The 57373-nt window shown below is 66.0% G+C and carries 53 protein-coding genes and 1 pseudogene (1 of these 54 cut by a window edge); 25 read left to right on the forward strand and 29 right to left on the reverse strand.

What is annotated here, in order from left to right:
* The 3 genes and pseudogenes from WAZ62_RS17865 to WAZ62_RS17875 form a co-directional block, all read left to right on the forward strand.
* Positions 1-509 (forward strand): annotated as a pseudogene (locus tag WAZ62_RS17865) (ABC transporter ATP-binding protein); the annotation flags it as partial.
* Positions 502-1569 (forward strand): ABC transporter permease, encoded by a 1068-nt coding sequence (locus WAZ62_RS17870; RefSeq protein ID WP_422644894.1) that lies wholly within the window; start codon positions 502-504, stop codon positions 1567-1569. The pseudogene WAZ62_RS17865 and the gene WAZ62_RS17870, both read left to right, overlap by 8 nt.
* Positions 1569-2495 (forward strand): ABC transporter permease, encoded by a 927-nt coding sequence (locus tag WAZ62_RS17875; RefSeq protein ID WP_422644953.1) that lies wholly within the window; start codon positions 1569-1571, stop codon positions 2493-2495. Before WAZ62_RS17870 ends, WAZ62_RS17875 begins: the two co-directional genes overlap by 1 nt.
* A 3-nt stretch (positions 2496-2498) precedes the next feature.
* On the opposite strand, the gene WAZ62_RS17880 is transcribed toward WAZ62_RS17875, so the two are convergent.
* Positions 2499-3188, reverse strand: coding sequence for a GntR family transcriptional regulator (locus WAZ62_RS17880; protein WP_109901449.1), 690 nt, complete (start codon positions 3186-3188; stop codon positions 2499-2501).
* Positions 3189-3356: 168 nt separating this feature from the next.
* Here WAZ62_RS17880 and WAZ62_RS17885 point away from each other — a divergent pair, with 168 nt between their 5' ends.
* The 3 genes from WAZ62_RS17885 to WAZ62_RS17895 are packed head-to-tail and all read left to right on the forward strand — an operon-like array spanning position 3357 to position 5469.
* Entirely contained in the window at positions 3357-4205 is an 849-nt protein-coding gene (locus WAZ62_RS17885) for a hypothetical protein (protein ID WP_422644895.1), read from the forward strand.
* Entirely contained in the window at positions 4202-4846 is a 645-nt protein-coding gene (locus WAZ62_RS17890; protein WP_422644896.1) for a Rieske 2Fe-2S domain-containing protein, read from the forward strand. The genes WAZ62_RS17885 and WAZ62_RS17890 overlap by 4 nt, the downstream gene beginning before the upstream one ends.
* On the forward strand, positions 4843-5469 hold the full coding sequence (locus WAZ62_RS17895; RefSeq protein WP_422644897.1) for a glutathione S-transferase family protein: 627 nt from the start codon (positions 4843-4845) through the stop codon (positions 5467-5469). Before WAZ62_RS17890 ends, WAZ62_RS17895 begins: the two co-directional genes overlap by 4 nt.
* Here the strand turns inward: WAZ62_RS17895 and WAZ62_RS17900 are convergent, their stop codons facing one another.
* Positions 5470-6687: an MFS transporter gene (locus WAZ62_RS17900; RefSeq protein ID WP_422644898.1), complete on the reverse strand. Its 1218-nt coding sequence runs from the start codon at positions 6685-6687 to the stop codon at positions 5470-5472.
* 84 nt (positions 6688-6771) lie between these two features.
* Between WAZ62_RS17900 and WAZ62_RS17905 the strand changes: the two genes are divergently transcribed.
* Complete coding sequence (locus tag WAZ62_RS17905) at positions 6772-7506, forward strand: MBL fold metallo-hydrolase (protein ID WP_422644899.1); 735 nt, start codon at positions 6772-6774, stop codon at positions 7504-7506.
* Positions 7507-7517: 11 nt separating this feature from the next.
* On the opposite strand, the gene WAZ62_RS17910 is transcribed toward WAZ62_RS17905, so the two are convergent.
* Positions 7518-8420 (reverse strand): phytanoyl-CoA dioxygenase family protein, encoded by a 903-nt coding sequence (locus tag WAZ62_RS17910; protein WP_422644900.1) that lies wholly within the window; start codon positions 8418-8420, stop codon positions 7518-7520.
* 221 nt (positions 8421-8641) lie between these two features.
* Here WAZ62_RS17910 and WAZ62_RS17915 point away from each other — a divergent pair, with 221 nt between their 5' ends.
* A complete protein-coding gene (locus tag WAZ62_RS17915; RefSeq protein WP_422644901.1) occupies positions 8642-9373 on the forward strand; it encodes a helix-turn-helix transcriptional regulator in 732 nt (243 codons plus the stop codon).
* Between the two features lie 19 nt (positions 9374-9392).
* Here WAZ62_RS17915 and WAZ62_RS17920 read toward each other — a convergent pair whose 3' ends face one another.
* The 5 genes from WAZ62_RS17920 to WAZ62_RS17940 are packed head-to-tail and all read right to left on the reverse strand — an operon-like array spanning position 9393 to position 14097.
* Positions 9393-10454, reverse strand: a complete 1062-nt coding sequence (locus WAZ62_RS17920; RefSeq protein WP_422644902.1) for a branched-chain amino acid ABC transporter permease — start codon at positions 10452-10454, stop codon at positions 9393-9395.
* On the reverse strand, positions 10451-11350 hold the full coding sequence (locus WAZ62_RS17925; protein WP_422644903.1) for a branched-chain amino acid ABC transporter permease: 900 nt from the start codon (positions 11348-11350) through the stop codon (positions 10451-10453). Before WAZ62_RS17925 ends, WAZ62_RS17920 begins: the two co-directional genes overlap by 4 nt.
* Before the next feature lie 18 nt (positions 11351-11368).
* Positions 11369-12082 carry an ABC transporter ATP-binding protein gene (locus WAZ62_RS17930; protein ID WP_422644904.1) on the reverse strand — a complete coding sequence of 238 codons (714 nt, stop codon included), beginning with the start codon at positions 12080-12082 and terminating at the stop codon, positions 11369-11371.
* Positions 12082-13239 carry an ABC transporter substrate-binding protein gene (locus WAZ62_RS17935; protein ID WP_422644905.1) on the reverse strand — a complete coding sequence of 386 codons (1158 nt, stop codon included), beginning with the start codon at positions 13237-13239 and terminating at the stop codon, positions 12082-12084. Before WAZ62_RS17935 ends, WAZ62_RS17930 begins: the two co-directional genes overlap by 1 nt.
* Positions 13240-13284: 45 nt before the next feature.
* The gene (locus tag WAZ62_RS17940; protein WP_422644906.1) at positions 13285-14097 is read right to left on the reverse strand and encodes an ABC transporter ATP-binding protein; all 813 of its coding nucleotides are present in this window, start codon (positions 14095-14097) and stop codon (positions 13285-13287) included.
* A 407-nt stretch (positions 14098-14504) separates the two neighbouring features.
* Between WAZ62_RS17940 and WAZ62_RS17945 the strand changes: the two genes are divergently transcribed.
* The gene (locus tag WAZ62_RS17945; RefSeq protein ID WP_422644907.1) at positions 14505-15863 is read left to right on the forward strand and encodes an aspartate aminotransferase family protein; all 1359 of its coding nucleotides are present in this window, start codon (positions 14505-14507) and stop codon (positions 15861-15863) included.
* A 30-nt stretch (positions 15864-15893) separates the two neighbouring features.
* Positions 15894-16961, forward strand: a complete 1068-nt coding sequence (locus WAZ62_RS17950; protein ID WP_422644908.1) for an SDR family oxidoreductase — start codon at positions 15894-15896, stop codon at positions 16959-16961.
* Here WAZ62_RS17950 and WAZ62_RS17955 read toward each other — a convergent pair.
* The 11 genes from WAZ62_RS17955 to WAZ62_RS18005 form a co-directional block, all read right to left on the reverse strand.
* The gene (locus WAZ62_RS17955) at positions 16927-17697 is read right to left on the reverse strand and encodes a FadR/GntR family transcriptional regulator (RefSeq protein ID WP_422644909.1); all 771 of its coding nucleotides are present in this window, start codon (positions 17695-17697) and stop codon (positions 16927-16929) included. The two genes, WAZ62_RS17950 and WAZ62_RS17955, sit on opposite strands and share 35 nt — an antisense overlap.
* A 105-nt stretch (positions 17698-17802) precedes the next feature.
* Positions 17803-18981, reverse strand: coding sequence for an MFS transporter (locus WAZ62_RS17960; RefSeq protein ID WP_422644910.1), 1179 nt, complete (start codon positions 18979-18981; stop codon positions 17803-17805).
* Positions 18982-19057: 76 nt separating this feature from the next.
* Positions 19058-20572, reverse strand: coding sequence for a PLP-dependent aminotransferase family protein (locus WAZ62_RS17965; RefSeq protein ID WP_422644911.1), 1515 nt, complete (start codon positions 20570-20572; stop codon positions 19058-19060).
* Between the two features lie 4 nt (positions 20573-20576).
* A complete protein-coding gene (locus tag WAZ62_RS17970; protein WP_297686236.1) occupies positions 20577-21413 on the reverse strand; it encodes an ABC transporter permease in 837 nt (278 codons plus the stop codon).
* Positions 21413-22273 (reverse strand): ABC transporter permease, encoded by an 861-nt coding sequence (locus WAZ62_RS17975; protein ID WP_422644912.1) that lies wholly within the window; start codon positions 22271-22273, stop codon positions 21413-21415. The genes WAZ62_RS17970 and WAZ62_RS17975 overlap by 1 nt, the downstream gene beginning before the upstream one ends.
* 14 nt (positions 22274-22287) lie before the next feature.
* Positions 22288-23376, reverse strand: a complete 1089-nt coding sequence (locus WAZ62_RS17980) for an ABC transporter ATP-binding protein (RefSeq protein ID WP_422644913.1) — start codon at positions 23374-23376, stop codon at positions 22288-22290.
* 73 nt (positions 23377-23449) lie between these two features.
* Positions 23450-24643: an ABC transporter substrate-binding protein gene (locus WAZ62_RS17985; protein ID WP_422644914.1), complete on the reverse strand. Its 1194-nt coding sequence runs from the start codon at positions 24641-24643 to the stop codon at positions 23450-23452.
* A 121-nt stretch (positions 24644-24764) separates the two neighbouring features.
* Positions 24765-25706 (reverse strand): aminotransferase class IV, encoded by a 942-nt coding sequence (locus WAZ62_RS17990; protein ID WP_422644915.1) that lies wholly within the window; start codon positions 25704-25706, stop codon positions 24765-24767.
* A 321-nt stretch (positions 25707-26027) separates the two neighbouring features.
* Complete coding sequence (locus tag WAZ62_RS17995; protein WP_422644916.1) at positions 26028-26582, reverse strand: Spy/CpxP family protein refolding chaperone; 555 nt, start codon at positions 26580-26582, stop codon at positions 26028-26030.
* A gap of 95 nt (positions 26583-26677) precedes the next feature.
* Positions 26678-27844: a CaiB/BaiF CoA transferase family protein gene (locus tag WAZ62_RS18000; protein WP_422644917.1), complete on the reverse strand. Its 1167-nt coding sequence runs from the start codon at positions 27842-27844 to the stop codon at positions 26678-26680.
* 2 nt (positions 27845-27846) lie between these two features.
* On the reverse strand, positions 27847-29037 hold the full coding sequence (locus tag WAZ62_RS18005; protein WP_422644918.1) for an acyl-CoA dehydrogenase: 1191 nt from the start codon (positions 29035-29037) through the stop codon (positions 27847-27849).
* A gap of 226 nt (positions 29038-29263) precedes the next feature.
* Here WAZ62_RS18005 and gcvA point away from each other — a divergent pair, with 226 nt between their 5' ends.
* Positions 29264-30181, forward strand: coding sequence for a transcriptional regulator GcvA (gcvA, locus tag WAZ62_RS18010; protein ID WP_422644919.1), 918 nt, complete (start codon positions 29264-29266; stop codon positions 30179-30181).
* Here the strand turns inward: gcvA and WAZ62_RS18015 are convergent.
* The 4 genes from WAZ62_RS18015 to WAZ62_RS18030 all read right to left on the reverse strand — a co-directional run bounded on the left by WAZ62_RS18015 (position 30147) and on the right by WAZ62_RS18030 (position 34332).
* A complete protein-coding gene (locus WAZ62_RS18015; RefSeq protein ID WP_422644920.1) occupies positions 30147-31433 on the reverse strand; it encodes a M20 family metallopeptidase in 1287 nt (428 codons plus the stop codon). The two genes, gcvA and WAZ62_RS18015, sit on opposite strands and share 35 nt — an antisense overlap.
* Positions 31434-31562: 129 nt before the next feature.
* Positions 31563-32039, reverse strand: coding sequence for a GNAT family N-acetyltransferase (locus tag WAZ62_RS18020; protein WP_422644921.1), 477 nt, complete (start codon positions 32037-32039; stop codon positions 31563-31565).
* Positions 32036-32968 carry a 3-keto-5-aminohexanoate cleavage protein gene (locus tag WAZ62_RS18025; protein WP_422644922.1) on the reverse strand — a complete coding sequence of 311 codons (933 nt, stop codon included), beginning with the start codon at positions 32966-32968 and terminating at the stop codon, positions 32036-32038. The genes WAZ62_RS18020 and WAZ62_RS18025 overlap by 4 nt, the downstream gene beginning before the upstream one ends.
* Before the next feature lie 2 nt (positions 32969-32970).
* Positions 32971-34332, reverse strand: coding sequence for an aspartate aminotransferase family protein (locus tag WAZ62_RS18030; protein ID WP_422644923.1), 1362 nt, complete (start codon positions 34330-34332; stop codon positions 32971-32973).
* 203 nt (positions 34333-34535) lie between these two features.
* On the opposite strand from WAZ62_RS18030, the gene WAZ62_RS18035 reads away from it, so the two are divergent.
* The 5 genes from WAZ62_RS18035 (at position 34536) to guaD (ending at position 40659) form a co-directional block, all read left to right on the forward strand.
* Complete coding sequence (locus WAZ62_RS18035) at positions 34536-36092, forward strand: ABC transporter ATP-binding protein (protein WP_422644924.1); 1557 nt, start codon at positions 34536-34538, stop codon at positions 36090-36092.
* Between the two features lies 1 nt (position 36093).
* Positions 36094-37170 carry an ABC transporter permease gene (locus WAZ62_RS18040; protein WP_422644925.1) on the forward strand — a complete coding sequence of 359 codons (1077 nt, stop codon included), beginning with the start codon at positions 36094-36096 and terminating at the stop codon, positions 37168-37170.
* 3 nt (positions 37171-37173) lie between these two features.
* Entirely contained in the window at positions 37174-38103 is a 930-nt protein-coding gene (locus WAZ62_RS18045) for an ABC transporter permease (RefSeq protein WP_422644926.1), read from the forward strand.
* A 45-nt stretch (positions 38104-38148) separates the two neighbouring features.
* Positions 38149-39234 (forward strand): BMP family ABC transporter substrate-binding protein, encoded by a 1086-nt coding sequence (locus tag WAZ62_RS18050; RefSeq protein WP_422644927.1) that lies wholly within the window; start codon positions 38149-38151, stop codon positions 39232-39234.
* Between the two features lie 123 nt (positions 39235-39357).
* Entirely contained in the window at positions 39358-40659 is a 1302-nt protein-coding gene (gene guaD / locus WAZ62_RS18055) for a guanine deaminase (RefSeq protein WP_422644928.1), read from the forward strand.
* Here guaD and ade read toward each other — a convergent pair.
* The 4 genes from ade to WAZ62_RS18075 all read right to left on the reverse strand — a co-directional run bounded on the left by ade (position 40646) and on the right by WAZ62_RS18075 (position 44696).
* On the reverse strand, positions 40646-42358 hold the full coding sequence (gene ade / locus WAZ62_RS18060) for an adenine deaminase (protein WP_422644929.1): 1713 nt from the start codon (positions 42356-42358) through the stop codon (positions 40646-40648). The two genes, guaD and ade, sit on opposite strands and share 14 nt — an antisense overlap.
* Positions 42359-42498: 140 nt before the next feature.
* On the reverse strand, positions 42499-43212 hold the full coding sequence (locus tag WAZ62_RS18065) for a Bax inhibitor-1/YccA family protein (RefSeq protein WP_422644930.1): 714 nt from the start codon (positions 43210-43212) through the stop codon (positions 42499-42501).
* Between the two features lie 22 nt (positions 43213-43234).
* Complete coding sequence (locus WAZ62_RS18070; RefSeq protein WP_422644931.1) at positions 43235-44002, reverse strand: anti-sigma factor family protein; 768 nt, start codon at positions 44000-44002, stop codon at positions 43235-43237.
* Complete coding sequence (locus WAZ62_RS18075; RefSeq protein WP_422644932.1) at positions 43986-44696, reverse strand: sigma-70 family RNA polymerase sigma factor; 711 nt, start codon at positions 44694-44696, stop codon at positions 43986-43988. The genes WAZ62_RS18070 and WAZ62_RS18075 overlap by 17 nt, the downstream gene beginning before the upstream one ends.
* A gap of 65 nt (positions 44697-44761) precedes the next feature.
* Between WAZ62_RS18075 and WAZ62_RS18080 the strand changes: the two genes are divergently transcribed.
* Positions 44762-45013 (forward strand): hypothetical protein, encoded by a 252-nt coding sequence (locus WAZ62_RS18080; protein WP_422644933.1) that lies wholly within the window; start codon positions 44762-44764, stop codon positions 45011-45013.
* Positions 45014-45087: 74 nt separating this feature from the next.
* On the forward strand, positions 45088-45633 hold the full coding sequence (locus tag WAZ62_RS18085) for an MOSC domain-containing protein (protein ID WP_422644934.1): 546 nt from the start codon (positions 45088-45090) through the stop codon (positions 45631-45633).
* 21 nt (positions 45634-45654) lie between these two features.
* Here the strand turns inward: WAZ62_RS18085 and upp are convergent, their stop codons facing one another.
* Together upp and WAZ62_RS18095 are read right to left on the reverse strand one after the other, a co-directional pair.
* Positions 45655-46302: a uracil phosphoribosyltransferase gene (gene upp, locus WAZ62_RS18090; protein ID WP_422644935.1), complete on the reverse strand. Its 648-nt coding sequence runs from the start codon at positions 46300-46302 to the stop codon at positions 45655-45657.
* 44 nt (positions 46303-46346) lie between these two features.
* Positions 46347-47720, reverse strand: a complete 1374-nt coding sequence (locus tag WAZ62_RS18095; protein ID WP_422644954.1) for a class II 3-deoxy-7-phosphoheptulonate synthase — start codon at positions 47718-47720, stop codon at positions 46347-46349.
* Between the two features lie 192 nt (positions 47721-47912).
* Here WAZ62_RS18095 and WAZ62_RS18100 point away from each other — a divergent pair, with 192 nt between their 5' ends.
* The 7 genes from WAZ62_RS18100 to WAZ62_RS18130 all read left to right on the forward strand — a co-directional run.
* Positions 47913-49025, forward strand: coding sequence for an S-(hydroxymethyl)glutathione dehydrogenase/class III alcohol dehydrogenase (locus tag WAZ62_RS18100; RefSeq protein ID WP_422644936.1), 1113 nt, complete (start codon positions 47913-47915; stop codon positions 49023-49025).
* A gap of 118 nt (positions 49026-49143) precedes the next feature.
* On the forward strand, positions 49144-49983 hold the full coding sequence (gene fghA / locus WAZ62_RS18105; RefSeq protein ID WP_422644937.1) for an S-formylglutathione hydrolase: 840 nt from the start codon (positions 49144-49146) through the stop codon (positions 49981-49983).
* Positions 49984-50065: 82 nt separating this feature from the next.
* Positions 50066-51055, forward strand: coding sequence for a bile acid:sodium symporter family protein (locus WAZ62_RS18110; protein ID WP_422644938.1), 990 nt, complete (start codon positions 50066-50068; stop codon positions 51053-51055).
* A gap of 50 nt (positions 51056-51105) precedes the next feature.
* On the forward strand, positions 51106-52218 hold the full coding sequence (dprA, locus tag WAZ62_RS18115; protein WP_422644939.1) for a DNA-processing protein DprA: 1113 nt from the start codon (positions 51106-51108) through the stop codon (positions 52216-52218).
* 36 nt (positions 52219-52254) lie between these two features.
* The gene (gene topA, locus WAZ62_RS18120) at positions 52255-54918 is read left to right on the forward strand and encodes a type I DNA topoisomerase (RefSeq protein ID WP_422644940.1); all 2664 of its coding nucleotides are present in this window, start codon (positions 52255-52257) and stop codon (positions 54916-54918) included.
* A gap of 5 nt (positions 54919-54923) precedes the next feature.
* Positions 54924-57212, forward strand: a complete 2289-nt coding sequence (gene rnr, locus WAZ62_RS18125; protein ID WP_422644941.1) for a ribonuclease R — start codon at positions 54924-54926, stop codon at positions 57210-57212.
* Between the two features lie 26 nt (positions 57213-57238).
* Positions 57239-57373, forward strand: partial view of a DUF983 domain-containing protein gene (locus WAZ62_RS18130; RefSeq protein ID WP_422644942.1) — the start only. 315 nt of this gene lie beyond the right edge of the window; only the first 135 of its 450 coding nucleotides appear in the window; the start codon lies at positions 57239-57241; the stop codon falls past the right edge of the window.

Here is a 57373-nt window from a genome sequence, read left to right on the forward strand (position 1 = left end):
GGCTTCGCACCATCCCGTCCGACCGTTTCGCCAGCGGCCTGGTCGGCGACCTGACGATCGCCGAGAACCTGTGCCTGACCGCGCTCGACAGTCCCGCCCTCAATCGCGGCTTCCTGCTGCGGCCGGGGGTGATGCGCCAGCGCGCGGCCGAGGCGATCAACCGTTTCGCCATCGCGGGCGCGGCGCCCGGACGCATCAGCCGGCTGCTGTCCGGCGGCAATGCCCAGAAGCTGATCCTGGCGCGGGAGATCGACGATCACCTGTCGGTGCTGGTCGCCCATTCGCCCACCCGCGGCCTCGACGTCAAGGCCTGCGACTTCGTGCATGACACGATCCGCGCCTCGGCCGCACGGGGCGCCGCCTGTCTGCTGATCAGCGAGGATCTGGAAGAAATCCTTACCCTGTCCACCCGCATCGCGGTCATTTGCGCCGGCCGCATCACGGGCGAACTTTCCATGCAGGAAGCCGATGCCGAGCGCATCGGCATGTTGATGATGGGCCATGTTTGACCGGATCACCCTCGTCCGCCGCCAGGATGTGCCCTGGACGGCGCGGACCGCCACTTTCCTCGGCGGCCTCGGCTTCGGCCTTGCGCTGTCCTGCGTGCTGCTGGTCGCGGCGGGCGTTCCGGCGGAAAGCCTGATCGACGAACTCGTCGTGCAGGTCTTCCTGTCGTCGGACGGCCTCGCCCAGACCGTGACCGCCGCCGCGCCCCTGATCCTCGTCGGTCTGTGTTCGGCGCTGGCGACGCGGGTGCGCTTCTGGAACATCGGGATCGAAGGCCAGTTGTGGCTGGGCGCCATCGCCGCCGCCGCCGTCGGCATCCTCGACATCGGGCCGGAGGCGATCCGCGTCTGGCTGATGATGCTGGCGGCGCTGGCCGCCGGCGCCCTGTGGATCGTGCCGCCGCTCGTCCTCAAGACCCGCTTCGGCGTTTCCGAGACGGTGCTGACCCTGCTTCTGTCCAATGTCGGTTTCCTCTGCGTCCAGCATCTGCTGTTCGGTGCCTGGAAGGATCCGAACAACGGCTTTCCGGTCTCGCCCCAGATGGGGCCGGCGGAACAACTCGCCCGCTTCGGCTGGGGCAATGTCGGCATGGGCACCGCGCTCGCCGTCGCCATCGCCCTTCTTGCCTATGTCTTCATCGACCGCAGTCGCATCGGCCTGCAGGCAAGGGCCATCGGCCTCAATCCCACGACGGCGCGGGCCGCCGGCCTGCCGGTGACGGCGACCATTACTCTCATGGTGCTGCTGTCGGGCGCGCTGGCCGGGCTTGCCGGCGGGGTGATCGTCGCCGGCACGGAATTCCGTCTGACCCAATATCTCGGCAATAATTATACCTTCAGCGGCATCACCATCGGCTTCCTCGCGCGCACCCATCCGCTGGGCGTCATCGTCGCCGCCTTCGGCGTCGGCGGCATGTTCACGGCGGGCTCGTCGCTGAAGGTCTTCTATGGCTTGTCGGACGCTGTCGTGGTGCTGATCCAGGGTATCGTGCTGATCTCGCTCCTGTCGGCGCAATTCTTCTCGACCTATCGGCTGTCGGTCGCGCGGCGGGGGGTGGCGTGATGCTGGAGTTCCTCGTCACCTGGCTGGCCTCGACGCCGACCTTCGCCACGCCGATCCTGCTCGCCTGCATCGGCCTCATCATCAGCGAGCGGGCGGGCGTCCTCAACCTCGGCGCCGAAGGCATGATGGCGGTCGGGGCCATGGCGGCGGTCGCCGTCACCCTGACCACCGGCAACCCCGGGGCCGGCATTCTGGCCGGCATCGGCGCGGGTGCCCTGCTCGGCCTCGTCTTCGGCCTTGCCGTCGTCGTGCTGCGCGCCGACCAGATCCTGGCCGGCCTTGCCGCCGTCGCCATCGGCCTTGGCGCGGCGGGGCTGATCGGCAAGCCCTATGTCCATACGACGGTGACCGGCGTCGCCAAACTGGCCATTCCCGGCATTTCCGACCTGCCGGTGGTGGGGCCGATCCTCTTCGCCCAGGATCCCTTCGTCTATATCGCCGTGGCGCTGGCCCTGCTCGGCTGGTTCTACCTGATGCGGACGAGGTCCGGCCTACGCCTGCGCGCCACGGGCGAGGACCCGGGCGCGGCCGATGTCGCCGGCGTCGACGTCCAGCTGACGCAGATGGCGGCGGTCGTGGTCTCGGGCGCGGCCTGCGGTCTGGCCGGGGCCTATCTCTCGGTCGTCGCCTCGCAGGTCTGGGTCGAGGGCATGGTGGCGGGCCGGGGCTGGATCGCCATCGGTCTCGTCATCTTCGCGCGCTGGAGCCCGCCGCGCGCCATCCTCGGCGCGCTGATCTTCGGTGGCGCCGATGCCCTGACGCCGCGCCTGCAGGCGATCGGGGCCGACGTTCCGGCCTATCTGATGATGATGATGCCCTATCTCCTGACCATCGCCGTCCTCGCCGTACCCGCCCTGCTTCACCGGGGCCGAAGCGCGGAGCCGGCCAGCCTCGGCCTGCCGTTCCTGCGGCAGGACCGGCGCTGACGGTCAGGCCGGAGTCGCGAGAAAGGGCGCGATGGCCTCGGCGAGGGGCAGAGGCCGCTTCGCCTCGCTCTCCTCGAGGAAGAAGCCCTTGACGATGACGCGGTTGTGCTCGGCGATCAGGTCCTGCGCCTTCTTCAGCTGGCGCTTCTCGATCAGGTCGAGGATGCGCAGGTGATCGTCGGCCAGGGCGCATTGGTCGAATTCGGAGCGGTAGATCGAATGCAGCAGCGTAACCCTTCGGGTCAACTGGGCATGCATGTCCTCGAGCACGCGATTGCCCGCGAGACGGACGAGGTCGAAGTGAAAGCCGATGCCGAGGTGATCGGAAAGCCCGTGGTTGCTGTCATGCGCCGCCTGCCGCTGCAATTCGGCCTGACGGCGGATGGCGGCCCAGGCCGTGGTGCCGACCCGGGTTACCGCGAGCGCGGCGGCGCCCTGCTCGATCACCGTCATCGCCTCGTAGATCTGCAAGGTTTCCTGCAGGCTGAGGCGGGAGACGAAGGCGCCCCGGTTGCGTTCGATCGTCACGAGGCCGTCCTCGGCCATGCGGATCAGCGCCTGACGGACGACGATGCGGCTGACACCCAGCGCCTCGGCCAGCTCGCGCTCTCCCAGTTTGGCGCCGGGCGTCAGGCGCTGGCCCATGATGGCGCGGGTGAGGATCGTGGCGATCTCGCCGGACCGGCTGCTCATGGCGGCGATGAAATCCTGCTGCTTGCGGACATGGCCCCTTGATCGCAGGAATGACGGGTCCGTTCAAGGGGATTGGCAAACCAAAGTGATCGATTCAGCGTAATTGAATCTCGATTTTGGAATCCAATTTATTATATATTGGATCCCAATATTGCGATGGAACCCGAGATGATCGAGACAGGCGGGATCGACCCCGATACATGGAACCGCTGGCATGTCGTCGGCTGTCACGACGAATTGCCGACCGATGGCCCCCGCACGACGCGGCTGCTGGGCAGGGCCATCACGGTCGCCCGCCGGGGTGCCGGGGCCGACGTTCGCCTTGGCGACGGGACGCCACTGCCGGCCCAGATCGCCTATGGTTATGTCTGGACGTCGCTCGGCACGCCCGGGCCGCTGTTCGAGCTGCCGGAATATGCCGAAGCGGATCGGCGCAACCTGAACGGTTGCAGCTTCGGCGTCCGTACCTCGCCGCCCCGCGCGATCGAGAATTTCCTCGACATGGCGCATTTCCCCTTCGTCCATACCGGCATCCTCGGCGAGGAAGACCATCCGGACGTGAAGGATTACGATGTCGCCATCAGCGCCGACGGGCGCGAGGTGGTGGCCAGCAATTGCCTGTTCTACCAGCCGAAGGCGGCCGCCGCCTCGACCGGCGGGGCCGAGGTCTCCTATCGCTACCGGGTGCCGCATCCCTGGTGCGCCGTCCTTTACAAGGACAGTCCGGTGAAGCCCGGGCGGATGGATGTGATCGCCCTCTTCATCCAGCCCTGCGGGGAGGAGGAGATCATCGCCAACCTCGCCCTGTTCATCCTCGACGACGATACGCCCCTGCCCGCGCTTCGCCGTTTTCAGCAGCAGATCTTCGTGCAGGACAAGCCGATCCTCGAGAACCAGATGCCGCGCCGCCTGCCGCTCTATCCAAGGGCGGACTCCCCGGTGCGGGCCGACAAGGCCTCCATCGCCTATCGCCGCTGGCTGCGCCAGCTCGGCACCACCTATGGGGTGCTGTCGTGAGCGGCGCCGGCTACCAACCCGTCGCCTCGTCCCGCGACCTCGTCGCCCGCCATGTCTTCCAGGCCTGCTTGTCGGGACAGGAGATCGCCCTGTGGCGGGCGGATGACGGCACGGTGAACGCCTGGGAAAACCGCTGCCCGCATCGGGGCGTCCGCCTCTCGCTCGGGGTCAATCTGGGCGACCGGCTGATGTGCCGTTACCATGGCTGGCGCTATGAAAGCGGCGGCGGCGCCTGCAGCCATATCCCCGCCCATCCCGAAGGGCCGATCCCGGCGACGCTCTGCGCGCGGCGCTTTCCCGTCGCCGAGGCGGGCGGACTGGTCTTCGTCGCGCTCGGCGATGAGGCACCGACCCTGCCCGCGCTGCCGGAAGACACCATCCCGCTGCGCGCCCTGCCGGTCAGCCGGCCGGCCGAAGCCGTCGCCGCCGCCCTCGTCGAGGCGGGTCTTGCCGCCGCCGCGCCGCTTCACTTCACCGAGACGCAAGACGGCGCCTCGATCCATCTGCTGATCCAGCCGGCGACGGATAAGACCTGCGTCGTCCACGGCCTGGCCGTCACCGCGGCGGAAGCCCTGCCGCTGCAACGGCACATGGCCCGGCTGATGGAAACCCGCCGCCGCCAGTGGGAGGCCCGGCCATGATCACGCTGCACGATTACAACCTCTCGGCCGAAGGCTATGCCGTCCGCCTGTTCCTGGCCCTGCTAGGGCAGGACTACAGCCTGGTGCCCGTCGAATATTACCCGGCGCGGGAGCACGAGGGGGAGGCGTTCCGCGCCCTGAACCCGCTGGCCAGCCTGCCCGTCCTGGTCGAGGGTGATCTCGTGCTGACCGAGGTTGCCGGCATCCTGACCTATCTCGCCGCCCGCCATGGCGGGGCCGATTGGTATCCGGCGGGCGATGCCGCGCAATGGGGCCGGATCGGCGACGGGCTGGCGCTGGCGGCGCGGCTGGCGGCTTCGGCCGGGGCGGTTCGCCTTGCCGACGGCATGATGCTGCCCCTCGATGGCGCGGCGGCGCGGGCGGAAGCGAAGCGCCTGTTGCGCGTGATCGACGAACGTCTGTGGTTCGGTGAGATGGCGGGGGACGATTGGCTGTGTCCCGGTCCCCGGCCCAGCATCGCCGATATCGCCTGCTTCCCGCACATCGTGCTGGCGGAGGAAGGCGATATTCCCCTGATCGACTATCCCGCCATCCGCCGCTGGCTCGACCGGGTGCGGCGTCTGCCGGGCTTCGTCGTCATGCCCGGGGTGTTCGGCGCCTGATCATTCCGCCGGGGAAGCGACGGCGCGGCCCTCGACCGGCAGCAGCAGGCAGAAGGCGGCGCTAATCCCGGCGAACAGGGCAAGGGCGACCAGCAACCCGTCGAGCGAGCCGGTCATGCGGTGGATCAGCGGCACAAGGCTGACCCCCAGGGACGAGACGCCCAGCGTCAGGACGAATTTCGCCCCGAAGGCCCGGCCGCGCCAGGCCGGCGGCGTATAGCGGGCGAGCAGCGAATTCTCCGCCGGCTGGCCGACGACATTGCCCGAGACCATGAGCACGGCAACGCCAACCAGCGCCGAGCCCGAAAGCGAGACCGCCAGCAGGATGAAGGGGATCTGCACGAGCTGGGCCGACAGGTAAACGACGCGGGGCGAGAAGCGATCCGCCAGCTCGCCGCCGATATACTGCGTGAGGGCGGAAACCAGATAGACGACGGACACCAGAAGCCCGATGCCGAAAGTGCTGTCGACAAGGCCCCCTGCCCGCTCCTCGAAGAGTTTCGGCAGGCCGACCGAGGTCGCCTGGAAGATCAGCCCGCTCATCAGCATGGTGACCGACAGCACCCAGAACGCCCGGCGGACGTCGCCCCGGCTAGGCGGCGCGCTCGGCGCTAGGTCATGGGGCGGATCGACGACGCGGCCCATGCGGATCAGCACCGAGAACCAGACACCGACGATCAGGGAAACAATGCCCGGCACGATGAAGGCCGAGCGCCAGCCGAAACGATCGGCGAGGAAGCCGGCGAGGACAGCCGCCGCCGCCGTGCCGAGCGAGCCGAAAATCCCGTTGATCCCCAGCGCCCGGCCCCGGTTGGTCGAGACCCGCACCAGCCAGGCGATGCCGACCGGATGATAGATCGAGGCGAAAAGCCCGATCAGCGTCAGCCCCACGGTGATGCCGGTCAATCCTTGCGCAAGGCCGGTCAGGATCGACGAGGCGCCAAGGCCGAGGAAGAACACCGCGATCATGCCCGGCGCGCTCCAGCGGTCGCCGAGCCACCCGGCCGGCACGGCGCCGAGGCCGAACATCAGGAACAGCGGGATCGAGGCGAAGGCCAGCACGTCGTAGCCAAGCCCCCAGTCCTTCTCGATCGACAACACCACCGTCGCGTAGAGCAGGGTGAAGAGATGCGAGAAACTATGGGCCACGCTGGAAAAGCCGAGGCCAAGGCGGGCGGAGGTCGGCGTGGCGGGGGATTGGGGCGCGGTCATCATCATGGCCGGAATGATGCGACAAGACCCACCATTTGTCCCCTGCCCGCTGTTCAGAGCACCATGCTATCGTCGTCATGAGAGGTGAAGATGGACAGGATCGCCCCCGGGGACTGGTATCGCGTGCAGCGTCTGGCGGATGATATCAGCCTGATCGACGAGCCCTTCATCGTGCCGTTCTATCGCTGCAACATATGGCATGTCCGGGGCCGGGAGCGCGATCTTCTGGTCGATTCCGGCATGGGTGTCGTCTCGCTGCGCGCCCATGTGCCGCTGGTCACGGAAAAGACCTGCGTCGCCGTCGCCAGCCACACCCATTTCGATCATATCGGCTGCCATCACGAATTCGGCCAATGCCTGGTTCATGCGGCCGAGGCGAAGATCCTGCGCCACCCGACAAGGGTCAATACGCTGATCGAGCCCTTCGTTTCCGACGACATCTTCACCGGCCTGCCGCCCGCGCCTTACGAGAGCCGGGCCTATAACGTCAAAGGTGTCGCCGCCCCCGGATTGATCGGGGACGGCGACGTGATCGATCTCGGTGACCGGCAATTCACCGTGATCCACACGCCCGGCCACTCACCGGGCGGCATCGCCCTCTTCGAGGCGGCGACCGGTGTCCTGATATCCGGAGATATCGTCTACGACGGCCCGCTGATCGACGAAGGCGAAGGCATCGACCGCGGGGCCTATGCCGCTTCCCTGCGGCATCTGCTGACCCTGCCGGTCAGTGTCGTTCATGGCGGTCATTTCCCGTCCTATGGCGGCGCGCGTCATCGACAGATCATCGAGGACTGGCTGCGCCGCTACGAGGCCGAGGGCTGACCGCGCCCGACTTACTCTCCCGGTTCGATCATTTCGATATCATTCATGAAGCCGGCGAGCTGGGTGCGCTTCTTCGTCGTCTCGGCCAGAATGCCGACATTATAGGGCACCCGCTTGTCCGGCTCGCGGATCGCAGTCATCGGGTCTTCGCCATCGCGCATATAACCCATCGAGAAGCAGCCGAGCTGATAGCCCATGACCTTGAGGAGATCGTCCGGCAGGGTGCGGGCAATCTCGATCGGGGTGGAGAGATACTGGTTCTCTTCCTGGCGCACCCAGCCCACGGCATAGGTGATGTTGATGGCCTGACGCAGTTTGTCCGACTTGTTCTCGCCCGCGCCGTGAAAGATCTTGCCGGTATAGAACAGGGCGGAGCCGCGCTTCATCACCGCCGGCACCGAATCCTCGATCGAATATTTCTTGCGGGTCGACAGATGGCTACCGGGCACGACGCGGGTCGCGCCCATCTCCTCGGTGTAATCGGTCAGGGCCCAGAGCAGGTTGCACTGGATTTCGTAATCGAGCGGGAACGGGAAGAAATCCCAGGCAACTTCATCCTGATGCAGTTTCTGCGCGGGCGAGCCGGGATAGACGCTGATGATCTGGGTCAGGTGCAGGCGGAAGGTCGAGGCATTCGCCAGCACCAATCCGGCGGTGCCGGTCACGGTCGGCAGCATGATCAATTCGCGCGCGGCCGGCGAGCGGGCGATAAGCGCCCCGGTCCGCTTGGTTTGCAGACCAAGGAAATTGTCGAGCCCATACATCGAATTGTCGACATAAGGCGCCATTTCGGCGGAGATTCGGTCCATCAGCGAACTGGGCGCCAGTTCATCGACGATACAATAGCCATTTTCCTTCATCGTCCTGGCGATGTCTTCAGGCTTTGCATCGGATGGCAGATGAATCAGGGACATGGACTTTCTCCCGGCCAATAAAGCGACTTCACGATACTAGGCCTTGTCGACAAAGGCGCGGTATCCATCCGAAGGTGGATGCGCCCGATTTATTTGCGTCCACCCCGAAGGCTTCCCGGGTGGCGGGCTGCGAAAGCCGTTCACAAAAGCCGCGCCCGGCCCTACTCTGACCATCTGGTTGCAGCGCAGCACACTTTCCGCTCCGGCAGGAGGTTAGGGTCATGGCTCAGCAGCAGGTCAACGGCGATGCCCCGATCGAGCAGATGATGCTCTTCGTGCATCGCAGTTTCGCGATCTCGTCGGTCGTCTTCTACTGGGTGGACGAGACGTCGGAGATGACCGATTTCCGGGCCGACGGGGCGCCGGGCGATTTCATGCACCGCTACATGGCGGGCATGAGGCAGCTCGACCCCTTGCTGGTCAGCCGGATATCGAGCCAGGGCAAGCGCATCGCCCGCCTGTCGGAGGAATGGCAGAATGTCTCCACCGACCAGGGCGATGCCTATCGGCATTTCCTCGGCGGTTACGGCATCGTCGACAATATCGATTTCGTCTTCTGGCACGAGGGCGCGCCGATCGCCGGCATCGGTCTTCTGCCCCGGGCACAGGACAATCCCGTCGATCTGCTGCGCCTCAACCTCGGCGCCATGCACCAGTATTTCGAGTTCAGCCTCAGCCTTCATCCGCGCCTGCGGGCCCGCCGCCTGCGCATGGACCTGCGCGACCGTTACCGCCTGTCCCCCCGGGAGATCCAGGTGGCGGCGCTGATCGGTGCCGGCGCCAGCAACACCGATATCGCCGAGATGCTGAACATCGGTGTCGCCACGGTGAAGACCTATGTCCTCGCCATTCTGTCCAAACTGGCGGCCGAGAACCGGGCCGGCATCGCCGCGATGACCGCCGGCCTCGGCATCGATGCCGGGGCCGACAGGATCGGTCTGCGCGGGATCTGACACCGACCCGCCCTCGCCCTCAAGCGGTCTGGGTTGCCGCCGCGGCGGCCTCGGCCGCCTTGGTCGCCCTTCGGTTGCGGACGATATCCTCGAATTCGTCGTCGCCCAGGATGCCGTCGCGGCGCAAGGTCATGCACAGCACGATGACCGCGCCGAGGAAGAAGCCGGTCAGGCCGAACATGGTCGGCAGCTTCAGGCCCAGCACCATGGGACCATTTTCCAGCGTCCGCGCGATTTCGGAGCCGATGGAGATCAACGCCGTGCCGACGATGACACCCGAAACCGAACGCATCCCGCCCAGGATGACCATGGCCATGATCAGGAAGGTCTGGGTGAAGTAGTAGCTGTTGGGGCCGATGGTGCCGAGATAGGTGGCGTGCAGCACGCCGCCGATGCCGACGAGGAAACCCGACAGGACCCAGGCCTTGAGGCGCAGCCGCTCGACCCGGACACCCATGGAGCGGGCGGCCAGCATGTTCTCGCTCGAGGCCCGCAGTTGCAGCCCGTCCTCGGAATCCCGGAAATATTTGGCGATGAAGATGACGACGGCGCTGGCCAGCATGGCCCAGGGCAGGCTGGAGGCGATCGGAATGCCGTAGAGGGAACGCGGCCCCCGCGTCAGGTCGATCCAGGCGTTGAACACGACATAGCAGATGACCAGCACGGCCAGCGTGAGGATTTCACCGGCGGCACCCGACACCCGCTTGATCAGCAGGCCTGAAACCCAGGCGAAGGCCACGGTCACCGCGAGCGCGATCAGGATCGCCGAGACGATATCGAACTGCACCAAGCCGAGGCCGAAGGGCGCATCCGGGATCTGCGACTTCTTGAGCGCGAGCGGAATGGTCAGGATCGCGACGACATAGGCGGAAATGCCCATGAAGGAGACATGGCCGAAACTGACCACGCCCGAATTGCCCATGAACACCTGAAGGCCGATGGCGACGACCAGGTTCATGAAGAACGTATAGGCGATGCGGACCTGATAGGCTTCGGCGAAGAAATAGATCAGCGTGCCGGCAATGGTCAGGACCAGGATGGGCAGGGCCGAATTGGCGGCGGTGCGGAGCAGATGGTTCATGCTTCCTTGTCTCCCAATTCGACTTTCCGGCCGAGAAGCCCCTGCGGAAAAGCCACGAGAACGAGGCCGACGACACCGAAGACGATGGCATCGCGATAGGCGGTGATTTCCTGCGGCAGGGTAACCTGCAGCAACACCTCGAAGACGCCGAGGGCGACGCCCCCGATCACGGCGCCCTGCAGCGAGCCAAGGCCGCCCAGCACGCAGGCGACGAAGGCCTTCAGCACGGGAACCGAGCCCATGAAGGGATCGACGGCGCCGCGCCGGCTGATGATGAAGACGGCGGCGATGCCCGCCAGAAGCCCCGAGATGATGAAGGCGGACTGGATCACCCAGTTGGCCTTGATGCCCATCAGGCGAACCGCCATGAAATCCTTGGACGCGGCGCGCATGGCCATGCCGATCGTCGTCTTCTTCAGGATGATCAGCAGGGTGGCGATGGCGATGGCGGTCACCACGGTTTCCAGCACCTGCAATGTCGGCACGGTGAGCGAGCCGATCTCGATCATCGACGACAGGAAGGCCGGGGTCTGCACCGGCTTTGGCCGGGTCGCGACGAAAATCACGAAGATGTTCTGGACGACGATCGAGACGCCGAAGGCGGTCAATATGCCTGTGTTGGTCGAAGCGTTGCGGATCGCCCGGAACGCCACCTTCTCGAAGATGATGGCGGCGAGGGCCGCGCCACCGATGCCGATGGGCAGGGCCATCCAGGGATTGGGCAGCCAGGTCGTCGCGGCGAAGAACATGGCGTAGCCGGCGACGGTGATCAATTCGCCATGGGCGAAATTGACGAGGCCGATGATCGAAAAGACGATGGCGAGGCCAAGGGCCAGCAACGCATATTCGCTGCCGACGCTGAGCGCGTTCACCAATTGCTGGATGAAATATTCCATGGTGTATCCGCGCTCCCGTCAATGAACCCCGGAGCCGAGATAGGCTTCCATGAGGTCTTCGGAATCGACCATCACCTTGGCGTCGCCTTCATAGACGAGGGCGCCGCTGGCCAGGATATAGCCGCGATCGGAGATGCTGAGGGCATCGGTGGCGTTCTGCTCCACGACGAGCATGGTCAGGCCGTCGCGCTTCAGGTCCAGCATCAGCTCGAAGATACGGTCGACGATGCGCGGCGCAAGACCGAGCGACGGCTCGTCCAGCATCAGGAGCCTCGGGCGCGACATCAGCGACCGGGCGATCGCCAGCATCTGCTGCTCGCCACCCGACAGGGTCTTGGCGGTCTGGTGGTAACGCTCGCCGAGGATCGGGAACATCTTCAGATATTTCTCGATATCGGCGGCGACACCGTCGCGGTCCTTGCGGGTGGCGGCGCCGAGGTGAAGATTCTCGGCGACGGAAAGGTCGGCGAAGACGCGGCGCCCCTCGGGGGTCAGGGTCAGGCCCATGGCGACCACCGCTTCCGCCGGCTTCTTCGTGATGTCGGTGCCCTCGAAGCGGATGGTGCCACCGGCGACGGGCAGGATGCCCACCGCCGCCGACACGAGGCTGGACTTGCCCGCCCCATTGGGGCCGAGAAGGGAGACGATCTCCCCCTTCTCGACCCGGAGGCTGACGCCCCGCACCGCCTTCACGACACCGTATTGGACGGTGATGTTCGACAGCTCCAGCATCAGGGCGCCGGCACGTATTCAGGCAGGATGTCCTGGATCTTGGAGAACTTGCCGTTCACCACTTCGACCACCGCCATGCGCTTGATCGGCACGCCACCGCGATCCTTGTAGGTGATCGAGTCGGTGGTGATACCTTTCATGTCCTTGATTTCCTTGATCGCGGCATTGACGGCGGCCGGATCGGCACTGCCCGCCGCCTCGATCGCGGTCTTGATCACCAGGATGGATTCGCCGGCAAGGCCGAAGAAGATGTTCTGGATCTTGTAACCGCGCTTGGTGCAGTCGGCGTAGAATTCCTCGAGCGCGGAACCCGGGGCCGGGAAGCCGTGGGTCACGAACTTGATCATCTTGGCGCTCTCGCCGGCGATCTCGAGAATGCCCGGGTCGTCATAGCCGTCGGTGCCCATGAAGGTGATCTTGTCGAGGCCGGCCGCCATGAACTGGCGCGGGAAGACGGCGCCGTCCGGGGTGATGAAACCGCCGAAGATGACGTCGGGCTTCGGATCCATGGCCTGGATCTCGGCCAGCTGGGCGCGATAATCCGACAGGCCGGTGTTGTAGTTGATGCGCTTCAGCACCTTGCCGCCCAGATGCTCGAACGCCACGCCGAAATATTCCGGCGTCGCGAGACCATAGGAGCCGATGTCGCGGGTGATCATCAGCACGGCGTTCTTGTAGCCCTGCTTGATGGCATATTCGGCGGCGGCACCGGCCGAGAGATTGTCGCCGTAGGGCACGAGATAGGCATTCTCCGGGCTCGCCGCCGGGAACTGGACCTGGGTCGAGGCGACGGAAAGCACCGGAATGCCGTGCGGCAGCGCGAGCGCCGCGATCGGGATCGAGGTATCGTCGGACGGCGGCGACAGGATCGCCGTCGCGCCCATGTCGATCAGCTCCTGCCCGGCGGTCGCGGCCATGACCGCGTCCGATTTCATGTCGCGGGCCTCGAGGCGCAGCTTGCGGCCGAGCACGCCGCCCTTCTCGTTGATGCGGTCGATCTCGCACTGGGCGCCATCGACGCTGTCATAGGGCGCGTACATGCCCGTCACCGCGGCGGCGTAACCGATGATGATGTCATCGGCGGCCTGTGCCGAAAGCGGCGAGAGGCTCGCAAGGCCCAGCGATGTCGCCAGCGTGAGTACACAATACCGTTTCATGACCGAACCCCTTGTTAGCCCCAGGAAGGTGGATGACAACCCTTGTTACTTGCGCGCCTTGCGCCCGAGATAGACTTCGATCACCCGCTCGTCATGGCGCACCTCTTCGGGCGGGCCGCTGACGATGACGGCGCCGAGATGCATGACGTAGAGCAACTCGCTGACTTCCATGATGAACTTGAGATCGTGTTCGATGACGACGACACCGCAGCCGAAACGGTCGCGGATCATCCGCACCGAGCTGATCAGCGCGTGGGATTCCTGTTCGTTCATGCCGGCGGCCGGCTCGTCCAGCAGGATGATGCGCGGCGCCAACGCGAGGGCGCGGGCGATTTCCACGCGGCGCTGATGACCATAGGGCAGATGCCCCGCCTTCAGATCGGCCATGGCCGAGAGGCCGAGCAGGTCGAGGATTTCATCGACATTCGGCGCCGCCACCCCTTCCCGCTTCAGGCGGCGGAAGGTGATCGAAGCGACCTCGACGTTTTCGCGCACGGTCAGGCGCTTGAACAGGCGGATGTTCTGGAAGGTGCGGGCGATGCCCGCCTCGGCGCAGGTCTCGGGCGAGGTCGCGCCCAGCGGCACGCCGCCCAGATAGACATTGCCGGCCGAAGGCGTCAGCGTGCCGGAAATCAGGTTCATCAGGGTCGTCTTGCCGGCGCCATTGGGGCCGATCAGACCGACGATCTGGCCAACTTCGCAGGCCAGGGTCACGTCCCGCACGGCGTAGACGCCGCCGAACTGCTTGGTGACATTGTCGACAAAAAGCCCGGTCCCCCGGTCGACGACAGCCAGGGGCGGTTGCTCCGGGCCTTCCGATGCCTGTTCGGCGACATCCGCCTTACGAAGTGCTTTCAACGCCTGTACCTCACGCCAGATGGGCCTGCGCCCTCCGTCATTGGCCTGATTGTCAGACCATTACCGAACGGGTGTCAATCCCTCCGCCACAGTTGTTTCATGAATTGGGCGCCGAATTCCGCCCAGAACGGTTAACCTTAAGGATGAATATTGTCGTAATTCTCCAGAAATCCACCTTTTGGTGGATCCTCCACCAAAAGGTGGAGGCCAATACTGGTATTTTAATATTGACGCATTGACGGCTTATCCGGCTCCATACCGCGGTATCCAATTGTCAGGGCGAGCGTAATTCGGCGAGCCGGCCAGAGTTGGCATTTCGCCCCATGCGTTAATGGTCCCACAAACATACCTATGACGCGAAAAACCGCCGCCCCGCTCTTTCGTCGACCCTGAGGAGGGACAAGCCCGTGTTGAAAGCGTTGCCCAAGAATGATCTGGCCAGCCAGGCGATCGACCACTGCATCTTCCCGATCATCGATGCCGCCGACGTGAAGCGCGACGGTCCGGTGGTCATCGCCTCGGGCAAGGGCATGACCATCACCGATGGCGCGGGCGTCGACTATCTCGACATGATCAGCGCCTATACGCGGGCCAATTCGCTCGGTTATGGCAACGAGGAAATCGCCAAGGCGGTTTACGACCAGCTCTGCAAGATGCATTACGCCGGCACCGTCAACATGGTGACCGCGCCCATGGTGCAACTGGCCAAGTCACTTTCGGAGCTGCGGCCCGAGGCCAATCTGTCGCGCGCCTTCTTCGTCTCCGGCGGCTCGGAAGCCGTCGAATCGGCGGTGAAGATCGCCAAGCAGTATCAGATCGGCAGTGGCAAGAAGCCCCATGCCTACAAGATCATCGCGCGCTGGAGCGCCTATCACGGCGCGACCGCGGGCGCGATGGCGCTGACCGATCACCTGTCGGTGGCCCAGACGCCGGATCCAAGGATGCCCGGCGTCTCGAAGATCCCGAACCCGACCTGCTATCGCAATCCCTTCGGCATGGGCGATGAAGAATACGCGATGTTCTGCGCCGATTATCTGGAGCAGCAGATCATTCACGAGGGGCCGGAACTGGTCGCCGCCTTCATCGGCGAGCCGCTGATGCAGGCCAATGGCGCCCAGGTGCCGAGCAAGGCCTATTGGCAGCGCGTGCGCGAGATCTGCGACAAATACGGCGTCCTCCTCATCATCGACGAGGTCATCTGCTGCTTCGGCCGGACCGGCAAATGGTTCGCCGCCGAACATTTCGACCTGATGCCCGACATCACCACGATGGCGAAGGCCCTGTCCGCCGGCTATGCCCCGATCGGCGCCGTGCTCACAAGGCCCGACATCGCCGACGCGATCGAGCATTTCCGCCATGTCCATACCTTCTCGGGCCATGCCGGTTGCGCCGCCGCCGCCAATGCGGTGATCGAGATCAAGCAACGCGAGCGGCTGATCCCCAAGGCGCTGGAAAACGGCGTCTATTTCAAGGCCGGCCTCGTCGAAGCGCTGGGCGAATTGCCGGTGGTCGGCGATATCCGCGGCCTCGGCCACTGGCACGCGATCGATTTCACCAGCAACCGCAAGACCAAGGCGCTGCCCGATCCGAAGATGGTCAAGGGCATCGCCGACAAGATGCGCAGCCTCGGCATCCTGGTCGGCGCGGCGGGCACGGCGATCGAAGTGGCGCCGGCCCTGATCGCCTCCCGCGCCGATTTCGACCGCACGATCGCCGCCTTCAAGCAGGCGATCACCACCGTGTCCAAGGATTATGATATCGCCTGATCGGGCGGTTTTTCAGGCGAGAGAATATTCATGGCAGCAGCAAGCAAGGACGGTCGCCGCACGGCGATCGTCTCGGGTGGTCTTGGCGTCATCGGCCGCAATCTGGTCGATCATCTGTCCGAAAGCGGCGACTGGGACATCATCGCCCTGTCGCGCCGGGGCACGGATTTCGAGAGCAAGGCACGCTATGTGCCGATCGATCTGCTCGATCCCGTCTCGTCCAGGGAAGTCCTCGCGCAGTTCACCACTGTCGACTGCATCTTCCACGCCGCCTATCAGGAGCGAAAGGACCCGGCCGAACAGGTTTCGGCCAATCTCGGCCTCTTGCGCAATCTGGTGACCGGGGTCGCCGCCGCCTCCCCCGGATTGTCGCGCGTCGTGCATTACGAAGGCGCGAAATATTACGGCGTCCATCTCGGCGCCTTCCCGACCCCGGCGAAGGAATCCGACGCCAGGCACATGCCGCCCAACTTCTATTACGACCAGGAAGACTGGCTGAAGGAAGCGTCACAGGGCCAGTCGTGGGATTATGTCGTGCTGCGGCCCGATGTCGTCTGCGGCTTCGCCGTGGGCAGTCCGATGAGCCTCGTCACCGTGCTCGCGGTCTATGCCGCGATCAGCAAGGAGTTGGGCCTGCCGCTGAAATTCCCCGGCACGGCGGATTGCTACACCCGCCTCGCGCAGGTGACCGACGCCGGCCAGCTGGCCGCGGCCTCGGCCTGGGCGATCGGCAACGCCACGGGTGGCGAGGCCTACAATGTGACCAATGGCGACCTGTTCCGCTGGAATCAGCTGTGGCCCGCCCTCGCCCGCATGTTCGACATGGAGGTGGGCGGGGTCCAGACCATCAACCTGACCGAATTCATGGCCGACAAGGCGCCGGTGTGGCAGCGCATCGTCGAAAAGCATGGTCTGCGGAACATACCTTACGAAAAAATCGCCGCCTGGGGCTTCGGCGACTTCGTGTTCCGCTGCGATTTCGACGTGATTTCCAGCATGACCAAGATCCGCCTGGCCGGCTTCAACGACATGGTCGACAGCGAGGCGATGTTTCAGCGCCTGTTCACGGGGCTGCGCGAGCGTCGCGTGATCCCCTGAGCAACACGGCATCATCCTCCAGGAAGGCGATGATCGCCTTCTTGGTGGAGTCGATGTGACGCTGCATCATCGCCTTCGCCCGCTCGTCGTCGCGATCGAAAATCGCATCGAAGATGTTGCGGTGGAAGACATCGGCGTCGCTGCGCGACTGGATGAAATAGCCGCCGAAGGGCAGGAACATCTCGCGCCTTATATCCTCGACCGCCTTGGCCAGCATGGAATTGCGCGCGGCCAGGGCGATTTCCATGTGAAATTCCGTATCGGCGGCATTGAAGACCTGGGCGCTTTCGACCCGGTTCAGGTCCGACAGCTTGGACTGTTCCATCCGCTGCATGGCCGCCTCGAGCCGGGCCAGGTCATCGTCCGTCCGGCGGCAGGCGGCGAGTTCCGCCGCCGCGCCTTCGATCACCAGGCGGAAATCCATCAATTCGTTCAGATGGGCGCGCTGGCGCCGGATCCAGGCGCGCAGCTCGACCGGATCCTCGACCTGGGAATCGCGGACGACGAGGCCGCCGGTCGCGCCGCGCCGAACCTCGATCAGGCCGCTGTCCTGCAACAGGCGCACCGCCTCGCGGATCGTCGAGCGCGAGACGGACAATCTCTCGGCCAGAACGCGTTCGGGGGGGAGCTTCTCGCCGGGCAGGAACAGGCCGAGCTGGATGCACCGCTTGATCTGTTCCATCGCCAGTTCATGGGCCGCCGGCTGGCTGATCGGCCCGATAAGCTCTTCCCGCAATTCGACGCCTCCCCGGGCAGCCCCCCTGCCCTCACGAAACCGTGACTTCAGCCGCCATTATAGGAAATCGTCCCCCAGCATTGCACGCGGCATGTTGAGCCCGTCTCACGTCGGCGATGTCGCCAGCACCGGCGCCGGGCTCTTGCGGAAATCGAGGCGCCAGGACCACAGGGCGACGCCAAGGGCGATCAGGGCCAGCAGGACCCCGATCCAGGCGATATCGCCATAGCCGACACCCCCCGTGATCGCGATGCCGCCAAACCAGGCACCACTGGCATTGCCGAGGTTGAACGCCCCCTGATTGAGGATCGAGGCGAGATTGGGCGCCCCCACCGCCTCGCGCACCACGCGGAGCTGCAAGGGGGAGATCAGGGCGAAGGCGGTGCCGCCCCAGATGAAGACCGTCGCCACCGTCGGCCAGAACATCGAGGTGACCAGGCCGAAGACCGTCAGAATGGCGGCGACCGCGACGAAGCCGCCCACCACCGTCGGCATCAGGCTGCGATCCGCGAGGCGACCGCCGACGAAATTGCCGATCGTCAGCCCGACACCGAAGATCAGCAGGACATAGGTGACGACCTGGGGCGTCACATTCGTTACCCGCTCGAGAATGGGGGCGATATAGGTCAGCACGCTGAACAGGCTGGCCGAGGCCAGCACGGAGAGCAGCATGGCGAGATAGACCTGCAGCCGGGCGAGGCTGCGCACCTCGCGCATCAGGCTGCCGGTGACGACGGTCAGATTATGCGGCAGCCAGGCCCAGAGCGCGATGGCGGCGACAATGCCGATGCCGGTGACGGCATAGAAGGTCGAGCGCCAGCCGAAGGCCTGGCCAAGGGCGGTGCCGAAGGGCACGCCCAGGATATTGGCGATGGTGAGGCCGGCGAACATCATGGCGATGGCGCTGGCCTGGCGATGCGGCGCCACCACCTCCCCGGCGACGACGGCGCCGAGGCCGAAGAAGGCGCCATGGCAGAAGGAGGTGAGAATGCGCGCGGCCATCAGGCTCCCGTAATCCGGGGCCAGGGCGCAATAAAAATTGCCGGCGATGAAAATCCCCATCAGGCCCAGCAACACCTGCCGCCGGGGCATTCGCGCCGTCAGGAGGCCGAGAATAGGCGAGCCGAGCGCGACACCGAGGGCATAGCCCGAGACCAGCATGCCCGCCTGCGGCACCGTGACCGACAGATCGCGCGAGACATCGAGCAGCAACCCCATGATGACGAATTCCGTCGTGCCGATGCCGAAGGCCGCCAGCGCCAATGCGATCAATGGTAGAGACATGAAGACCCCATACGCCACAGATTGGAACAATTCGATTCAAAGCGTGACACGCCCCGTTTCACGCGACCATTGAGCTTCACGCAATGTTGCATTGCGGCATCATTCCGCTGATCACCCAGCGCAAATGCCGCGCGCCATCGTCGATCTGGGCCGGCGTGAAGGCTCCGAAACCGAGGATCATGCGCGGGTCCGGCCGCTGGCCCTGGGTGTGGAAGGACACGGGCATGACCTCCAGCCCCTCGGCCGCCGCCGCCCGCGCGATGGCGATCGCGTCGAAACCAGGCCGCAGGGTCGCCAGCAGTTCCATGCCGGAATCCGAGGGCTCGGCGGTCATATAGTCGCCGAGGTCGCGCGCCACGGCTTCCAGCAGGGATGCCTGGCGCTGGACATAGAGTTTGCGCATCCGCGCGACATGGGCGGCGAAATGCCCCTCGGCCATGAAGTTGGCGACCAATATCTGGTCGAGGATGGGCGAATAGCGCCCGACGACGGTGCGCGCGGCGACGAAATATTCGATCAGGGCATCGGGCACCACGGCATAGCCGAGGCGAAGCGCGGGAAACAGGCTCTTCGAGAAAGTGCCGAGATAGATCACCCGTCCTTCGGTATCGAGGGCCTGCAACGGCGGCAGCGGCCGGCCGCCGTAGCGGAATTCGCTGTCGTAATCATCCTCGATGATCCAGCTGTCATGGCCCCTGGCCCAGTCGAGCAATTGCGTTCGCCGCTCCAGGCTCATGGCCATGCCGAGGGGATATTGCTTCGACGGCGTAACGTAAGCGAAGCGGGCATCGGGGAAGGCGGCGAGGCCGGCGGCGACATCGATACCCTGATCGTCGACCGGCACCGGACAGGGATGGGCGGAAGCCGCCGTGATCGCGGCATAGGCGCCGTCATAGCCCGGATCCTCGCACCAGGCGCGGTCGCCGGGCATCAGCAGCAGCCGGCAGGCGGTATCGGCGGCGTGCTGCACCCCGGCGAAGATGACGACATTGGCGGCGCTGCAATGGACGCCTCGCGACAGGGCGAGATGTTCGGCGATACATTCGCGCAAAGGGTGATAGCCCTGCGGATCGCCCTCGCCCAGCAGATGGCTGGCGGCGCTGGCATCCATGCGCCGGAACAGGTTCATGGTCAGCTTGGCCCAGAGCTGGACCGGGAAGGCATCGACCGCCGGGAAATTGGCCCGGAAGGCGACCGGCCGGCGCATCCGGCGAAAGGTCTCCGGCACATCCGAGAAGCGGGCGAAACTGCGCCCCCGGTCGAGGCTGGAGGCTGCCGGCAGCACCGGATTGATCCGGGGCGCCGGCCGCGCCTTGCGGGCAAGCCCGGGCGGGCTGCGCGAGACATAGGTGCCCGAGCCGGTCTGCCCGTCGAGGTAACCTTCTGCGATCAGCTGCTCGAACACCAGCATCACCGTGTTGCGCGAGACGCCGAGAAGCTCGGCCAGGGCCCGGCTGGACGGCAGGCGGGCACCCGGCTTCAGCGCGCCGGCCGTGATCTCGGCGACGAGACGCGACTGGATCTGCCGGTGCAGCGGCGCGCCGCCGCTGCGTTGCAGGTCGAAGGCGAGGGCATCGAGCAGCGGCGGCATCGGGTCAGATCGCGCTGCGATCCCGCTCCGGCTTGTGGCCGAAGCGGACGGCGCCCGTGCGCATCAGGATGAACATGATGCCCAGCACGGCGAAGACCAGCACGTTGACACCGCTGGCGAGGGCATAGAGTTCCGGCTTGATGCCGTAACGCAGGGCGCCCCAGGCGACCGAAGGCAGGGTCGGCGTCGCGCCGAGGAGATAGAAGGAAATCTCCAGATTGTTGAAGGCCATGATGAAACAGACGATGAAGGCCCCGAACAGCCCCGGCCAGATCAGCGGCAAGGTCACCTCGAAGAAGGTGCGCAAGGGTGTCGCGCCGAAGACCATGGCCGCATCGTCCAGCCGCCAGTCATAGCGATACAACTGGGTCGCGATGATCAGCAGCGCATAGGAGAAGCAGTGGACGGTGTTGGCCAGGATGGCCGAGATCAGATTGCCGCCCAGTTGCAGGAACAGCCCGTTGAAGATCAGCGACGACAGGCCGAGCAGAACCTCGGCGACGAAGAGCGGCGCGATGAACAGGATGAGGAATTTCACCGTGTGTCGCCCGGCGTGGCGCAGCAGGCCCATGGTGGCGAGACAGGCCAGCAGCGTGGAGAGCAGCGCCGTCAACACGCCGATCAGCAGCGAATTGCCGAGGGCGGTCTGATAGAGCGTGTTTTCCGCCAGCCTCTCGAAGGTCGCCCAGGTCAGCTTGGGCGGATAGGGGAAACTGTAATTCTGCGAGACCGAGCCGAGACCGATATGGATGATCGGCAGATAGAGGAACAGATAGCAGAGCACCATGGTGCCGATCAGGGCCGGCTTCTGAAGTTTGCGCGCGATATTGCCCGTCGCCATCACGATCTCCCGAAGCCTGTAAAGCCGCTGCGCCGCAGGTCGACGAAACGAAAGACCAGAAGCACGCCGCCGATCGACAGCAGGAACAGGACGACGCCCATGGCCGCGCCCAAGGCCCAGGTGCCGGATTCGCCGAACTGCTGCGCCAGCGCCATGCCATAGAGCGTGCCGCTCGGCCCGCCGAGGAAGCGGGGCACCAGGGTCGCCGACAGACAGGGCACGAAGCAGAGGGCGAAGCCGATGAGCGAGCCGAAGAGGTTCAGCGGCCAGGTCACCTCGACGAAGCCGCGGAACGGCCCCGCCCCGAAGATGCGCGCGGCGTCGATCAGGCGCATGTCGAAATTGAGCAGCGAGAGATAGATGACCGTGACCACGATCGGCAGATACAGGTAAACAAGGCCGATGGCGCTGGCGATATTGGTATACATGATGAAGCGAAGCGGCGCCGCGCCCAGCGCCATCAGGACGCCGTTGAGCAGGCCGAGCGGCCCGAGCAGGCCCTGCAGCGCGATCACCCGCAGCACTTCGCCGGTCAGGAACGGAATGGCGAAGCCGAGCGAGAGCAGCAGCTTGTAGCGCCCGCCATGGACGATGACGCCGTAAGCGACCGGCCAGGCGATGGCGACACAAAGCGTGGAGACGATCACCGCCATGACGAGGGAACGGATCAGGAAGGTGACATAGGCCCCCGCCGTGGCGACGACATAGTAATTGTCGACATTCCAGTCCTGGATGATGTGGTAATTCTCGGTGCGCCAGAAGCTGAGCACGATCATCGAGACCAGCGGCAGCACGAACAGCAGGACGAGAAAGACCGACGGCACCCCGAGGAAGATCCACGCCCTCGGGTCGCGGGACATGCGCAGCCCCCCGATCATCGGCGCAGCCCCAGATCGGGTTTCACCGGATAGAGATCGATATCGCCCGCCGCCCAATGGGCGACCACGGCATGGCCGATCGACGGCCCCTCCCCGCTGCGCGGCCGGCTGGCGACGAGGCCGAGGCCATCGCCGGTTTCCAGCAGATATTCGGCATAGGCGCCGCGCAGGATGACGTCGCGCACGACACAGGGCAGGCTGTTGTCTTCCCCGGCGAACCCTTCGGGCGCGAGGGCGATCTTCTCGTTCTTGACGAAGGCGAGCGCGGCATCGCCCGGCTTCAAGGGGCCGCCGCCGCTTGCCGTCAGGGTGAAGCCCCCGGCCTCCACGGTGTAACGGCCACCGTCCACCGCCGCGACCTTGCCCTCGAACTTGTTCGAGCGGCCGACGAATTGCGCGATGAAGGCGGTCTTCGGCCTGTCGTAGAGCGTCGTCCGCTCGGCGAAATCCTCGACATGGCCCTTGTTCACGACCGCGATGCGGTCGCTCATGCTCAGGGCTTCTTCCTGATTATGTGTGACATAGATGAAGGGGATGCCCAGCTTCATCTGATAGCGCCGGATCTCGACCTCCATCTCCTGACGGAGTTCGCGGTCGAGATTGGCCAGCGGCTCGTCGAGCAGCAGGACCTTGGGCCGGCCGACGAGACCACGGCCAAGGGCGACGCGCTGTTGCTGCCCGCCGGACAACTGGTTGGGATAACGCCCGTCGAGGCCCTGAAGCGACAGGATGCCGAGGGCCCAGTCGATCCGCTCGTTCATCTCCGCCTTCGGCATCTTCATCATGCGCAAGGGAAAGGCCAGGTTCTCGCGCACGGTGCGATGGGGGAACAGCAGGAATTCCTGGAAGACCATGGCGACGCCGCGCTTGTGCGGCGGCAGTTCGGTCACATCCTCGCCATCGATCAGCACCCGGCCTTCGGTCGGCTTCTCCAGCCCGGCGATGACGCGGAGCAGCGTCGTCTTGCCCGAGCCGCTCGGCCCCAGCAGGGAGACGAATTCCTGCTTCTCGATCGCCATGTTCACCCGGTCGATCGCCCAGACATTGGCATATTGTTTCGATATGCCCTGAAGCGAAATATACACGCGGCAACCCCTTCCCCAAGCAACACCAACGGATACAGGACCGCCGGCCCGGAGGCCGGCGGTGGCGCCGTGATCAGGCGGCCTGCACGCGGGACCAGACGCGTTCCCACTTCTCGGTCGAGGACGGCTGGTCGAACATATACATGCCGCGCAATTCGTCGGTGCGGTTCATCAGGTAGAGCACCTGATCCTCGGCCGAGGACAGGGGGCGGATGTCGATGGTGGTCGAACAGCCGCTGGCCTTGCCGATCTGCACCATGGTCTCGGGCTTGATCATCGTGTCGATGAAGGCATGGCAGACTTCCGCCTTGTCGCCGTCCGGCACGCCCGACGAAATCAGCCAGGTATCGACCCAGCCGAGGCCGCCCTCCTTGGGCTTCAGCGTGTGATCGACGGTCAGGTCGAGTTCGCCCTTGGCCTTCTTCTCCAGCATCAGGCGGTAGACTTGCGCGAATTCCGGCGCGGCCACGATGGCGCCCGAGACCAGCAGCTGTTCGAGGGTCGCCGCATCCTGATAGCGGGTCAGCAGCAGGGGCTTCTGCTCGATCAGCAGCTTCTCGACGCCTTCCAGCTCCTCGTCGGTCAGCTTGTAGGGATTGAACGATTTGCCGTCGGGCCGGGGCTTGTCGATCGTGCCCATGCGGTGCGCGACCATGATGCCGGCGAGGGCGATATTCTCCTCGAAGCGGGCATTGGTGGCGAGGCGGCCGCTGTATTCGGGCGAGAACAGCAATTCGAGGCTCTTGGCCTTGTCGGCCGGGACTTCGCCGACATTATAGGTGATGCCATAGGAGCCCCAACAGAAGGGCACGCCGAAGAAGGCACCCGAGGTCTCGTCCTTCAGCAGCGGGAAGGCATCCGGCTTGAAGGCCGGGAAGTAATTGGCGGTGCCCGGGATCTTGCCGTAATCCATGGTCCGGATCAGCTTTTCCCGGAAATAGAGGCTGGGCCAGAAGCCATCGGCCTGCACGAGATCGAAATCCTTGGTCCCGCCGACGCGCAGCTTGTTGTAGGCCTCGGAATTGCCGTCGAAGAAGGTCGGGGCGAATTTGACCTTGTGCTTCTCCTCGAAGGCACCGATCACCTCCCGCACGGCATAGGCTTCCCACATCAGGGCGCGCAGCTCGGTCGGCGCGGCCGAGGCCGGGCGGATATAGGGCGCCGCGACCAGCGCGGCGGCGGCCCCGGCGATGGTCTTCATGGCGCCGCGGCGGCTCGGCCCGATCTTGCTCGCGGCGGCCTTGTTCCTGTCGTTCGTCGATGTCATGCGCAGTCCCTCACCCTTGTCCCCGTGGATCGTTGAAGAAACCTGCTTCCCGTGCGCTCCCCTGGTGTTCGCGGGCGGGGGTCGTTGATGCCCCCGTCCCGTGCTTGTCCGCTGACGCCGCTTACGCCGCCTTGGCGAAGGGATGGTCGGGATCGGCGTAATTGACCGGGGTCATGTGCCAGCCCTCGGCTTGTTTCTTCCAGTACAGCTCCTTCAGCGCGACGCTGATCGGACCTGGCCGGTCGTTGTTCATGATGTGGTCGTTCACCCGGGCGCAGGGCATGACGCCGCCGGCCGTCGTCGAGGTGAAGACCTCGTCCGCCTCCATCAGGTCCTGGAGCGTGACCGGCACGATCTTGCCTTCGAGACCCAGCTCCGGACACAGATCGAGCACCGAACGGCGGGTCACGCCTTCGAGCGCGCCGCGATCCGGGGTCAGCACCTGGTTGCCCTTGACGACGAAGACGTTGAAGCCCGAGCCTTCGGTCAGATAGCCGTCCTGGTCGATCAGCACGGCGGTGTCGAAGCCCTTGTCGTTGGCTTCCCACAGGCCCTGCACGAAGTCGCGCCAACAGTAATTCTTGTAGGTCGGGTTGAGCGACTTGGGCGAAATCCTCGGCACCGAGGCGACGAGAAGATGGGCGCCCCGCTCCTGAACGGCGGGCGGGATCACGTCGACCCAGGGCGCGGCATAGGCGATGAAGGTATTGTCGCAATCCATCGGCTTGCGCGAGCCATAGACGCGCGGCACGCCCCGCGTCGAGACCATGGCCACGAAGGCGTCCTTCAGGCCCGACAGGGCGACGCAGCGGCCCAGGATCTCGCGCATCTGGTCGCGGGTCACCGGCGGCGTCAGGCGGAAGCCCTTCAGCGAGCGCTCGAAGCGATCGAGATGGTCCTCGAGACGGAAGAAGGCGCCATCCTTCACGTGAACAACGTCATAGGTTACGTCCGAATGAACGAAACCCCAGTCGCCGACCGGGATCTTCGCTTCCGACATCGGCACATAGGTGCCGTTGAGGTAGCAGGCGCCTTTCGAGAAATCAGGCATAGCGTCCGACATGTCCCACACTCCACTCATCCGGGAAGCCACGTTTGCCCTGTCAGGCTGGCGCCGATCCCCACCCCTCACAAGCGCCGCTTGGCGCCAATTCGAGGGGGCCAATTGGCACCAAGGCGCCTGACCCGAAAAGCCAAGTCTAGACACGGCCATGCCCAGGCCGCGCTCCACCTTTCGGGGGAGCGCGGCCTGGGCATGGCGCCAATGTCCCGCGCCCGTCGGTCGAGCGCGTTCGGATGAAATCGGATGGAAAATGCCGCCGGAATGGGCGTCAGGGCCGGCAGCCCCCGGAGCATATGCCCCGGGAGGCCGGAAGCGCGGGACCTACATGGCGCCGCAGTCGTTGCCGATCAACTGGTCGGCGACCACCTTCTGCTCGGCCGAGAGACTGTCGTAGAGGGCGACCGTCGCCTCGCGCGTCGATTTCAGAAGATCGATCATGGTTTCCATGGCGGCAATGCGCAGGTCCAGCCGATCGATGGCGGTGCCATTGGCCTTCGCGTCCATCATCGCGTCATGGTTGCCCAGACGGCCGGCGGCCCTGTTCTTCACCGTATCTTCATAGGCGGCCCAGACCTTGGCTTGCGCCTCGGTGATGCCGAGCTGGGCCTTGAGATAGGCAAGGCGGGCATCGATCATCGCCCCCATGCCCATGCCCCGGCGTCCCATGCCGGGGCCGCCACCCTGGCCCATGCCCATGCCACCCGGGCCCATGCCACCCGGACCCATGCCGCCCGGGCCCATCATGCCCATGCTCGGACAGGTGCCGCCGATCATGCCATAGCCGCCGCCCGGTCCACCGGATTGGGCCGCGACCGGGGTCGCGATCAGCAACACGGCCGCCAGAGCCAGTGCCGATTGTCGGGAAATGAGGTTCATCGTTCTTGTCCTTGTCTCGTGAATGCCCGCTCCCGCCAGTCCGGCCCGATGGGAGTGCGGCGTCATTGACACAGGTCAAGCCTCACCGAATGAGATCACCCCTCCGAGGCCGGGCCGAGAACCTCGTCCGTGTGCTGGCCAAGCGACGGCGCCGGCCGATCGAGCACGAGGGGGCTGCGCGAGAAGCGGATGGGCGTGCGCACGCCCGGCACCGGCGCCCCTCCGAAATCGAGTTCCAGCTGCATGTGACGGTGCTGGACCTGCGGATCGGCGAAAACCTGCGCCACCGTGTTGATCGGCCCCGCCGGCACGCCGACCTTCTCGAAAGCGGCGAGGAGATCGTCGCGCTTCATCCCCGCCATGCGCGCGGCGAGCATGGGGATCAGCTCGGCGCGGTTGCGCACCCGGTCGGCATTGGTGCTGAAGCGGGGATCGGTCGCGAGTTCGGGCAGGCCAAGGGCTTCCACCGCCTTGCGGAATTGCCCGTCGTTGCCGACGGCGAGGATCAGGTGGCCGTCCGAAGCGGAAAAGGCCTGATAGGGCACGATGCTGGGATGGGCATTGCCCTGGCGGGTCGGCACAGTGCCGGTCGCAAGATAGGCATGGGCGTGATTGCCGAGGATCGCCACCTGGGTGTCGAGCAAGGCCATGTCGATATGCTGGCCAAGGCCGGAGCGCTGGCGCTCCGCCAGCGCGGCCTGGATGGCGACGACCGAATAGACCCCGGTGAACAGATCGACGAGGGGCACGCCCACCCGCTGCGGCTCGCCTTCCTTCTCGCCGGTCAGGCTCATGATGCCGCCGAGGCCCTGGATCATCAGGTCGTAGCCGGCGCGCTTGGCATAGGGCCCATCCTGGCCGAAACCGGTGATCGAGCAATAGACGAGGCGGGGATTGATCGCGGCGAGGCTGGCATAGTCGAGCCCATAGCGGGCAAGGCCGCCGACCTTGAAATTCTCGATCAGCACGTCGGCTTCGGCGACCAGCGCGCGCACCGCCACCTGCCCCTCTACTGTCGCGATATCGACGGCGACCGAGCGTTTCCCCCGGTTACAGGCATGAAAATAGGCGGCGCCGAGGGTGCCGCCGTCGGCGCTGGGGATGAAGGGCGGACCCCAGCCCCGCGTGTCGTCCCCCTCCCCCGGCTTTTCGATCTTGATCACATCGGCGCCGAGGTCGGCGAGGATCTGGCCGGCCCAGGGACCGGCCAGGATGCGGGCCAGCTCGACGACCTTCAGTCCGGCGAGGGGGGCGTCCGACATGATCAGAAGAACGCCTGAAGGCCCGTCTGCGCCCGGCCCAGGATCAGGGCGTGAACGTCATGCGTGCCCTCGTAGGTATTGACGGTCTCGAGGTTCAGCAGATGGCGGATGACGTGGAATTCGCCGGAAATGCCGTTGCCGCCATGCATGTCGCGAGACTGACGGGCGATATCCAGCGACTTGCCGCAATTGTTGCGCTTCACCAGCGAGATGGCTTCCGGCAGCACCTTGCCCTCGTCCATCAGGCGCCCGACGCGGAGCGAGGCCTGAAGGCCGAGGGTGATTTCGGTCTGCATGTCGGCCAGCTTCTTCTGGACCAGCTGGGTCTGCGCCAGCGGGCGGCCGAACTGCTTGCGGTCCAGGGTATATTGCCGGGCGGCGTGCCAGCAGAATTCGGCGGCGCCCAGCGCGCCCCAGGAAATGCCGTAACGCGCCCGGTTCAGACAGCCGAACGGCCCGCCGAGGCCGGAGGCGTTGGGCAGCAGATTCTCGTCCGGCACGAAGACGTCTTCGAGCACGATCTCGCCGGTGATCGAGGCGCGGAGCGAGAGCTTGTTCTCGATCGCGGGGGTGGAGAAGCCGGCGAAGCCGCGTTCGACCACGAAACCCTTGATCGCATTGTCATGGGCCTCCGACTTCGCCCAGACGACGGCGAGATCGGCGATCGGCGCATTGGTGATCCACATCTTGGAGCCATGCAGGATGTAACCGCCATCGACCTTCTTCGCCCGCGTCCGCATCCCGCCGGGATCGGAGCCGTGATCGGGCTCGGTCAGGCCGAAGCAGCCGACCCATTCGCCGGTGGCGAGTTTCGGCAGATATTTCTTGCGCTGGATTTCGCTGCCATAGGCGTAAATGGGGTGCATGACGAGGGACGATTGCACGCTCATCGCAGAGCGATAGCCTGAATCCACCCGCTCCACTTCCCGCGCGGCCAGGCCATAGGCGACATAGGACGCGGCCGAGCCGCCGTATTCTTCCGGCAGGGTCGAGCCGAGGAAGCCGAGTTCCCCCATCTCGCTCATGATCTCGCGGTCGAAACGCTCGTCCCGGAAGGCCGAGAGTACACGCGGCATCAGCTTTTCCTGGGCATAGGCGCGGACGCTGTCGCGCACCAGACGCTCGTCCTCGGTCAGTTGCTCTTCCAGCAGGAACGGGTCTTCCCAGGCGAAAATGGCGCGCGACGAGGACATGACTCTCTCCAAGGGGCTTGTGTCGACCGCAGGATGAACCAGCCAGAGCCGCCGGGCAACGGATGATGCGGCATCAAGTTGATGACTTTTCCTCATCAAGTGAGCTACCGTCAAACCCACCTCGTCGTTCCGGCGAAGGCCGGAACCTTTATCCGATGGGGCGCCCCTTCGGCACAAGGTCCCGGCCTGCGCCGGGACGACGAATGATCACTCATGAGCCCCCGTGATGACCGACAGTTTCAGCCGCCGCCTGATCCCGCCCCTCGGCAGTCTCGTCGCCTTCGAGGCGGCGGCGCGGCTCGGCAGTTTCACCAAGGCGGCGGCGGAGCTGAACCTGACGCAGGGCGCGGTCAGCCGCCAGGTGAAGGACCTCGAGGCGCGCCTTGGCCTCGCCCTGTTCGAGCGGCTGCGCCAGCGCGTGCATCTGACCGAGGCCGGCCGCTTCTATGCCGAGGCTTTGCGCGACACGCTGGCCCGTTTCGCCTCGGCCACGGCGCAGACCATCGCCTTCAAGGGCAAGGGCGGCACCCTCGACCTCGCGATATTGCCGACCATCGGCACCCGCTGGCTGATCCCCCGCCTGCCCGATTTCTTCCGCCGGCATCCGGAGGTGACGATCCGCTTCTCGACCCGCCTCCGCCCCTTCGACTTCGAGCGCGAGGGGCTGGACGCCGCCATCCATTTCGGCGACTCCCATTGGCCGGGCGCCGTGCTGCATCCCCTGATGGGCGAGGTGCTGGTGCCGGTCGCCGCCCCTGCCCTGATCGCGAGCGAGCGCTGGCAGCAGCCGGCGGACCTTGCCCGGGCGACGCTGCTCGTCCAGGCGACGCGGCCCAAGGCCTGGGGCGAATGGTTCGAGAGCCAGGGCATCGAAGCCCGCCCCGGCCAGCCGCGCATTTCCTTCGAGCAATTCGCGCAAGTGCTGCAGGCGGCGGTCGCCGGCCTCGGCGTCGCCCTCGCCCCGCAGGTGCTGGTCGCCGACGAGATCGGAAGGGGCGAATTGTCGGTGCTGTTCGATGCCAGGGTCACCAGCCAGCAGGGCTATTTCTTCGTCTATCCGGAAGCGAAACGTGGCCTGCCCGCCCTGATCGCCTTCCGCGACTGGCTGCTCAGCGTCTCTCCACCCCGCACCAATCCGCCATGAACAGCGCGAGGACCTGGGCGACCTCGATCACGGTCGAGAGCTCGACCCATTCGTCGATACCGTGGATGCTGCCGGCCCTGGGGCCGTAGCAGGTCGCCGGCGTATCGCCGTAAAGGATGAAGAAGCGGGCATCGGTCGTCGCGGTGGAGGCCAGCTCTGTGATCGGCTTTCCGCTCACCGCCTCATGGGCGCGGCGAAGACCGACGAGCAGCGGATCCTGTGGGTCGATCGCGCAGCCCTCGGCCTGGAAGCCCTTGTAGCGGATCTTCACCTGCGCCCCGCGCAAGGGGGGCCGCTCCGCCACCGCCGCCGCGATCGCCACCTCCAGCGCCTGCTTCACGGTTGATATCGACATGCCGGGATAGAAGCCGACACGGACGTCGATCGAAGCGGCGCAAGGCACCGACGACGGCCATTCGCCGCCCGAAATCCGGCCTAGGTTGAAATTCACCGGATGCTTGTGATCGCGGTAGCAGGCATGGCGGAAACCGGGCGCGTTCCAGGCCGCCTCCACCCCGCGCAGGGCATCGAACAGGGCATAGACCGCCTCGATCGCATTGGTCCCGGCCGATGTGTCCAGCACATGGGCGGGCTTGCCGACGAGATCCACGCTCAGCCACATCACGCCCAGTTGCGCGATCAGCAGGCTCTGGTCGAAGGGCTCGGGGATGATGGCGGCATCGGCCCGGTAGCCCCGGGCGAGGCAGGCCAGCGCGCCATTGCCGGTGCATTCCTCCTCGATCACCGATTGCAGATAGACCGGCGCCGCCGGCTGCAGGCCTAGGCGCGCCAGGGCATCGAAGGCCATGCAATAGGCGGCGATGCCCGCCTTCATGTCGCCCGCGCCCCGACCGTACAGCTTGCCGTCCTCGATCCTCGGGACGAAGGGCGGCGTGGTCCAGAGCGCTTCCGGCCCGGTCGGCACCACGTCGATATGACCGTTCAGGATCAGCGACTTGCCCGTCGCCGCCTTCGGCACATGACGCCCGACGACATTCTCCCGCCCCTTGTAGACATCGATCACCGGCGGCGAGAAACCGGGCAGGTCCCGGATCGCGGCCAGATCGACCTCGAACCGCTCGACGTCGAGACCCATGTCGGCGAACCGCTCGGCCATCAGGGCTTGCGCCCCCGCCTCCTCGCCCAGCACGCTGCCCTCGCGCACCAGATCGGCCAGAAGGACCGTGCCTTCATCGGCAAGACTGGCGACGGCATTCTTGATGTCGGCGGAAAGCGCGGGATCGAGGCTCATTTTCGGTCACTCCCAGGGGCGGTGTTTCCCTCCTCACCCACCCCTCTCCTCCGAGGAGGAGAGGACCCAATCTCCCTCTCCGCCCGTTGGGGGGAGAGGGCCGGGGTGAGGTGGGAAGGCTCCACCATATCAAACACCTTCCCCCGCCAGCCGCCGGAAATCCTCGCCGTCGATCTGGTGGATGAGATCGTCGGCGGCATGGCGGAAACCGGCACGGGCATAGAAACCCTGCGCCGCGATATTGGCGGCATCGACCGACAGGCGGATATAGGCGCCGCCCTTTTCCGCCGAGCGCGCGGCGCAGGCGGCGAGCAGACGCCGGCCCCAGCCGCCGCCCCGGCAAGCAGGATCGACATAGAGGTCCTGAACATAGGCCCCGGGCTTGCCCCGCCAGGTCGAGAAGGAGCGGAAATAGAGGCAGAGGCCGACCGGCCGCCCCCCCTCCTCCGCGATCAGCGCCTCGAAAGCCGGGTCGGGACCGAAGCCCCAGCGCCTCAAATCCTCGACCGTGCCGGCGATCTTATGCGCCTGACCGAGCACCGCGCCGATGCCGAGGATCATGGCATGGATCGCCTCGGCATCCTCGATGGTCGCGAGGCGGATCAAAACGCCACCCGATCCCCGCCCTTGAGGCCGAGGAGGGCGCGGGCGTCGTCCGGGGTCGCGATTTCCAGCGACAGGCTTTCCAGGATGTCGCGGATGCGCGTCACCTGTTCCGCGTTGGATTTCGCCAGCCGGCCGCGGCCCAGTGTGATGCTGTCCTCGAGGCCGACGCGGACATGCCCGCCCATGATCGCGCCCATGGTGACGAGCGGCATCTGGTGCCGGCCGGCGCCGAGGACGGAGAACTGGTAATCGTCGCCGAACAGCTTGTCGGCGATCCGCTTCATGTGGAGGAGGTTTTCCGGGTCCGGCCCGATACCGCCAAGGACGCCGAGCACGAACTGGACGAACAGCGGCGCCTTGACGAGGCCCCGGTCGCGGAAATGGGCGAGGGTGTAGAGATGGCCGACGTCGTAGCATTCGAACTCGAATTTGGCGCCGCAGCCATTGCCCAGCTTGTCCAGAATGCCTTCGATATCCTTGAAGGTATTCTTGAAGATCGTGTCGCGGGTGTTCTCCAGCAGCTTGGGTTCCCAGTCGAACTTCCACTCGGTGTAACGCTCGACCGCTGGGAACAGGCCGAAATTCATCGAGCCCATGTTGAGGGAGCACATCTCGGGGCTGGCGCGGAGGGGTGCCGCCAGCCGCTCGTCCAGGGTCATGGCAGACGATCCGCCGGTCGTTATGTTGACGACCGCGTCGCAAGCCTGGCGGATGCGCGGCAGGAACTGCATGAAGACGTCCGGGTCCGGGCTCGGCCGTCCGTCCCTGGGGTCGCGGGCGTGGAGATGCAGGATGGCGGCCCCGGCCTCCGCCGCCTCGATCGCCTGCGCCGCGATATCCTCCGGCGTATAGGGCAGATAGTCGCTCATGGTCGGGGTGTGGATCGAGCCGGTGACGGCGCAGGAAATGATGACCTTGCGGGCGGCCATGATCATGGTCCTCTGGGCAGGTCGAGTTCGCGGGCGAGGGTGTCGAGGCTGTCCTCGATGATCGCCATCATCTCGTCGACTTGCGCCGGCGTGATGATCATCGGCGGGCAGACCAGGAAATGGTCGCCCTCGTTGCCGCCGCGGGTCCGCCGCGAATAGATGATCAGGCCCTTGTCATAGGCGATGTCGATGATCCGCTGATAGGCGTTCAGATGGGCCGGCAGGGGTTGCATCGTCTCCGGGTCGGCGACCATCTCGGCCGCCAGCAAGAGGCCCTTGCCGCGCACATCGCCGATGAAGGGAAAGCGCGGCTTCAGCCCTTCCAGCCGGTCGCGGATCACCTCGCCCATGCGGGCGGCGTTCTGGATCAGGTCTTCCTTCTCCATCACCTCGAGCACGGCGAGACCGGCGGCCGAGGCGAGCGGATTGCCGGCATAGGTAAAGCCGTGCAGGAAGCCGCCCTTCTCGAGGACGGGCTGCACCATCCAGTCGGGCGCGAGCATAGCGCCCAGCGGGCAATAGCCGGAGCCGATCCCCTTCGAGAGGGCGATCAGGTCGGGCCGGCCGGGCCAATGATCGCCGCCGAGGAATTTGCCGGTGCGCCCCGCCCCGCTCATCACCTCGTCGTGGATCAGGATGACGCCATATTTGCTGCAGATCTCGCGCACCCGCGGGTAATAGCTGTCGGGCGCGACCAGGGCACCCGTCGAGGCGCCGCCCACCGGCTCCATGATGAAGGCGAGCACGGTGTCCGGCCCCTGCGCCCGGATTTCCGCCTCCAGCATGTCGGCGTAGCGGATGCCGCGCTCTTCCATCGTAAGCTGATCGCGGTCGAGATAGGCGGTGGGTGCCGGGATCTTGGGCATCTCGTGCATCATCGGCGCGAAGGGCGCGGCCAGCGCGGCATAGCCGGTGATGGCGAGCGCGCCCAGGGTACAGCCGTGATACGACGGAAAGCGCGAGATCACCTTGAAGCGCGAGGCCTGGCCGGTCGCGACGGCATATTGCCGGGCGAGCTTCAGGCAGGATTCCACGGCTTCCGAGCCGCCGGAGACGAAGAACACCCGGTTGAATTCGGCCGGCGCCAGGTCGCACAGCCTGGTCGCCAGGTCTTCCGCCGCGTCATTCTCGTAATGCAGACGATAGGCGAAGGTGCATTTGTCCATCTGGCGCTTCATGGCGTCGAGGACGTAGGGGTTGGAATGGCCGATATTGACCACCATGGCGCCCGAAGAGCCGTCGATCCGGCGCCCGCCATATTGATCCCAGATATAGATACCCTCGGCCCGGTCGACGGGCGGACGGCGCGTGCCGCTCTGGTAGAAGAGATTGGACGGGCGACGGTTGCTGCCGGCTTGAGTCATTTTCGAAAGCACACCTCAGGTAAGGCCGTCAGAGTGCGCGCCCGAAGTGCCGCTTTCAAGGGGAGGGAAACGCCCCTCGCCGGGCAACTTCGTTGATTGTCTCGAAAACCCGAAAAACATTATAGCCGTGGGCAATGGTTGTCATGATGCAGCGCCATATGCTGCACTGGCGTTACAGGGTTTGGCGGGGATCGGGGTTGGGCATGGAGCCATCGGACAAGGCCGTGAAGGAACATCCGCGCCTGGAATTGAGCGGCATCACCAAGGCGTTTCCAGGCGTCATCGCCAACAGCGACGTCAGCTTCAAGGTCGCGCCCGGCGAAATCCACGCCCTTCTCGGCGAGAATGGCGCGGGCAAAAGCACGCTGGTGAAGCAGATCTACGGCATCCTGAAACCGGATTCCGGCGCGATCGTGTGGGACGGGCGGGAAGTCGACGTCCCCAGCCCCCATGCGGCGCGGACGCTGGGCATCGGCATGGTGTTCCAGCATTTCTCGCTGTTCGAGGCGATGACCGTGCTCGACAATGTCGCCCTCGGCATGGACGACCCGGGCAAGGACCGGGCCGCCCTGGCGAAACGGATCCGCGAGGTCTCGGAATCCTATGGCCTGCCGCTCGATCCCGCCCGCGAGGTTCACACCCTGTCGGTCGGCGAGCGCCAGCGGATCGAGATCGTGCGCTGCCTGCTGCAGTCGCCCCGCCTCCTCGTCATGGACGAGCCGACCTCGGTGCTCACCCCCCAGGAAGTGGGCAAGCTGTTCGAGACCCTGCGCAAGCTGAAGGCCGAGGGCTGCTCGATCCTCTACATCAGCCACAAGCTGAACGAGATCAAGGAACTCTGCGACCAGGCCACCATCCTGCGCGGCGGCAAGGTGGTCGCCGCCTGCGACCCGCGGGAAGAGACAGCGCGCAGCATGGCGCAGCTGATGATCGGCGCCGAATTCCGCAGCGTCGCGCGACGCGAGGCGGGCAAGGGCACCGGCCCCATCCGCATGGAATTGAAGGCTCTGTCCATGGCGCCGGAAATGGCTCATGGCGTACCGCTGAAAAGCATCAACCTGTCGCTTCGCGGCGGCGAGATCCTGGGCATCGCCGGGGTCGCCGGCAATGGCCAGGGCGACCTCCTCGCCGCCATCGCCGGGGAGCGCAAGGCGGCAACGCCGGGCGCCGTGATCGTCGACGGCAAGCCCGTCGGTCGCCTCGGCCCCGCCGCGAGGCGCAAGCTCGGCCTTTGTACCGTGCCCGAGGAGCGGAACGGCCACGGCGCCGTGCCCGACATGTCGCTGACCGACAATGCCATGCTCTCCGCCCACAAGCGCATGGGCTTCATGAAGGGCGGTTTCCTCGACACCGCGAAAGCGCGCGGCTTCGCCGCCGAGGTGATCAAGCGCTTCGACGTGCGAACACCGGGCACGGAAACAGCCGCCGGCAGCCTGTCGGGCGGCAACCTGCAGAAATTCATCGTCGGCCGGGAAATCCTGCAGAAGCCGGAAATCCTCGTCGTCGCCCAGCCGACCTGGGGCGTCGACGCCGCCGCCGCCGCCACGATCCAGCAGGCGCTGGTCGACCTCGCCGGCACCGGCAGCGCCATCCTCGTCATCTCGCAGGATCTCGACGAATTGCTGACCCTGTCGGACCGGATCGCGGTGATCAACGCGGGGCAAGTCTCCGAAACCATGCCGGCCTCGACCGTCTCGGTCGAGGAGATCGGCCTTCTGATGGGCGGCATTCACGGCACGCCGGAAAAGGGAGCCGCCTGACATGGCCCTGAAGATCGAAGCGCGCCGACAGATCTCGACGCGAATGCTCTATATGACGCCCTTCATCGCCGTCTTCGCCACGGTGGTCGCCGGTTTCTTCCTGTTCATGCTGCTCGGGGCCGATCCCTTCGAGGCGCTCTATGAATTCTTCATCTCGCCGCTCGAGACCAAATACGGCCTCTCGGAACTCGGGGTGAAGGCGGCGCCGCTGATCATGATCGCGATCGGCCTTGCCCTTGGTTACCGCGCCAATATCTGGAACATCGGCGCCGAAGGCCAGCTGACCCTCGGCGCGGTCTGCGGCGGCGCCGTCGCCCTCGCCTTCTGGGAGGAGACGGGCTTCTACATCCTGCCCCTGATGGCCATCGCCGGCATGGCGGGCGGGGCGGCCTATGCCGCCATTCCCGCCTTCCTGAAGACGAAATTCAACGTGAACGAAATCCTGACCAGCCTGATGCTGACCTATGTCGCCACGCTGTTTCTCGCCGTTCTCGTCTTCGGCCCGCTGAAGGACCCGATGGGCTTCAACTTCCCGCAGTCGCGCATGTTCAGCGACAGCGCGATCCTGCCGATCATCTGGGAAGAGACACGTCTCCATGCCGGCTTCATCGTCGCCCTGCTGGCCGCCGTCGCCGTCTGGGTGCTGCTGACCAGGACCATCATCGGTTTCCAGATCAGGACCCTCGGCTCCGCCCCCGCCGCCGCCCGCTATGCCGGTTTCGACCGCACGAAGCTCACCTGGTTCTGCCTGATGCTGACAGGCGCGCTGGCCGGCCTCGCCGGCACCTTCGAGGTCGCGGGGCCGATCGGCCAGCTCGTGCCCAATATCTCGCCCGGTTACGGCTTCACGGCGATCATCGTCGCCTTCCTCGGCCGGCTGCACCCCCTTGGCATCATCGCCTCGGGGCTTTTGATGGCGCTGTCCTACATGGGCGGCGAGAATGCCCAGATCAACCTGAACCTGCCCCAGGCGGTGACCGGCGTGTTCCAGGGCATGTTGCTGTTCTTCCTGCTCGCGTCCGACTTCCTGGTGCGTTACCGGGTACGTCGCCTGAAACCGCTGGTCGAGGGGGCCTGAGCCATGAATATCGACACAATCCTGCCCATGCTGCTGACCGTCATCGCGGCGGCGACCCCCCTGCTGCTGGCGTCGATCGGCGAACTGGTCACCGAAAAGTCGGGCGTCCTCAACCTCGGGGTCGAGGGCATGATGCTGGTCGGCGCCGTCATCGCCTTCGCGGTCACCGTCGGCTCGGGCAGCGCCCTGCTCGGCATCATCGCGGCGGCTTTCGCCGGTATCACCCTCTCCCTCGTCTTCGGCCTGCTGACCTTGACGCTGATGGCCAACCAGGTGGCGACCGGCCTTGCCCTCACCATCTTCGGCATCGGCGTCTCGTCGCTGATCGGCAGCAGTTACATCGGCACCCCGGTCGAGAAGCTGGGCGCGCTGTCGATCCCCGGCATTTCCGACCTGCCGGTGATCGGCCCCCTGCTCTTCGGCCATGACATCCTGGTCTATGGCTCGGTCGCCATGACCGTGCTGGTCGCCTGGTTCCTGAAATCGTCGCGGGCCGGCCTCATCCTGCGGGCGGTCGGCGAATCCGATCTCTCGGCCCATTCGATCGGCTATGACGTGATCAAGGTGCGCTATCTCGCCGTCATGTTCGGCGGATTGTGCAGCGGCATCGCCGGGGCCTATCTCTCGCTCTCCTACACGCCCATGTGGGTGGAGGGGATGACGGCGGGCCGCGGCTGGATCGCCCTCGCCCTGGTCGCCTTCGCCTCGTGGCGGCCGTGGCGCGTGCTGGGCGGCGCCTATATCTTCGGCGGCGTCACCATCCTGCAGCTTTACCTGCAGGGTTCGGGCGGCATCGGCATCCCGTCGCAGGTCATGAACATGCTGCCCTATCTCGCCACCATCATCGTCCTGACCGTGATTTCGGCCGGCCCCTGGCGGGGCAGGCTGGATGCACCGGCCTGCCTCGGCAAACCCTTCCGCCCGGCAAGCTGATCACCCCTCGTCGTCTCAAACCGCATCCCTCTACCGGAGCCCCAGATGATCAGACCTATCGACCGCCGCACCTTTATCGTCGGCAGCGCCGCCGCCGGCCTGACCCTGGCCAGCGGCCCCCTGCAACGGGCGAGCGCGGCCGACCCGCTGAAGATCGGCTTCATCTATGTCGGCCCGGTCGGCGATTTCGGCTGGACCCATGGCCATGATCTCGGCCGCAAGGCGGTCGAGGCCAAATTCGGCGATCTCGTGAAGACGACCTATGTCGAGAATGTCGCCGAAGGCCCGGACGCCGAGCGCGTCATCCGCAAGCTCGCCGTCGACGGCAACAAGCTGATCTTCACCTCGTCCTTCGGCTACATGGAGCCGACGCTGAAGGTGGCCAAGGCCTTCCCCAAGGTCTTCTTCGAACATGCCACCGGCTTCAAGACCGCGCCCAATCTCTCGGTCTACAACTCGCGCTTCTACGAAGGCCGCGCCGTCGTCGGCCATCTCGCCGGCAGCCTGACCAAGACCGGCAAGATCGGCTATATCGCCTCGGTGCCGATCCCCGAAGTCGTCATGGGCATCAACGCCACCGCGATCTGGGCCCGCAAGATCCGCCCGGATGCCGAGGTGAAGGTGGTCTGGATCAATTCCTGGTACGACCCGGGCAAGGAAGGCGACGCCGCCAAGGCGCTGATCGATCAGGGCGTCGACATCATCACCCAGCACACCGACAGCCCGGCGCCGCTGCAGATCGCCGAACAGCGCGGCATGCTCGGCGTCGGCCAGGCCTCGGACATGAAGTCCTTCGCGCCCAAGGCCCAGCTGACCGCCATCGTCGACGAATGGGGCCCCTATTACATCGAGCGCGCCCAGGCCGTGCTCGACGGCACCTGGAAGACGTCCGACACCTGGCACGGCCTGAAGGAAGGCTATCTGTCCCTCGCCCCCTATGGCGACGCGGTTCCGGCCGAGCTGCGCGCTTCCGCCGACGCGATCAAGGCCGGCATCATCGACGGCTCGATCCATCCCTTCACCGGCCCGATCAAGGATCAGAAGGGTGAAGTGAAAGTCGCCGATGGCGCCAAGCTGGCGGACGGCGAGTTGCTCGGCATGAACTGGTACGTCGAAGGCGTTTCGGCGTAAAACGGCGTTTCCCTCCTCACCCCACCCTCTCCTCCCGGGAGGAGAGGGCTGTTCTCCCTCGCCCCCTTGGGGGAGAGGGCCGGGGTGAGGGGGATTTCCGAGCCCATTCCAGAAGAAGCAACCATGACCCATCCCCGCGCCCTCCGCGGCCGCCTGCTCGACTTCACGGCCGATCCGGCCAGCGCCGGCAAGGGCGCCCTGCGCTACCTCGACGACGGCATCCTGGTGATGGAGGGCGGCCGCATCACCCGGCGCGGCCCGGCCAGCCTGCTGCTGCCGACCCTGGGCGACATGCCCGTCGACGATCATTCGGGCAGGCTGATCCTGCCCGGCTTCATCGACCTGCATATTCATTACCCGCAAAGCCGGGTCATCGCGGCCTTCGGCACCCAGCTGATGGACTGGCTCGAGCGCTATACCTTCCCCGAGGAATCCCGCCTCGCCGATCCGGACGTCGCCTCGGCCATGGCGCGTTTCTTCATCGATGAACTGCTGGCCAACGGCACGACCACCGCCGTCGTCTATGGCACCGTCCATGCCGCCGCCGCCGATGCCTTCTTCGAGGCGAGCGCGGCCGCCCATACCCGCATGATCGCCGGCAAGTCGATGATGGACCGCAATGCCCCGCCCTGGCTGATGGACACGGCCCAGGGGTCTTATGACTCGGTGAAGGACCTGATCGCGCGCTGGCATGGCACCGGCCGCCAGCTCTATGCCGTCACCCCGCGCTTCGCCATCACCTCGACCGACGAACAGATGGAGGCCTGCGCCGCCCTCATGCGCGAGCACGACGGCGTCTATCTCCAGACCCATCTGTCGGAGAACGACAAGGAAATCGCCTTCGTCCGCGAGATCTACCCCTGGGCGAGGAATTACGCCGACGTCTATCGCCACTTCGGCGTGATGGGGCCGCGCTCGCTCTTCGGACACAGCATCCATCTCGACGACAGCGAGGTCGCCATGCTGGCCGACAGCGGCTCGATCGCCGTGTTCTGCCCGACCTCGAACACGTTCCTCGGCTCCGGCCTGTTTGACCGCGACCGGCTGGCGGCGGGGGGCGTGCGGATCGGCCTCGCCACCGATGTCGGCGGCGGCACCTCCTATTCGATGCTGGCGACCGCGGGCGAGGCCTATAAGGTGCTGCAATTGCGCCGGCAGACCCTGCGCCCGCTCGACGCCTTCCACATGATGACGCGCGGCAATGCCGAGGTGCTGGGCCTCGGCCATGAGATCGGCACCCTCGACATCGGAACCGAGGCCGATGTCGTCGTCCTCGACGCCGCGGCCACCCCGGCCATGGCGCACCGCATGACCGCGATCGAGGATGATATCGAGCAGGAACTCTTCGTCCTGATGATCATGGGCGACGACCGCTCGGTCGCCGCCACCTATGTCGCCGGCGAGCGGGCGGTCAGGCCGCGATAAGCTCGAAGCGGTCGACGTCGACGACGCCCTTGTCGGTGATCTTCAGATGGGGGATCACCGGCAGCGGCAGGAAGGCCAGCTGCAGGAAGGGCTCGGGCAGCGGGCAGCCCAGTTCGCGCACGACCTTGCGCAGGGCGACGAGGTCGGTGCGTACCCCCTCGAACGGCTTCAGCGAGATGAGGCCGGCCATGGGCAGGGCCAGTTCGCCCACCACCTTGCCGCCCACCACGGCGACGAAACCGCCGCCGATCTCGATCAGGCGGTTCACGGCGATGGCCATCTCGGCATCGTCCTGGCCGACCACACAGACATTGTGGCTGTCGTGCCCGACCGAGGAAGCAAGGGCGCCCCGGACAAGGCCGAAGCCCTTGACGAAGCCCCGGCCGATGTTGCGGTTCTTGCCGTGGCGGGCGACGACGCAGACCTTCAGCACGTCGTTTTCCGGATCCGGCAGGCGGATGCCGTCCTTGTAGGGCAGCGTCATGGTCAGGTGGGCGGTGACCACCGAGCCCGCCTCGACCCCGATCACCGCGCCGGTCGGCGAGGAGGAACAGGTGATGAAATCCGCCGCCTCCACCGGGGCCAGCTTCATGGAATCGAGGCCGATCGGCGCCGGCAGGATCCGGCTGTCGAACAGGCCGGGAGTGACGATATGCCCGGCCGAGATCACGCTGTTCACGTCGCAACTCGCGAGATCGTTCAGAAGCACGATATCGGCCCGGCGCCCGGGCGCGATCACGCCCCGATCGCGGAGGCCAAAGCCCTGCGCCGCCGACCAGGAGGCGGCGCGATAGGCATGGGCGACGGGCACGCCGGCCCGGATCGCGCGCCGGATCAGGTAATCGACATGGCCTTCCTCGTGAATGTCGAGGGGGTTGCGATCATCGGTGCAGAAGGCGACGAAGGACGAGGTATCGGCGGTGATCAGCGGCGAGAGCGTGTCCACGTCCTTGCACACCGTGCCTTCGCGGATCAGCACCTGCATGCCCTTGCGCAGCTTCTCCCGCGCCTCGGGCAGGCTCGTGGTCTCGTGGCAGTTGCGGATGCCGCAGGAAAGATAGGCGTTCAGATCCCGGCCCGACAGCATGGGCGAATGGCCGTCGATATGGCAACCCTCGAAGGCCGCGAGCTTGGCGAGGACGTCCGGGTCCTTGTAGAGGACGCCCGGCACATTCATGAATTCGGCAAGGCCGATCGAATGCTTGTGGCCCTTGTATTTCACCAGGTCGTCGGCGGTCAGGGTCGCGCCCGAGGTCTCGAGATGGGTCGCCGGCACGCAGGACGAAAGCTGGACCCGCAGGTCCATGACCGTGCCCGCCGCCGCCTCGAGGAAATAGTCGAGGCCCCGGGTGCCCATCACGTTGCAGATTTCATGCGGGTCGCAGATCGCCGTCGTCGTGCCGCGCGGCAGCACGCAGCGGTCGAATTCGCCGGGCGCGATCAGGCAGGATTCGACATGGACATGGGTATCGATGAAGCCGGGCACGGCAATGAGGCCCCGGCCGTCGATCTCGATCTTGCCGCGATAGCCTTCGTAGGTGCCGACGATGCGGTCGCCGCAGATGGCGATATCGCCTTCCGCGACCTCGGCGGTGAAGACATTGAGGAAGCGCGTGTTGCGGATGACGATATCCGCCTCCATCCGGCCGAGGGCCTGATCGATCATGCGCTCGAGGAAACTCGTGTCGTATTTCGCCATGGCACCGCCTTCCAACGCTTCACCCGTTGAATGTAGGCGCTCGTGCCCCGAAAGCGAAGCGGGGAGCGCGAGGCTCCCCGTCCGTGTTGCTCCTGGGCTTCGTCATCCCGGCGCCGGCCGGGATGACGATGGAGAGCAGCTTATTCCCGCTCGCCGGTGAGGTTCAGCAGCAGCTGGAAGATGTTGATGAAGTTGAGGTACAGCGACAGGGCGCCGAACACCGCCATCTTCTGCTGCGATTCCGCGTCGTAGTTGGAGGCGTATTGCTCCTTGATCGACTGGGTGTCCCAGGCGGTCAGGCCGACGAAGACGAGGATGCCGGCGACCGAGACGATGAACTGCAGCGCGCTGGAGCCCAGGAAGATGTTCACGACCGAGGCGATGACGACGCCGATCAGGCCCATGATCAGGAAGGAGCCGAATTTCGACAGGTCCTGCTTGGTCGTGTAGCCATAGAGGCTGGTGGCGCCGAACATGGCGGCGGCGATGAAGAAGGTCCGCGCGATGCTGGTCCCGGTGAAGACCAGGAAGATCGAGGCCATGGACAGGCCCATGACCGCGCAGAAGGCCCAGAACATGCCCTGCGCCGTGCCGGCCGACATTTTCTCGATGCGGAACGAGAAGAAGAAGATGAAGGCCAGCGGTGCCAGCATCACCACCCACTTCAGGGGCGTGCCGAAGATCGGCACGAACAGCGCCGGCGTCGTGCCGACGATGAAGGCGACAAGGCCCGTGACCACGAGGCCGAGGCCCATGTAGTTGTAGATCCGCAGCATGTGGCGGCGCAGGCCCTCGTCGAACAGGGCGCCGCGCGTGGCGGCACCGGCCTGCCAGGCATAATTCGGGTTGTTCACGTCACATCCTCCTTGTCGGTGTTCAGAACAGGCTGTTGGAAAGGGTGGCTGCCGCATCGGCCAGGGCTTTTTCGTCGCCGCCACCAGTCAGGGCATAGGCGACTTCGCCCATCTGCCAGTAGACCGCCGCCGGCCCGCCGCCGGGGGCGATGGAAACCGGGGTGACGGCGAAATCGCCCGGCCGCACGGCGAAGAGCGACAGCGGGCCAAGACGGTCGGCATCCAGCGTCATCTCCACGCTCGGCCCATAGGTCGAGGGGAAGATCTGCAGGTCGAGGACACGCCAGCCCCCCGGCAACATGGGCAGGGTCATCGCCGTTGCGGCCCGGATTTCGTCGGCGTCGAAGGACTCGACGGCGCCGTCATGGGCCTCCATCCGCAGCAAGGCCGCCTGATGGGCGCGCAGCGCATCATCGACGAAGGCAGGGGGCCGGGCGGAGGCGATACTGTCGGAAATCATCATCGGTCCCAGCACGCCATGGGCGGCCCAGCCAACAAAGCCGATGGCCAGCACGGCGGCGATCCGGCGCAGCGCGCCCATGGGACGGCGACGTTCCAGCCCCTCGGCCAGACGACCGGCGGCATCGACCAGCGCGGGGTCCGGCTGATCCGGCGGCGGAAAGGCGAGGCGCAGGGCATCGCGCCGGCCGATGTCGGCCATCACCTTCGCGGCGGCGGCGGGATCACCCGCCAGATGGCTCGCGACCTCGATCCGCCGCGCGGGCGGCAGCTGGTCGTCGACGAAAGCGTCGAGGTCGAAGGCGGTGATCGGATCAACCGGCTGGGTCATCTGCCCCTCCCACCAAACGAAGGCCATGCGGCCGGCCCTGGCCGTCTTCCATCGACCGCAGCGCCGCGCGCGCCCGGCTGATGCGCGACATCAGGGTACCGGCGGGAATATCGAGGATCGCGGCCGCTTCGGCGTAGGACAGACCCTCGACCGCGACAAGGTGCAGCCCCGCGCGCTGTTCGGCCGGCAGACCGAGGAAGGCGGCCGCCACCTGGCCGAGGCGCACTGCGTGCTCCTGTGCCGGGGCGCTGTGCTCATCGGCCATGAAGGCGGCATCGCGCCGGCCCCGCGCATCGTCGCGGCGACGGCCATCGATGAAGCAATTGTGCAGGATCGACAGCAGCCAGCTGCGCAAGGGTCCATCCGGGCGGAAGCTCGACCGGCGCTCGAAAGCGCGCAGCAGGGCTTCCTGCACGAGATCGTCGGCGGCGACGGCATCCCGCGTCAGGGCCAGGGCATAGCGGCGCAAGGGGCCGAGTTCCCCGATCACCCGCGCTCTGATCGTATCCTGCGTCATGGTCCATATACGCTGCCGCGCCCGCTTTCCTTCCCCGGAAAATGCGACAAATCGCCGTCGTCCCCACCGAATGACGCAGCGCAAGGAATCCTGTCGATGACGCGACGTAAATGGGACCCGGACGCCGCCACGGTTCCACCACATTCGGATGCCATGATCGCAATTGGACAAGTCCATCCGGAAGGAACAGTCAACCAAGCGGCACCACGCCTTATCGACGGATGCAAGGAAAGGATACTCCCATGAATGCCACCCTCGCCGATGCCGAAAAAGCCATCCAGGCCGCCATTCTGAAAGTCCAGGCCCTGGGCGAGATTCCCAATCGCCCGGCCGTGATCGATGCCGCGGTGAAGCGCCTGATGATGGCACAGGAACCGGAAGCCCAGGCCCGCGACCTCGTCGCCCATGCCGTCGCCGCCATGCGCCAGAAGGGCACGCTGAATGCCCATCAGGGTCCGCTGAACCTGTGGTCGGTCGACGACCTCAACGCCTGACGGCGGCCTGACGCCATCTTGCCCCTCCCCTTCGGCTGGCCCATAGTGCGGCCCGCCGATCCGGGGAGTGTCGCATGTCTGATCCCGTCGTTGTCGCTGTCGCCGCCAGTCCTCGTCACGGCTTCAGCAAGCAGCCCCTGCCCCGCATCGAGCTGATGGCCGGGCTTGGCGTGATCGGCGACGCGCATGCCGGCGTGAATGTCCAGCATCGCTCCCGCGTCGCCCGCGACCGGATGCAGCCGAACCTGCGCCAGCTCCACCTGATCCATGCCGAATTGTTCGAGGACTTGGCCCGCGCCGGCTTTGTCGTGCGCCCGGCCGAGCTGGGCGAGAATGTCACCACAAGGGGCCTCGATCTCCTCGCCCTGCCACGCGGCACCAGGCTGCGCCTCGGCGCCCTGGCCGAGGTCGAACTGACCGGCCTGCGCAACCCCTGCGTCCAGATCGATGGTTTCCAGCAAGGCCTGACCCAGGCCGTGCTCGGCCGCGACGCCGCCGGCCAACTGGTGCGGAAAGCGGGCGTGATGGCGATCGTGCTCCGCGATGGCCCGGTCCAGCCCGGCGATGCCATCACGATCACCCTGCCCGCCCCGCCCCGTCAGGCGCTGGCGCCGGTGTGACGGAAACCCCGGGAGACGGGGTTACTTGGTGCCGAACAGGCGGTCGCCGGCATCGCCGAGGCCGGGCACGATATAGCCGTGATCATTCAGGCATTCGTCGATGGCGGCGGTATAGACCGTGACATCGGGATGCGCCTTGCGGAGGGTGGCGATGCCTTCCGGCGCCGAGAGCAGCGAGACGAATTTGATCGAGCTGCAGCCGGCCTGCTTCACCTTGTTGATGGCGGCGACGGCGGAATTCCCGGTCGCCAGCATGGGATCGAGCACGATCGCCATGCGCTCGTCGATATCGCGTGGCAGCTTCAGGAAATATTCGACCGCCTGCAGTGTCTTGGGATCGCGATAAAGACCGACATGGCCGACCCGGGCCGCCGGCAGGATATCGAGCATCCCCGACAGAAGCCCGTCGCCCGCGCGCAGCACCGAGACGAGGCAGAGCTTCTTGCCGGCGAGTTGCGGCATCATGCAGGTCTTGATCGGCGTCTCGATCTCGACGAGTTCGGTCGGCACGTCGCGCAGCACCTCATAGGCGAGCAGCATGGCGATCTCGCCCAGCAGACGGCGGAACCCCAGCGTGGAGGTTTCCTTCTTCCGCATGATGGTCAGCTTGTGCTGGACCAGGGGATGATCGACGAGGATCACCCCCGGGTCGCTGGCATGTTCAGTCATTTGATCCCTCAGACTCAAGGCTCCGAGGGCCTATTACAGCACCGTCACGAGGCAGCGGCCAGCATGGCGCCCACCCTTTCCTGCTTGATCCCTTCGGCCAGCAGGAAGGCGAGTTCCAGCGCCTGCGAGGCATTGAGGCGCGGGTCGCAATGGGTGATGTAGCGATCGCCCAGCTGCTCGTCGACGATGTCGACCGCGCCGCCGATGCATTCGGTGACATTCTGCCCGGTCATCTCGAGATGGATGCCGCCGGCATAGGTGCCTTCCGACTGATGGACGGCGAAGAAGCCGCGCGTCTCGGTCAGGATGCGGTCGAACGGCCTTGTCTTCAGGCCGGACGCCGACTTGATCGTGTTGCCATGCATCGGATCACAGGACCAGACGACCTTGCGCCCTTCCCGCTTCACCGCGCGGGCGAGGGCCGGCAGCTTGCGCTCGACCTGATCATGGCCCATGCGGGTGATCAGGGTCAGGCGGCCGGCCTCGTTGTTCGGGTTGAGGGCATCGATCAGGCGGATCAGCTCGTCCGGCTCCATGGTCGGGCCGACCTTGCAGCCGATCGGGTTCTTGATGCCGCGCATGAACTCGACATGAGCGCCATCGAGATTGCGGGTGCGCTCGCCGATCCACAGCATATGGGCCGAGGTGTCGTACCAGCCGCCCTGGGTCGAATCCTCGCGGGTCATCGCCTGCTCGTAGCCGAGCAGCAGCGCTTCGTGGCTGGTGTAGAAATCGGTCTGGCGCAGCGCGGGGGTCGTCTCGCCGGTCACGCCGCAGGCACGCATGAAGTTCAGCGATTCCTCGATGCGCTGGGCGATGTCGCGATACCGTTCCATGGCGGGACCGGAGACGAAGCCCATGTTCCAGCGGTTCACCTGGGCAAGATCGGCATAGCCGCCCTGGGCGAAGGCGCGGATCAGGTTCAGCGTCGCCGCCGACTGGCCATAGGCCTGCAGCAGGCGGTTCGGGTCGGGGACCCGCGCCTCGGCCGTGAATTCCGGACCGTTGACATTGTCACCGCGATAGGACGGCAGCGTGACGCCGCCGATTTCCTCGTTCGGGGCCGAACGCGGCTTGGCGAACTGGCCGGCGATACGGCCGACCTTCACCACCGGGCAGGAGGCCGCGAAGGTCAGCACCACGGCCATCTGCAGGATGACGCGGAACATGTCGCGGATATTGTTCGGGTGGAACTCGGCGAAACTCTCGGCGCAGTCGCCGCCCTGGAGCAGGAAAGCCCGCCCCTCGGCCACTTCGCCCAGCGATTTCTTCAGGTTCCGCGCCTCGCCCGCGAACACCAGCGGCGGATAGGACCGGAGCTTCTCCTCGACCGCCGCGATCTGCGCGGCATCGGGATACTCGGGCACCTGCTTGATCGGCAGGTTGCGCCAGCTGTCTAGGCTCCAGGGCTTACCCATCATTCTGTTCCGGGTCTCTACTTCGATAGGGACGACACATATAGGGAGTTTGTGGAAAGAACGCCAGCGGAACGGGCAATCCCCGGGACCTCGACCGTCCCGTCCGGCGCAGGGGCCCATGCGCCGGACGGCGCGGTTGCCTGTCCAGCGCCGCTCTGGAACACTGCGCGCCGCCATGAACAGGGAGAATCCGTGATGGACGTCCGCGCCGCCGTCGCCTTCGAGGCCGGCAAACCGCTAGAGATCGTCAATGTGCAGCTGGAAGGCCCGAAGGCGGGCGAGGTTCTGGTCGAGATCAAGGCGACGGGCGTCTGCCATACCGATGCCTTCACCCTCTCGGGCGCCGATCCGGAAGGCCTGTTCCCGGCCATCCTCGGCCATGAGGGCGCGGGCGTCGTGGTCGAATGCGGCCCCGGCGTCACCACGCTGAAGCCCGGCGATCACGTCATTCCGCTCTACACCCCGGAATGCCGCGAATGCGAATATTGTCTCTCGCGGAAGACCAATCTCTGCCAGAAGATCCGCATCACCCAAGGCCGCGGCCAGATGCCCGACGGCACCAGCCGCTTCTCCTACAAGGGCCAGCCGCTGCACCATTACATGGGCACCTCGACCTTCGCCAATTACACCGTGGTGCCCGAGATCGCCCTCGCCAAGATCCGCACCGACGCGCCCTTCGACAAGGTCTGTTACATCGGTTGCGGCGTGACCACCGGGGTCGGCGCCGTGATCAACACGGCGAAGGCCGGCGTCGGCTGCAATGCCGTCGTTTTCGGCCTCGGCGGCATCGGCCTCAACGTCATCCAGGGCCTGCGCATGGTCGGCGCCAACATGATCGTCGGCGTCGATCTCAATGACGACAAGGAAGAATGGGGCCGGCGCTTCGGCATGACCCATTTCGTCAACCCGAAGAAAGTCTCGGGCGATATCGTCGCCCATCTGGTGGAACTGACCCGGGGCGGCGCCGACTATTCCTTCGACTGCACGGGCAACACGACGGTGATGCGCCAGGCGCTCGAGTGCGCGCACAAGGGCTGGGGCGAGAGCATCATCATCGGCGTCGCCGCGGCGGGTCAGGAAATCTCGACCCGTCCCTTTCAGCTGGTGACCGGCCGGTCGTGGCGCGGCACGGCCTTCGGCGGGGCGCGCGGCCGGACCGACGTGCCGAAGATCGTCGACTGGTACATGGACGGCAAGATCGAGATCGACCCGATGATCACCCATGTCCTGCCTCTCGAGCAGATCAACGAGGCTTTCGACCTCATGCATCACGGCAAGTCCATCCGCGCCGTCATCACGTTCTGAGCCGGATCGTGGTCCCGGCGAAAGCCGGGACCACGCGATGGATAAGGCACAATATCACCTCCCTCGGGATCCCGGCCTTCGCCGGGATGACGCTTGAGGAGAGCATCGGAACCCCGGCATGACCTTCGAAACCGTCGAACTGCACAAGGCCCACGAAGGCCTTCAGGGTGTCTATCGCCACGCCTCCACGGCGACCGGCGGCAGCATGACCTTCGCGCTTTACCTGCCGCCGCAGGCCCGGGCTGGCAAGGTGCCCCTCGTCACCTATCTCTCGGGCCTGACCTGCAGCCATGCCAATGTCATGGACAAGGGCGAGTATCGGAAGGCGGCGGCGGAACATGGCATCGCCATCCTCTGCCCGGACACCAGCCCGCGCGGCGAGGGTGTCGCCAATGACGACGCCTATGACCTCGGCCAGGGCGCGGGCTTCTATGTCGACGCGACGCAGGCGCCCTGGGCGCCGCATTTCAACATGTGGACCTATGTGACGGAGGAATTGCCGGCCCTGGTCGCCGCGCATTTCCCGCTCGACATGAACCGCCAGGGCATCACCGGCCATTCCATGGGCGGGCACGGCGCGCTCACCGTCGCGCTGCGCCACCCCGGCCGTTTCCGCTCGGTCTCGGCCTTCGCGCCGATCGTCGCGCCGGCGCGGGTGCCCTGGGGCCGGAAGGCGTTTCCCGCCTATCTCGGCGCCGATCCGGCGAAATGGCGCCGCCATGATGCCGTCGCCCTGATCGAGGATGGCGCCCGTCTGGCCGAGATCCTGGTCGATCAGGGCACGGCGGATAATTTCCTCGAAGGCCAGCTGAAGCCCGAATTGCTGAAGGCCGCCTGCGACCGGGCCGGGATCGACCTCACCCTTCGCCTGCAGGAAGGCTATGACCATTCCTACCACTTCATCTCGACCTTCATGGCCAGCCACATAGGCTGGCACGCCATGCGCCTGAAGAGCTGACCTGCAGACAAGGCGATGGACAGGTCGCGGGCAGGACGGGCAAGGTCGCGCCTTCCTGCCTGTTTTTTGACTGTTCGCGCCGATGAAAAAAGTCCTGACCGATCCCTTCCTGCTGTCGCTGTTCGGCATGGTCGTGCTGGCGGTGCTCCTGCCGGAGCCGGGCCGGACCGGCGGCTTTCTCCATATGGAATGGGTCTCGTCCTACGGCATCGCCGTGGTCTTCTTTCTCTATGGCCTGACCCTCGCGCCCGAGAAGATGCGGGCCGGCCTCATGCAGTGGCGGCTGCATCTCGTCGTCGTCGTCGGGACCTTCGTGCTGTTCCCGCTGATCACCCTCGGCGCCGAGAAGGCGGTGACACCGTTGTTCCCGCCGGAGATCTGGGCCGGCTTCTTCTATGTCGCCGCCCTGCCCTCCACCGTGTCCTCGTCGGTCGCCATGACCTCGATGGCGAAGGGCAATGTCCCGGGCGCCCTGTTCAACGCCAGCCTGTCGAGCCTGATCGGCGTCTTCGCCACCCCGGCCCTGATGGCTTGGTATCTGAGCCAGAGCGGGGCGCCCGCCCTGCCGCTCGGCACCGTCATCCTGAAGATCGTGCTGCTCGTCCTGCTGCCGACCGTGATCGGCCAGATCCTGCACCGGCCGCTGGTCGGCTGGGCGACGCGCCATGCCGGGCTGATCAAGCTGATGGATCGGACCGTGATCCTGGCGATCGTCTATAATTCCTTCTGCGATTCCGTCGAAAGCGGCCTGTGGCAACAGCACGACCCGGCGATGCTGGTCGAGATCGCCGTCGCCTCGGTCGTCCTGTTCTTCGTCGTCTACGGCCTGTTGACGATCCCCTGCAAGCTGATGCATTTCAACCGCGAGGACCGGATCGCCGCCCTGTTCTGCGGCTCGAAGAAATCGCTGGCGACCGGCGTGCCGCTGGCCGGCATCATCTTCGGCGCCAATCCGGCCCTGGGCCTGATCATTGTACCGATCATGATCTATCACTTCCTGCAGCTGGTGATCGTCTCGGTGATCGCCAATCACCACGGCACGGAAGCCGCCAACCCCACCACACAGGCTTGAGGCGAACGAAAAGCCCGTCCACAATGCATCCGCCCAAGAGCGGAGCGCATGTGAGCAACAGGACAATTTCTCGTGGTGACCTCGTCGACCGGTTGCGCCTGATCCGCACGGAGACGGTGGGGCCGGTCGCCTTCGATCATCTGCTGTCGCTCTACGGCACGGCGGCGGCGGCGCTCGATGCCCTGCCTGGTCTCGCCCGCAGGGGCGGCGGCAAGGCGCTGCGCGTGCCCAGCAAAGCCGAGGCCGAGCGCGAGATCGCGGCGACCGAGAAGGCCGGCGCCCGTTTCCTGGCCAAGGGCGACGCCGACTATCCCCGCCTTCTCGCCGCGATCGAGGCGGCGCCGCCACTGATCACCGTGAAGGGCCATATCGGCCTTGCGCGCCAGCCGGCGGCGGCCATGGTCGGCGCCCGCAATGCCTCGGCGGCCGGCCAACGCCTCGCCCGCGAGATGGCGGGGGATATCGGCCGCAGCGGGATGGTCGTGGTTTCGGGCCTGGCCCGGGGCATCGACGGCGTCGCCCATATCGCCGCGCTCGACACGGGGACCATCGCCGTCGTCGCCGGCGGCATCGATGTCGTCTATCCGCCGGAACATGCCGACCTGCAGGCCCGCGTCGCCGAGGCCGGCCTCGTCGTCGCCGAAATGCCGGTCGCAACCCAGCCCCAGGCCCGCCATTTCCCCCGCCGCAACCGCCTGATCTCGGGCCTTGCCCTTGGCGTCGTCGTGGTCGAGGCGGCGCTGAAGTCGGGTAGCCTGATCACCGCGCGCTTCGCCCTCGAACAGGGCCGCGAAGTGATGGCGGTGCCCGGCAGTCCGCTCGATCCCCGGGCCCGGGGCGCCAACGACCTGATCCGCCAGGGCGCCCGTCTTGTCGAGTCGGGTGCCGAAGTGGTTGATATTCTCAGCCCGATGGTCGAGGTTCCATTGGCCGAGCCTGCGCGCGACGGTTATGCCGCCGGCCCGGCAAGCCCCCCGGACGAGAGGGAGATCGAGCGCAACCGGGCCCGGATCGTCCAGCTTCTTTCACCTGTTCCGATTGCCGTCGACGAGTTGCTCAGGCAAGCCGAATTGACACTCCCTGTAGTTTTCACCATTTTGCTCGAACTGGAACTGGCTGGCCGCCTGATGCGCCATGCCGGCGGGCGGGTCTCGCTGATCTGACCGTTTTTTGCTTCTGCGCTGTAGAACCGAGACCCAATGAACGTCGTCATCGTCGAGTCGCCGGCGAAGGCCAAGACCATCAACAAGTATCTCGGGCACGATTACACCGTGCTCGCGAGCTTTGGTCATGTCCGCGATCTCCCCGCCAAGGACGGCTCCGTCCGCCCCAACGAAGATTTCGCCATGGATTGGGAAATCGACGCTGACGCCAAGAAACGGATCGCCGACATCGCCAAGGCGCTGAAGGGCGCCCATCGGCTCTATCTCGCCACCGACCCGGATCGCGAGGGCGAGGCGATTTCCTGGCATGTGCTGCAGATCCTGAACGAGAAGAGGGCGCTGAAGGGGGTCGAGGTCGGCCGCATCACCTTCAACGAGATCACCAAATCGGCGGTGACCGCGGCGATCAAGGCGCCGCGCATCCTCGACCAGGAACTGATCGACGCCTATCTCGCCCGCCGCGCGCTCGATTATCTGGTCGGCTTCACGCTGTCGCCGGTGCTGTGGCGAAAGCTGCCGGGCGCCCGTTCGGCCGGCCGGGTGCAATCGGTCGCGCTGCGCCTGATCTGCGACCGCGAACTGGAGATCGAGCGGTTCAAGACCCAGGAATACTGGTCGGTGCTCGGGCATTTCGCGGCCGGCGACGGCAGCGGCTTCGACGCCCGCCTGACCCATCTCGACGGCAAGAAACTCGACAAGTTCGACATCAACAATGCCGAGAAGGCGGAAGAGGCCAAGGCCGCGATCGAGCGCCGGGACTTCCACGTCGATGCCGTCGAGTCGAAGCCCGGCTTCCGCAATCCGGCGCCGCCCTTCACCACCTCGACCCTGCAGCAGGAAGCGGCGCGGAAACTCGGCTTTTCCGCCCAGCGCACGATGCAGCTGGCCCAGCGGCTCTATGAGGGTATCGACGTCGACGGCGAGACCGTCGGCCTCATCACCTACATGCGTACCGACGGCGTCTCCATGGCCAACGAGGCGATCCATGCCGCCCGTGGCCTGATCGACGACCGCTACGGCAAGGCCTATGTGCCGGACGCGCCCCGCATGTACAAGACCAAGGCGAAGAACGCGCAGGAAGCCCATGAGGCGATCCGGCCGACCGATTTCGCCCGTCTGCCCGACAAGCTGCGCCGGCTCGATCCCGACCAGCAGCGGCTATACGAACTGATCTGGAAACGCGCCCTCGCCTCCCAGATGGCGAGCGCCCGGGTGGAGCGGACCACGGTCGACGTCACCTCGCGCGACAGGAATGTCGTGCTGCGGGCCACGGGCTCCGTGGTGCTGTTCGACGGTTTCCTCACCCTCTATCAGGAAGGCGAGGACGACCGGGCCAAGGACGATGAAGAGGGCGGCCGCCTGCCCCGCCTGATCAAGGACGAGGGGCTGCGCCGTGGTCCCGTCACCATCGCCCAGCATTTCACCGAACCGCCGCCGCGCTATTCCGAAGCCAGCCTCGTCAAGAAGCTGGAGGAATTGGGCATCGGCCGGCCGTCGACCTATGCCTCGATCCTGACGACGCTGCGCGACCGCGCCTATGTCACGATGGACAAGAACCGCTTCATCCCCGAGGACAAGGGCCGCCTCGTCACCGCCTTCCTCGAGAGCTTCTTCTCCAAGTACGTCGAATATGGCTTCACCGCCAATCTCGAGGAACAGCTCGACGATGTCTCGGCCGGCAAGCTCGGCTGGAAGGAAGTGCTGCGCGCCTTCTGGACCGACTTCATCACGGCGATCGACGGCACCAAGGACCTGAAGATTTCCGATGTGATCGAGGCGCTGGACCAGCTCCTCGGCCCGCATCTGTTCCCCGAGGGCGAGGATGGCAAGGATCCGCGCGTCTGCCCGTCCTGCGGCACCGGCCGCCTGTCGCTGAAGCTCGGCAAGTTCGGCGCCTTCATCGGCTGCACCAATTATCCCGAATGCCGCTTCACCCGGCAGTTCGGCATGGCGGGCGACGATGCGCAGAAGACCGCGATCGGCGAGGATGGCATCAAGGTCCTGGGCGACGATCCCGCGAGCGGCGAGAAGATCTCGCTCCGCTCCGGCCGCTTCGGGCCTTACGTCCAGCAGGGCGACGGCGAGAAGCCGAAGCGCGCCAGCCTGCCCAAGGATGTGACGCCCGACGCCATCGACCTCGGCAAGGCGATCGCGCTCCTGTCCCTGCCGCGCGACGTCGGCCCGCATCCCGAGACCGGCAAGGTGATCCAGGCCGGGATCGGCCGCTATGGCCCCTATATCCTGTGCGACGGGCGCTATGTGAACCTGCCGACCTCGGAGGAAGTCTTCTCGATCGGCCTCAATCGCGCCGTCGCCCTGCTGGCGGAGCCGCCCAAGCGCGGCAAGCGCGCGGCGGCGGAGCCCCTGAAGGCGTTCGGCGAACACCCCGAGGACGGCAAGCCCATCACCATCATGGACGGCCGCTTCGGCCCTTACGTTTCGTGGAATGGCATCTACGCGACCCTGCCCAAGGGCAATGATCCGCAGTCGGTGACGCTCGAGGAAGCCCTGGCCCTGCTCGCGGCCAAGGCGGCCAAGGGTGGCGGCAAGAAGAAGGCCGCCCCGAAAAAGGCCGCGCCCAGGAAAGCCGCCGCCACCGAGGGCGAGGACGCCCCGGTGAAAAAGGCCCCGGCCAAGAAGCCGGCGGCGAAGAAAACCGCCGCCAAGAAACCGGCCGCCGCCAAGAAGAAGGCGGGCTGATCGGCGTGGCGAAGCGTCCGCCCCGGGCCGGCACCCCGCTTCCGACCAAGGAAGAGATCGCCAAGTTCCTGGCCGATCATCCCGGCAAGGTCGGCAAGCGGGAAATCGCCCGCGCCTTCGGCATCACTGGCGATGCGCGGATCGAGCTGAAACGCCTGCTGGCGGAAATGGCCGATCAGGGCATTGTCGGGCGGGAGCGCCGCCGCGGCCTCGTCGCCGCGGGTGCCCTGCCCTCGATCGCCGTCATCGAGGTGATCGAGGCGCCGGAGGACGGCGAATTGCTGGCCCGCCCGGTGCAATGGCCCGAAGGGCTCGATGTGCCGGAAATCGACGTCCTGCCCGGCAAGCACCCCGGCCCGGCCCCCACGGTCGGCGACCGCGTGCTGGCCCGGATCGAGCGGGGCGAGAACCATCTGGGCCACCCGCGCTATCGCGCCACCATCATGCGCGCCCTCTCCCGCGAGGCGGAGCGGGTGATGGGCGTCATCCGCATGGAAAAATCCGGCGAGGCGCGGCTCGTCTCCGTCGACCGCCGTTCCAAGACCGATTACCGCATCGACAGCGCCGACCTGAAGGGCGCCCTCGACGGCGAACTGGTCTCGGCCGAAACCATGCCCGGCCGCCCCATGGGCCTGCCCAAGGTCCGCGTGCGCGAGCGCCTTGGCGACATGGGCGAGGCGAAGTCGATCAGCCTCATCGCGATCCACAGCCACGGCATCCCCGTCGCCTTTCCGCCCGAGGCGATCAAGGAAGCCAGGAAGGCCGCGCCCGTCACTCTCGGCAAGCGCGAGGACCTGCGTCCCCTGCCCCTCATCACCATCGACCCCGTCGATGCCCGCGATCACGACGATGCCGTCTACGCCGAGCCGGACGGTGATCCGAAGAACCCGGGCGGGCATCATGTGGTGGTCGCCATCGCCGATGTCGCCCATTACGTCCGGCCCAACTCCGCCCTCGACCGGGCGGCGAAGGAGCGCGGCAATTCCGCCTATTTCCCCGACCGCGTGGTGCCCATGCTGCCGGAGGAATTGTCGACCGACCTCTGCTCCCTGATCGAGGGGGAGGACCGGGCGGCGCTCGCCCTGCACCTCTGGCTCGATTCCGAGGGCAACAAGATCCGACACCGCTTCACCCGCGCCCTCATCCGCATCGCCGCCGGGGTCCATTACGCCCAGGCGCAAGACGCGATCGACGGCAAGACGGACGAGATGACCGGCCCCTTGCTGGAGCCCGTCCTGAAGCCCCTGTGGGCCGCCTGGAAGGCCGTGATGATCGCCCGCGAGAAGCGGGAGCCTCTGGAGATCGACGCGCCCGAGCGGGTGATCCGCCTCGGCGCCAGCGGCCATGTCCTCTCGATCGAGCCGCGCGCCCGCCTCGATGCCCACCGCGTGATCGAGGAATTCATGATCCTCGCCAATGTCGCGGCGGCGGAGGAACTGGAGACGCGGCGCCAGCCCTGCATGTACCGGGTGCACGACCAGCCGACCGCGACCAAGCTGGACGCTTTACGCGAATTCCTGCGCACCATCGACATCAAGCTGGCCAAGGGCCAGGTGCTGAAACCCCGGCAGTTCAACGGCATTCTCGCCCGCACAAGCGAGGGGCCGCACGCCCGCGCGGTCGCCGAAATCGTCCTGCGCAGCCAGGCCCAGGCGGTCTATACGCCCGAGAACATCGGCCATTTCGGCCTTGCCCTGCGGCGCTACGCCCATTTCACCTCGCCCATCCGGCGCTATGCCGACATTCTCGTGCACCGCGCGCTGATCCGGGGCTGCAAGCTCGGCGACGGCGGCCTGTCGGACGACGAGGTGCCCCTGTTCGAGGAAACCGCCGAACATATCTCGACCACCGAGCGCCGGGCCATGGCGGCGGAGCGGGAATCGACCGACCGCTATCTGGCGGCCTATATGGCCGACCGGGTGGGCGCGGTCTTCACCGCGCGGGTCTCGGGCGTCACCCGTTTCGGCCTCTTCGTCACCCTGGACGAGACCGGGGCCAACGGTCTCGTGCCCATTTCCTCCCTCGGCAATGATTTCTTCCGCCACGACGAAGCGGCCCATGCCCTGATCGGGCGCAACCCGGCCAATCGCTTCACCCTCGGCGATCAGGTGAAGGTGACCCTGCGCGAGGCGACGCCGATCACCGGCGGCCTGGTGTTTTCCATCGCCCGGCCCGGCGACGGCGAAGACGGCGCCGAGGATGCCCCCCGTCCCGGCCCCCGCTTCCGCCGGGGCGCGGGCACGGGCGCGTCACGGGGTCGCGCACCCTTGAAGAAGTCCAGAAAGCGCACTTAAGTACACGTCGAGATCGGAGAACACCCATGCCCATCGACGTGAAGACCGGCACCGCGCCCCACCCGGCCGAGCCGGCGCCCCGGGACTGGAAACCGGCGCTGCTGAACGGCGCCAGGATGCGCTGCCCGCACTGCGGTCAGGGACGCATGTTCAACGCCTAT

Origin of the sequence: Zavarzinia sp. (assembly GCF_049306435.1) — a bacterium.
Lineage (GTDB): Bacteria > Pseudomonadota > Alphaproteobacteria > Zavarziniales > Zavarziniaceae > Zavarzinia.

Bases quoted from the DNA above. Each gene is read 5' to 3' on its own strand.
- WAZ62_RS17870 (WP_422644894.1), top strand. From the start codon at position 502: ATGTTTGACCGGATCACCCTCGTCCGCCGCCAGGATGTGCCCTGGACG.
- WAZ62_RS17875 (WP_422644953.1), top strand. From the start codon at position 1,569: ATGCTGGAGTTCCTCGTCACCTGGCTGGCCTCGACGCCGACCTTCGCC.
- WAZ62_RS17880 (WP_109901449.1), bottom strand. From the start codon at position 3,188: ATGAGCAGCCGGTCCGGCGAGATCGCCACGATCCTCACCCGCGCCATC.
- WAZ62_RS17885 (WP_422644895.1), top strand. From the start codon at position 3,357: ATGATCGAGACAGGCGGGATCGACCCCGATACATGGAACCGCTGGCAT.
- WAZ62_RS17895 (WP_422644897.1), top strand. From the start codon at position 4,843: ATGATCACGCTGCACGATTACAACCTCTCGGCCGAAGGCTATGCCGTC.
- WAZ62_RS17900 (WP_422644898.1), bottom strand. From the start codon at position 6,687: ATGATGATGACCGCGCCCCAATCCCCCGCCACGCCGACCTCCGCCCGC.
- WAZ62_RS17905 (WP_422644899.1), top strand. From the start codon at position 6,772: ATGGACAGGATCGCCCCCGGGGACTGGTATCGCGTGCAGCGTCTGGCG.
- WAZ62_RS17910 (WP_422644900.1), bottom strand. From the start codon at position 8,420: ATGTCCCTGATTCATCTGCCATCCGATGCAAAGCCTGAAGACATCGCC.
- WAZ62_RS17915 (WP_422644901.1), top strand. From the start codon at position 8,642: ATGGCTCAGCAGCAGGTCAACGGCGATGCCCCGATCGAGCAGATGATG.
- WAZ62_RS17920 (WP_422644902.1), bottom strand. From the start codon at position 10,454: ATGAACCATCTGCTCCGCACCGCCGCCAATTCGGCCCTGCCCATCCTG.
- WAZ62_RS17925 (WP_422644903.1), bottom strand. From the start codon at position 11,350: ATGGAATATTTCATCCAGCAATTGGTGAACGCGCTCAGCGTCGGCAGC.
- WAZ62_RS17930 (WP_422644904.1), bottom strand. From the start codon at position 12,082: ATGCTGGAGCTGTCGAACATCACCGTCCAATACGGTGTCGTGAAGGCG.
- WAZ62_RS17935 (WP_422644905.1), bottom strand. From the start codon at position 13,239: ATGAAACGGTATTGTGTACTCACGCTGGCGACATCGCTGGGCCTTGCG.
- WAZ62_RS17950 (WP_422644908.1), top strand. From the start codon at position 15,894: ATGGCAGCAGCAAGCAAGGACGGTCGCCGCACGGCGATCGTCTCGGGT.
- WAZ62_RS17960 (WP_422644910.1), bottom strand. From the start codon at position 18,981: ATGTCTCTACCATTGATCGCATTGGCGCTGGCGGCCTTCGGCATCGGC.
- WAZ62_RS17965 (WP_422644911.1), bottom strand. From the start codon at position 20,572: ATGCCGCCGCTGCTCGATGCCCTCGCCTTCGACCTGCAACGCAGCGGC.
- WAZ62_RS17970 (WP_297686236.1), bottom strand. From the start codon at position 21,413: ATGGCGACGGGCAATATCGCGCGCAAACTTCAGAAGCCGGCCCTGATC.
- WAZ62_RS17975 (WP_422644912.1), bottom strand. From the start codon at position 22,273: ATGTCCCGCGACCCGAGGGCGTGGATCTTCCTCGGGGTGCCGTCGGTC.
- WAZ62_RS17985 (WP_422644914.1), bottom strand. From the start codon at position 24,643: ATGACATCGACGAACGACAGGAACAAGGCCGCCGCGAGCAAGATCGGG.
- WAZ62_RS17990 (WP_422644915.1), bottom strand. From the start codon at position 25,706: ATGTCGGACGCTATGCCTGATTTCTCGAAAGGCGCCTGCTACCTCAAC.
- WAZ62_RS17995 (WP_422644916.1), bottom strand. From the start codon at position 26,582: ATGAACCTCATTTCCCGACAATCGGCACTGGCTCTGGCGGCCGTGTTG.
- WAZ62_RS18000 (WP_422644917.1), bottom strand. From the start codon at position 27,844: ATGTCGGACGCCCCCCTCGCCGGACTGAAGGTCGTCGAGCTGGCCCGC.
- WAZ62_RS18005 (WP_422644918.1), bottom strand. From the start codon at position 29,037: ATGTCCTCGTCGCGCGCCATTTTCGCCTGGGAAGACCCGTTCCTGCTG.
- gcvA (WP_422644919.1), top strand. From the start codon at position 29,264: ATGACCGACAGTTTCAGCCGCCGCCTGATCCCGCCCCTCGGCAGTCTC.
- WAZ62_RS18015 (WP_422644920.1), bottom strand. From the start codon at position 31,433: ATGAGCCTCGATCCCGCGCTTTCCGCCGACATCAAGAATGCCGTCGCC.
- WAZ62_RS18025 (WP_422644922.1), bottom strand. From the start codon at position 32,968: ATGGCCGCCCGCAAGGTCATCATTTCCTGCGCCGTCACCGGCTCGATC.
- WAZ62_RS18030 (WP_422644923.1), bottom strand. From the start codon at position 34,332: ATGACTCAAGCCGGCAGCAACCGTCGCCCGTCCAATCTCTTCTACCAG.
- WAZ62_RS18035 (WP_422644924.1), top strand. From the start codon at position 34,536: ATGGAGCCATCGGACAAGGCCGTGAAGGAACATCCGCGCCTGGAATTG.
- WAZ62_RS18040 (WP_422644925.1), top strand. From the start codon at position 36,094: ATGGCCCTGAAGATCGAAGCGCGCCGACAGATCTCGACGCGAATGCTC.
- WAZ62_RS18045 (WP_422644926.1), top strand. From the start codon at position 37,174: ATGAATATCGACACAATCCTGCCCATGCTGCTGACCGTCATCGCGGCG.
- WAZ62_RS18050 (WP_422644927.1), top strand. From the start codon at position 38,149: ATGATCAGACCTATCGACCGCCGCACCTTTATCGTCGGCAGCGCCGCC.
- guaD (WP_422644928.1), top strand. From the start codon at position 39,358: ATGACCCATCCCCGCGCCCTCCGCGGCCGCCTGCTCGACTTCACGGCC.
- ade (WP_422644929.1), bottom strand. From the start codon at position 42,358: ATGGCGAAATACGACACGAGTTTCCTCGAGCGCATGATCGATCAGGCC.
- WAZ62_RS18070 (WP_422644931.1), bottom strand. From the start codon at position 44,002: ATGACCCAGCCGGTTGATCCGATCACCGCCTTCGACCTCGACGCTTTC.
- WAZ62_RS18075 (WP_422644932.1), bottom strand. From the start codon at position 44,696: ATGGACTTGTCCAATTGCGATCATGGCATCCGAATGTGGTGGAACCGT.
- WAZ62_RS18080 (WP_422644933.1), top strand. From the start codon at position 44,762: ATGAATGCCACCCTCGCCGATGCCGAAAAAGCCATCCAGGCCGCCATT.
- WAZ62_RS18085 (WP_422644934.1), top strand. From the start codon at position 45,088: ATGTCTGATCCCGTCGTTGTCGCTGTCGCCGCCAGTCCTCGTCACGGC.
- upp (WP_422644935.1), bottom strand. From the start codon at position 46,302: ATGACTGAACATGCCAGCGACCCGGGGGTGATCCTCGTCGATCATCCC.
- WAZ62_RS18095 (WP_422644954.1), bottom strand. From the start codon at position 47,720: ATGGGTAAGCCCTGGAGCCTAGACAGCTGGCGCAACCTGCCGATCAAG.
- fghA (WP_422644937.1), top strand. From the start codon at position 49,144: ATGACCTTCGAAACCGTCGAACTGCACAAGGCCCACGAAGGCCTTCAG.
- WAZ62_RS18110 (WP_422644938.1), top strand. From the start codon at position 50,066: ATGAAAAAAGTCCTGACCGATCCCTTCCTGCTGTCGCTGTTCGGCATG.
- topA (WP_422644940.1), top strand. From the start codon at position 52,255: ATGAACGTCGTCATCGTCGAGTCGCCGGCGAAGGCCAAGACCATCAAC.